Below are 55,164 nucleotides of genomic sequence, written 5' to 3'. Positions count from 1 at the left end.
GGTCATGCCGATGCCGCCGTGCAGCTGCACCGCCTCCTCGGCCGCGGTGACGGCGAGGTCACCGCAGTACGCGGCGGCGACATGGGTCGCGATCTCCGCCTCCTCGGCGTCGCCGAGAGCCAGCGCTCCGGCGGCGTAACGCGCGGCCGCGCCGGCGCCCTCGACGCTGGTGTAGAGGTCGGCGAGCCGGTGCTTGAGCGCCTGGTAGCCGCCGACGATCCGGCCGAACTGGCGGCGCACCTTGAGGTAGTCCACCGTCGTGCTCAGGCACCACTGCGCCACCCCGACCTGCTCGGAGGCCATCAGCGCGGCCCCGGCCAACAGACCGGAACGTACGCCGTCGGCACCGTGCTCGGCGGCCACGACCACCTCGCCGGCGGCCGGGTCGAGACGTACGTCGGCGAGCTGGCGGGTCATGTCCAGCGAGCTCACCGGGGCGATCGTCGCCTGGTCCGCGGAGACGGCCCGGACCTCGATGCCGTCAGGTGTCGCCACCGGCACCAGGAGGGTGTCGGCCTCGAGCGCACCGGCGACCGATCGCACCTCGGCCTCGCCGGCCTCCAGCGGCTGGACGGTCGTGGCGGTCAGCGGCACCACCAGCGCCGCGGTGCGCTCCCCCGCCGCCAGTCCGCCGAGCAGCTCCACGCCCTTCTCGGTGGGCCCGGCCAGCAGGACCGAGGTCGCGACGACGGCGCTGGTCAGGAAGGGCACGGGGGCGACCGAGCGCCCCAGCTCCTCCAGGACCACGGCGGCCTCGCGGGCGGACGCGCCGGCGCCACCGTAGGACTCCGGGATCAGCAGCCCCGCGAGCCCGAGCTCGCCGGCGATCCCCTTCCACAGCACCGGGGTGAGCGAGCTGTCGCCGTCGTACGCCTTGACGACGTCGGCCGGGCCGCAGCGCTCCGACAGGAACGACCGGACCGTGGCCCGCAGGTCGGCGTCGAGCTCGTTGTCGAGCAGTTCGACTTCGGGTCCGCTCATCGCGGGATCTCCTTCCAGGCGACGTCCTTGTCGACCCGGTGCTCCCCGGGCAGGCCGAGGACGCGCTCGGCCACGATGTTGCGCAGGATCTCCGAGGTGCCGCCCTCGATGGAGTTGCCCTTGGCGCGCAGGTAGCGATAGACCGCGTCGCGACCGGCGAAGTCGACGTGCTCGGGCCGGACCATCGTCCAGCCCTCCCCGTCCTCGTAGCGAAGACCCTCCTCACCACGGAGCTCCAGGTCGAGCCCGGTGAGCTGCTGGTTGATCTTGGCGAACGTCAGCTTCATCGCCGACCCCTCCGGGCCGGGCTGGCCGACGGCCAGCTTCTGCCGCAGCCGCGCCCCGGTCAGCCGGGCCACCTCCGACTCGACCCACAGCTCGAGCAGCCGGTCGCGCAGCTCGGGCGTGTGGTTCTCCGGATGCGTACGCCAGGACTCGGCGACCACGCCGAGCATCCCGCCCTCGCGAGGCATGGCGGCGCCACCGATGGCGACACGCTCGTTGTTGAGGGTGGCGTTGGCGACCTCCCAGCCCTGCCCGACCGCACCGAGCCGGTGCGCGTCGGGGATCCGGACGTCGGTCAGGAAGACCTCGTTGAACTCCGCCTCGCCGGTGATCTGGCGCAGCGGGCGCACCTCGACGCCGGGATCGTGCATGTCGCACAAGAAGTAGGTCAGACCGCGGTGCTTGGGGACGTCCGGGTCCGTGCGAGCGACCAGGATCGCGAAGTCCGCGTTATGGGCACCCGAGGTCCACACCTTCTGCCCGTTGACGACCCACTCGTCGCCGTCGAGGACCGCCCGGGTCGCCAGCCCGGCCAGGTCGGAGCCGGCGCCGGGCTCGGAGAAGAGCTGACACCAGATCTCCTCGCCGCACCACAGCGGCTCCAGGAACCGCGAGCGCTGCTCGGGGGTGCCGTAGGCGAGGATCGTCGGGGCGGCCATGCCGAGCCCGATCCCGTTGCGCCGCGGGTTGTTGTCGGGGGCACCGGCCGCCTCGAAGAGGTCGTTCACCAGCGGCTGCAGGGCCCGGGAGGCTCCGAGACCGCCCTCGCCCTCGGGGAACGCGACCCACGCCAGCCCGGCCTGGTAGCGGGCGTGCAGGAAGGCGCTCGGCTCGGTCGTCGCGACCGGGTGGGCTGCCAAGAACTCCTCAACGCGCCCTCTGATCTCCTCCGGAGTCACTGCCGGCCCTCTCGACGTGCGGCCTGCCGGCGCAGCTCCGCCTTGGCGAGGGCGTTCTTGTGCACCTCGTCGGGGCCGTCGGCGAAGCGGAGCGTGCGGATGCCGGCGTACGCCTTGGCCAGCGGGAAGTCCTGCGAGAGGCCGCCGGCACCGTGCGCCTGGATCGCCTTGTCGAGGATCCACTGGACGGTCGCCGGGGTGGCGATCTTGATCGCCTGGATCTCGGTGTGGGCGCCCTTGTTGCCGACCGTGTCCATCAGCCAGGCGGTCTTGAGGACGAGGAGCCGCAGCTGCTCGATCCGCACCCGCGACTCGGCGATCCAGTCCCGGATCACGCCCTGCTCGGAGAGGGGCTTCCCGAAGGCGACGCGGTCCTCGACCCGAGCGCACATCAGCTCGATCGCCCGCTCGGCGAGGCCGATGGAGCGCATGCAGTGGTGGATCCGGCCCGGGCCCAGGCGCGCCTGCGCGATGGCGAACCCCATGCCCTCGGTGCCGATGAGGTTGGCCGCGGGGACGCGTACGTCCTCGAAGATCAGCTCCGCGTGACCACCGTGGTCGTGGTCGTCGTAGCCGAAGACCTCCATACCGCGCTTGATGGTGAGGCCCGGGGTGTCACGCGGCACCAGGATCATCGACTGCTGCTTGTGGCGCTCGGCGGACGGGTCGGTCTTGCCCATCACGATGAAGATCTTGGCGTTCGGGTTCATCGCGCCGGTGATCCACCACTTGCGGCCGTTGAGGACGTACTCGTCGCCGTCGAGGGCGATCGAGGTCTCGATGTTGGTCGCGTCCGAGGAGGCGACGGCCGGCTCGGTCATCGCGAACGCGCTGCGGATCTGCCCGTCCAGCAGCGGCTCGAGCCACTCCTTCTTCTGCGCCTCGTCGCCGAAGTCGTGCAGCACCTCCATGTTGCCGGTGTCGGGGGCGGCGCAGTTGAAGGCAGCCGGCGCGAGGTGGCTGCGGCCGGTGATCTCGGCCAGCGGGGCGTACTGCAGGTTGGTCAGCCCCGCCCCGCCCTCACCGGGAAGGAAGAGGTTCCACAGTCCACGCTTGCGGGCCTCGGCCCGGATCTCGCCGAGGACCGGGACGCTGTCCCAGGCCCACCTGTCCGGCAGCGCCGCGAGCTGCTCGTCGAAGACGGCCTCGTTGGGCTCGACGTACGTCTTCTGGAAGTCCCACACCGAGGCGACGAGCTCCTCGGTCCTGGCGTCGGGTTTGAAGTCCATGCGTCACTTCTCCTTCATTGCAGACAGTCCCATGTCCAGGAGCGGGTGGATCCCGTCCCCGATCTTGTCGAAACCGGGCCCGACGGTCTGGCCCTTGAGGTAGCGGTAGTGGATCCCCTCGAGGATCGCGGCGAGCTTGTACGCGGCCAGACCGAGGTAGAAGCCGAACTCGCTCAGGTCGCGCGGGCTGGCCGCGTCGTAGCGGGCGATGATCTCGTCCTCGGAGAGCCAGCCGGGTGCGTTGCTGACGTCGGTCACGGTGCCGTCGCCGGAGACCGAGGCCATCCGCTGGTAGGTGAGCAGGATCGCCAGGTCGGTGACCGGGTCGCCGAGTGTGGCCATCTCCCAGTCGACGACCGCCTTGATCCGGTCGGCCTCGTCGGTGAGGACGTTGTCAAGGCGGTAGTCGCCGTGCACGATCCCCGGGCCGGTCGAGGCCGCCTCGGCGGCACCCACCCGGGCCTCCAGCAGGGCGTGGAGCTCGTCGGCGGCGGGAAGGTCGCGGGAGTAGGACGCCTCGAGCTGCTTCTTCCAGCGCCTGACCTGTCGCGACAGGAACCCGTCCGGGCGGCCGAACTCGCTCAGCCCGACCTTCGCCGGGTCGACGGCGTGCAGCGCGGCCATCACGTCGATGAGCTGCTCCGAGATCGCCCGGGTCCGCTCGGCGCCGAGCGGCTCGAGCTCGCGGGCGTAGCGGTAGGGCCGGCCGTCGACCTTCTCCATCACGTAGAACGGCGCCCCGAGCACGTCCTCGTCGTCGCAGAAGGCGAAGGTGTGCGGCACCGGTACGTCGGTGTCGCGCAGCGCGGTGATCACGGTGTGCTCGCGCTTCATGTCGTGGGCGGTGGCGAGCACGTGCCCCAGCGGCGGGCGCCGGACGATCCACTCGTGGGTGCCGTCGGAGACGGCGTACGTCAGGTTGGACTTGCCCCCGGAGATGTGGGCGGCGCTCAGCTCGGCGCCGGCGCCTTCGACGTTCTCGGCGAACCACGGGCCGAGCCGGTCCAGATCGAGGCCGGGCAGGGATTCGGTCGTCACGCGGCACCTCCGAGCGCGGGAATCATGCGGGCGAGCGCTGCGCGGGTGCTCGTCGCGTCTGTATGGAGCAGTGCGTCGAGACCGACCGCGCGGGCGCCGAGCACGTTGGGCTCGGCGTCGTCGATGAAGAGGCACTCCTCGGCCCGGAGACCGAGCCTGCTCAGGGTGCGTTCGAAGATCGGCGGCTCCGGCTTGCGCATCGCGACCTCCTCGGAGATCACCACGACCTCGAACAGCGCGTCGACCTGCTTGCGCGGATAGAAGTTGCCCCAACTGTTGGAGAGCAGGGCCAGCCGGATCCCGGCGTCGCGGAGCTCCTCGGCCAGCGCGAACATCTCCGGGTTGGGCCGCATCCCGGCGAAGAGCCGGGACAGGACGCCCTCGGGATCGACCGGGCTGCCGTCGTACGTCTCCAGGCGGGCGGCCAGGAGCGTGTCGAACTCCTTGACCGAGAGCTCGCCGAGCTCGAGACGGTGGATCGGGGTGCCGGCGTCGGCGTAGCGACCCAGCCACTCCTTGAGCACCGTCGTGAAGCTCTCCGGCTTGATGCCGTCGGCCTTCAGCCAGGCCCGGATCGAGTCGCCGATCGGCGTGGTCAGCACCCCGCCGTAGTCGAAGATGACAGCCTTCATGCGACGTACACAACCCGTCCGACGGTGGTGCCGTCGGCAAGACGCTGTACGCCGTCGGCCACCTCGTCCAGCGGCAGCTCCTCGCTGACCAGCGGCTTGATCGAGCCCTCGGCCGCCATCCGGGTGAGCTCGGCGTGGCACTCCTTGACGAGCTCGGGGGCGAGCATGTTGTAGAGACCCCAGTGGAGCCCGACGATCGAGTAGTTCTTGATCAGCGAGTGGTTGAGCGCGGCCTCCTGGATGCGGCCACCGGCGAAGCCGATGATCAGGATCCGGCCCTCGAAGGCGATGCACTTGGTGGAGCGGTCGTAGGTGTCGCCGCCGACCGGGTCGTAGATGACGTCGGCGCCCTTGCCGCCGGTGACCTCCTTCACCACCTTCACGAAGTCCTCGGTGTGGCGGTCGATGACGACGTCCGCGCCGAGCTTCTTGGCGACCTCGGCCTTCTCCGGGCCGCCGACCACGCCGATCACCGTGGCTCCGGCGGCCTTGCCGAGCTGGATCGCGGCGCTGCCGACCCCGCCCGCGGCGGCGTGCACGAGCAGCGTCTCGCCGGGCTGGAGGTGGGCGCGACGGTGGAGCGCGAACCAGCCGGTCTGGTAGCCGATGTAGAGGCTCGACGCCTCGGCGTCGGTGAGCGCCTCGGGAGCCGGGAACGTCGTCGCGGCGTCCATCAGCGCGAGCTCGCCGAAGCCGCCGTAGGGCAGCGAGCCGCCACCGATCACGCGGTCACCGACCTGGAACCCGTCGACGCCGTCGCCGAGCGCGACGACCTCGCCGCACAGCTCGACGCCGGCGGTGAACGGCAGCTCGGGCTTGACCTGGTAGAGACCCCGCGCCATCAGGACGTCGGGGAAGTTGGCCGGGCTGGCCAGCACCTTCACGACGAGCTGTCCGGCCCCGGGGGACGGGTCGGGCACCTCCTCGAGCCTCATCACGTCCTTCGGCTCACCGAGCTCGTTGATCCGCCACGCCTTCATACCTGTCCCTCCACGTGCTGCCAGAGTCGGTTCATCCCGCCGAGCCACTTGTCGGTCTGTGTCGCCCGCGCGGCGTAGTAGTCGCCCACCTCCGGGTGCGGGAGCACCAGGAAGCGGTCGTCGGTCGTCGCCTCCCAGGCGGCGTCGGCGACCTGCTCGGGGGTGAGTGCCACGTCTCGGCTGAGCAGGTCCTTCATCACGCCGGACCGCTCGAGCATCCCGGTCTGCACACCCTGCGGGCAGATCGCCTGGACGACGATCCCGTGGTGGCGGTACGTCGCCGAGAGCCACTCCGCGAAGGCGACGGCACCGTGCTTGGTCACGGTGTAGGTCGGCGCGCCGATCATCATCAGCAGCCCGGCTGCGCTCGCGGTCACGACGTAGCGGCCGGCCTTGCGCTCGACCCAGTCGGGGACGAGGAGCCGGGCCGCCCGGACGTGGGCCATCACGTTGACCTCGTGGGACGCCTGCCAGTCCTCCTCGGGACAGTCCAGGCCGATGCCGCGGTCGATGCCGGCATTTCCGTACCACGTGTCGATCTGGCCGAGGTGGTCCTTCGCCGCCTCGACCAGGCGGGCGACGCCCTCGACGGAGGCCGCGTCGCCGGCCACCGGGTGGGCGCCGATCTCCTTCGCGGTCTCGGCGAGGCGTACGTCGTCGATGTCGTTGACCACCACTCGGACGCCCTCGGCGACGAGCCGGGCGGCCAGCGCTCGGCCGATGCCGCCCGCGGCGCCGGTGACGACGGCGGTGCTGTCGGGAGCGATCGGCATCAGACGCGACCGCCGGCGAGGGTGAGGCCGCCGTCGACGGTGACGAGCTGGCCGGTCATCCAGCCGGCGTCCTCGGAGAGGAGGAAGGAGGCGACGCCGGCGATGTCCTCGGGTACGCCGAGGCGCTTGAGCGGGTAGGCCGCCGAGACCTCGGCCTCGCGGCCCTCGTAGAGGAGTTCGGCGAACTTGGTCTTCACCACCGCCGGGAGGATCGCGTTGACGCGTACCTTCGGGCCGAGCTCGACCGAGAGCTCCTGGGTGATGTAGCTGAGCATCGCTTTGCTCGCGCCGTACGTCGCGATCAGCGGCGTCGGGGCCAGGCCGGCCACCGAGGAGATGTTGACGACCGCGCCGCCGTGCTCGGACATCCACTGCCGCCAGACCTGCTGGGTCCAGCCGATCGGCGAGAGGCAGTTGACCTCGACCGTCTTGCGGGCCGACTCGCGGTCCATGTCGATCAGGCCGCCGGCCTTCGGGTTGATACCGGCGTTGTTGACCAGCAGGTCCGCGCTGCCGAACGTGTCGATCGCCGCCTTGACGACCTCCTCCTGGTGGGCCGGGTCGTCGGCCTTGCCGGCGATGCCGAGGGCGACCTCCTTGCCGCCGAGCCCCTCAACAGCCTCCGCCAGCGCCTCGGGCTTGCGCGCCGTGATGACGACCTTCGCACCCTCCTCCACCAGCCGCTGGGCGATGCCCAGCCCGATGCCCCGGCTGGCCCCGGTGATGATCGCCGTACGTCCCTCGAACCTCGACATGCTCAATCCCTCGTGTGCTCGGCTAATCTAAGCGCTTGCTTAGGTGGTGACAGCGGTCACTCTACGGGGTAGCCCGAGAACATGGAAGGTCGACGTCCAAGCAATGCCGAGAAGTCGGCCGCGTCGGCCGAGGCGTCACCCCGGTCGGCCGAAGCGTCACCTCCTGACGTCTCGGACGACGTACGTGACGTCTCGGACGACGTACGTGACCTCTCGGACGACCGGCGCGACGTCTCGGCAGGGTTTGACCGCGATCAGATTCCAGCTTTGGCGGGAAAGGCCCCTGTCGCGCGTCGAGAGCGTCGAGACGTCACGCAAACAGGCCGAGACGTCACCAGGGTGACGTCTCGGCCTGCGGGAGCGACCTCTCGGCCTGCGTATGTGACCTCTCGGCGACGGCGGGTCAGCCGACGACGACCTCGATCCGCTGGAACTCCTTGAGGTCGGTGTAGCCGGTGGTGGCCATGGCGCGCTTGAGGGCGCCGACGAGGTTCATGGTGCCGTCGGCGACGTGGGAGGGGCCGTAGAGGACCTCCTCGAAGGTGCCGACGGGCTGGAAGGCGACGCGCTCGCCGCGGGGCAGGTCGGCGTGGTGGGCCTCGTTGCCCCAGTGGAATCCCTTGCCGGGGGCATCGGTCGCCCGCGCGAAGGGGCTACCCACCATGACCGCGTCGGCGCCGCAGGCGATCGCCTTGGCGATGTCGCCGGAGCGGCCGACGGCGCCGTCGGCGATGACGTGTACGTAGCGGCCGCCCGACTCGTCGAGGTAGTCACGACGCGCAGCAGCCACGTCGGCGACGGCCGAGGCCATCGGCACCGCGACACCCAGCACCGTCCGGGTGGTGTGGGCCGCACCGCCACCGAAGCCGACGAGGACGCCGGCCGCGCCGGTGCGCATCAGGTGCAGCGCGGCCTGGTAGGTCGCGCAGCCGCCGACGATGACCGGCACGTCGAGCTCGTAGATGAACTCCTTGAGGTTGAGCGGCTCGGCCTGCGAGGAGACGTGCTCGGCCGAGACGGTGGTGCCGCGGATGACGAAGAGGTCGACACCGGCGTCGACGACTGCCTTGGCGTACTCCTTGGTCCGCTGCGGGGACAGGGCCCCGGCGACGGTGACGCCCGAGGCGCGCACCTCGCGCAGCCGCTCGGTGATCAGCTCGGCCTGGATGGGAGCCTCGTAGATCTCCTGCAGGCGCCGGGTCGCGTCGACACCGCTCAGCTCGGCCAGCTCGTCGAGCAGCGGCTGCGGGTCGTCGTAGCGGGTCCACACGCCCTCGAGGTTGAGCACGCCGAGACCGCCGAGCTTGCCCATCGCGATCGCGGTCGACGGCGACATCACCGAGTCCATCGGCGCGGCGAGGACGGGGATGTCGAAGCGGTAGGCGTCGATCTGCCAGTCGGTGCTGACCTCGGTGGTGTCGCGGGTGCGGCGGGACGGCACGATCGCCACGTCGTCGAAGGCGTACGCCCGTCGTGCTCGCTTGGCCCGGCCGATCTCGATCTCAGTCACAGGACGGATTGTTCCACGTGACCGGATCGAGATCGGAAAGCACGCACCGACCTGGACCGTCGAGGCGCTAGCTGCGTACGGCGGTCAGGAGCAGGTACTCCCAGTTCATCGTCCCGCCGGCGAGGTAGCGGTCCCCCAGCTCGGCGAGCGCGGCGTCGAGCTCGGCGGTCCGGGCCTCGTCCTCGGCGATCCCCCGGTAGGCGACGATCGTCGGCCCGTAGCAGGCCTTGAAGAAGTCGCGGAACTCCGCGCCGGTGTCGAACGAGTCGATGGCGACCGTCCGCTTCTCGGCCCGGACGTCGCTCACCGCGTCACCCAGCAGCCCGCGTACGTGGGTCTCGTCGCCCCACCGAGGAGGCGGCTGAGCACCTTCGGGCGGCGGCGCCATGAACGGCTTCATCGTCGCGAACATCTGGCCGATGAAGCCTTCGGGCGTCCAGCTGATCAGGCCGATCCGGCCGCCCGGCCGCACCACGCGGACCAGCTCGGCCGCGGCCTTCTCGTGGAACGGCGCGAACATGATGCCGACGCAGGAGATGACGACGTCGTACGCGGCGTCGTCGAACGGCAGAGCCTCGGCGTCGGCGACGCGCCAGGTGATCGAGCCGGCTCCCGCCTCCTCTGCCGAAGCGGAGCCCGAGGCGATCTGCGCTGCATGCGCCTGCCCGATCTCGAGCAGCTCCGGCGACAGGTCGCTCGCGGTCACGTCCGCGCCGGCGAGAGCGGCCGGGACGGCGGCGTTCCCGGTACCGGCAGCGATGTCGAGCACGCGGTCGCCGGGTCCGATCTCGCAGGCCTCGACGAGCACCTGGCCGAGCTCGGGGATGAGCTCGTCGGCGACCCGGGCGTAGTTCCCGAGCCCCCACATCGCCCGGTGCTTGGCCTTCAGGTCGGGTGAAACTGGTGTTGCGGTCATGTCGTCCTCCACGACGTCGACCCGAGATGTGATCTGGAGGCTCCAGCGTCACCCGGCGCCATCGCGGGCGGATAGTGCCGGATCTGAACCCCTGACGGTTCTGGATCTGTACTTGCCACCCGTCCAGGTCAGCGGTCTACTGATGGCAGGGATCTCGGGCTGCGAGAGAGGCGGTCCGGTGGCGGGATACGGCCAGTTCTGTCCGGTGGCGAAGGCCATGGAGGTGCTCGACGAGCGGTGGACGCTGCTCGTCGTCCGCGAGCTGCTGCTCGGCAGCACCCACTTCAACGAGCTCCGCCGGGGCGTGCCGAAGATGTCGCCGGCGCTGCTCTCCAAGCGGCTGCGCACCCTGGAGCGCGCGGGCATCATCCAGCGGCGCGGCGAGGGGCAGCGTACGTCCTACCACCTCACCGACAGCGGCCAGGAGCTCGCCACCGTCGTGACCGCGCTCAACGAGTGGGGAGCGCGCTGGATCGGCTCGCTCGGCCAGGCCGACCTCGACCCCCACCTGCTCTTCTGGGACATGCGCCGCACCATCCCGATCGACGTGTGGCCGCGGCAGCGCACCGTGGTCGAGTTCCGCCTCACCGACGTCGAGCCGAAGGCCGCTCGCTGGTGGCTCGTGGTCGCCGCCGACCAGGCCGAGGTCTGCGACTTCGACCCCGGGTTCGAGGTCGACGCCCGGCTCACCTGCAGCCTGCGTACGCTCACCGAGATCTGGCGTGGCGACCTCGCCTGGCCGATGGCGCTCCGGGCGGAGATGGTCAGCATCGCCGCCTCCGAGGACGTACGCCGCGCCCTCCCCTCCTGGCTCGGCCAGTCCTCCGCCGCCCACGTCCCCCGCCCCCGCCGTCAGCTCCAGTCGTAGGAGAGCACGAAGCCGTACGACTCGCCGCCGCCCTCCTCGGAGAGGACCATGTCGGCCTCGCCGACGAGACCTTCGAGGCCGCCGGTGCCGAGGCCGGGGACGATGGTGAGGTGGGAGCGGACGGTCTTGTCGGCGTACGTCCCGCTGATCCGCCACACGCAGGAACCCTCCTGGCCGGCGATGGAGCCGGTGAACTGCTCGTACGCCTCGAAGACCGCGCCCCCGGCGGGGTTGCAATAGGCGCCGATCATCCGCGCGACCCCCTTGCCCTCGATCTCCCCGGCGTAGGTGTAGTCGGTCTCGGCGGTCGTCAGGCCGCGCGTGGGGATGTAGACGTCGTCGCCCATCCGGGTGCCCTCGCCGTCGATGTCGACGTAGGCCGCCTCGATCCAGCGCGCGACGGTCATCGTGGTGCTTGCCTTGTTTCCGTAGGTGTTCATGGCTTCAGCCTGCTGCGGGAACCGGGGCGCAGGATTGAAGGAACGCGCCATATCGTTGGCGGCATGGCTGGCCAGGTGGAGGGCAAGGGCTATCCCGACGCGATCGTGCGGCCGGTGACGGCGGCGCGGACGATCACGACCGAGCGGTTCGCGCCGTCCGCGGAGATCGCCGGTCACGTGGACTACCACTGGTACGTCGGCTGGGACCTCGAGCACCCGCACGACCAGCAGGTCATCCCCCAGCCGCGGATCCACATCGCCGCCGAGGAGGGCCGGCTGCTGGTCCACGGCATCGGCCGGCGCCCGTTCGTCCGGCACCTCACCGGCCGCGGCCACACCCTCGGCGTCTCGTTCCTGCCCGGCCTGTTCCGCCCCGTGCTCGGCAGCCGGGTGAGCTCGATCGCCGACCAGGTCGTCCCGGCTGAGGAGCTTCTCGGCGTCGACGACCGGCCGGCCGCGGACCGGATCCTGTCGTCGGCCGATCCGAAGGAGATGGCCGCCGCGATGGAGTCCTACCTGCTGGAGGTCGGCCTTCCCACCGACCCCGTCGCCGAGGACGTACGCCGCTGGGTGGCTCTCGCCGAGGACGACCGCTCGATCACCCGGGCCGAGCAGCTCGCCGACCACGCTGGCCTGAGCCTCCGGTCGCTGCAGCGCCTGTTCAGCGAGTACGTCGGGATCAGCCCGAAGTGGGTCGTGCAGCGGTTCCGCGTGCTCGAGGTCGCCGCCCGCGCCCACTCCGGCGAGGTCGACTGGGCCGCGGTCGCCGCGGAGCTGGACTTCAGCGACCAGGCCCACCTGGTGCGGACCTTCCGGGACGTCGTCGGCGCTCCCCCGGCGACGTACGCCAAGGACCTCTAGCCGCGAGCGAGCTGCTCGAGCGCGGCTGCCGAGGGCGAGCCGGGCTCGGCCCGGTAGAGCACGATCCGCTGGCTGGTCTCGGGCAGCACCATCGCCTCGTACGCCAGGTCCATCCGCCCCGCCACCGGATGCCGCAGCCGCTTGATCCCGTAGCCGCAGTCCATCACCGGATGCTCGGCCCACAGCTCGGCGAACAGGTCGCTGCGCTGGACGAGCTCGCCGACCAGGCAGCTGAGGATGTGGTCGTCGGGGTGCAGGCCCGAGGAGTAGCGCAGGAAGCCGACCATCTGCAGCCCGGTGCCCTCGGGGTCGACGAAGAGCTCCGGCCCGTCCGGCTCGAGGAAGAACCGGCGGATGAGGTTCGGGCGGTGGGGGCGGCGGGCGTAGGGGGCGTCGAAGTCGAGTCCGTGACCGAAGAGACGGTGACCGAGATCGTTCCAGGCGAGCACGTAGTTGGCGTGGTCGACGATGAGCGCCGGCCCCGGGTAGTCCATCAGCATCGCCACCGCGGCCGGGCGTGGCTCCACGTCGCGGCCGCCCGAGACCGTCTCGACGGGGCGCGCCAGGCGACGCAGGTGGTCGTGCTCCTCGGCGCTCAGCCGCAGCGCCCGGGCGAGCGAGTCGATCACGGCATCGGAGGCGTTGTGGTGGTCGGCCCGCTCCAGCCGGGTGTAGTAGGTCGGCGAGACGCCGGCCAGCATCGCCAGCTCCTCGCGCCGCAGGCCGGGTACCCGTCGAGCGCCGTAGGACACCAGTCCGGCCTCCTCGGGACTGATCGCCGCCCGGCGGCTGCGCAGGAACTCTCCGAGCTCGGTCGTCATGGTTCCTATAGTGCGGCCGCGCGGCGATTTCTTCCTGTCCCTGTCAGTGCCAGGCACGCCGGTGACTGTCAGGACAGGTGTCTGGCTGGCGTACGCCGTCCGGCGCAGCGTTGGGGTCATGACCACGACTACCCAGGCCGAGCCCGTACGCGCGGCCGCCATGACCCGCGGACAGCTGCTGGTGCTCCTGCTGCTGCTCGCCTCCCAGTTCACCCTCACCGTCGACTTCTCGATCCTCAACGTGGCACTGCCGACCGTCGGCGACAGCCTCGGGTTCGCCGAGGCCCACGTGCAGTGGATCGCGACCGCCTTCGCCCTGTGTGCGGCCGGGTTCACGCTGCTCTTCGGCCGGATCGGCGACTACGTCGGCCGCCGTCGGGTCTTCCTGATCGGCATGGTCGCGCTGGGCGCCGCCTCGCTGCTCGGCGGCGTCGCCACCTCGCCCGAGGTGCTGCTCACCGCCCGGGTCGCCCAGGGCCTCGCCACTGCCGCGGTCACCCCGGCGGCGCTCTCGCTGCTCACCGTCTCCTTCCCCGAGGGGCCGCTGCGGCAGCGCGCCCTGGGCCTGAACAGCGTCGTGATGTCGACCGGCTTCACCGCCGGGGCGGTGCTCGGTGGCGTGCTCACCGATCTGCTCTCCTGGCGCTGGGCGTTCCTGGTCAACGTACCGATCGCGCTGCTGGTGGTCGCCGTGGCGCCGTTCGTGCTGCGCGACTCCGCCGACCGGGAGCGGTCGCGGCTCGACCTCCCGGGTGCGGTGCTGGTGACCAGCGGTCTGCTGGCGCTCGTCTACGGCGCGACCCGGCTGGGCGAGGCCGGCATCGGCGACGTCATCGGGCTGGCCGCCATCGGTGTCGCGGTGGTCCTGCTGGTCGCCTTCTGGCGCGCCGAGTCCACCCACCCGCACCCGCTGGTGCCGTTGCAGATCCTCACCCGGCGCACGATCGGCTTCGGCAACATCGCCGGCTTCGCCACCTTCGCCTTCGAGTCGTCGCTGGTCTTCGTGCTGACGATGTACCTCCAGCACGTCCTCGGCCTCGACGCGCTGCAGACCGGTCTGATGCTCGTCGCGATGGGCCTGGGGGCGATCTTCGGCGGCTCCCTCGCTCCTCGGTTCATCGAGACCTTCGGCGTACGCACCGCCGTCGCGGGCGGCCTGGCCCTCCAGGCGGTCACCACCGGCGTGCTCGTCCTGGTCGGGCCCTCGGTCGGCTGGCTGTGGTTCGTCGGGCTGATGAACTTCGTCGGCGCGATCGGGCACGTCGCCGCGATCGTCGGCTTCATGGTCGCGGCGACCTCCGGGCTGCCCGACCACGAGCAGGGGCTGGCCACCGGGCTGGCGATGATGACCCAGCAGGTCGCGATCGCGCTCGGCATCCCGATCATGTCCACCGTCGCCACCGCCGCCGGCGGCGTCGCCTCGCTCGGGGCTCTGCACCTGGCGATCGCGGTCAACGCCGTCCTGGTCCTCCTCGCCGCGGTGCTGGTGGCCGTCGGTCTGCCCGTCCGTCGGTCCACCCTCCGAAACTCACCACACTAAGTTTATGAAGTCAGTAGACTTTACTCATGAGCGCTCCCACACCTCGTCTTCGACTCGCCGTGGCTCTCGACGGCGCCGGGTGGCATCCGGCCGCCTGGCGAGAGCCGAACGCCCGGCCCGGGGATCTCCTGAGACCCGGCTACTGGGCTGATCTCGTCCGGGAGGCCGAGTCCGGCCTGCTGGACTTCGTCACGATCGAGGACTCGCTCTCGATCCAGACCGACGCGCCCTTCGCCACCAAGGACGACGATCGCACCGATCGGGTGCGCGGGCGGCTCGACGCGGTGCTGGTCGCCTCCCGGATCGCCCCGCTGACCCGGCACATCGGCATCGTGCCGACCGTGGTCGTCACCCACACCGAGCCGTTCCACCTCAGCAAGGCGATCGCGACGCTGGACTACGTGAGCCGGGGCCGGGCCGGCGTACGGGTCCAGGTGGCGCCACGGCCGCGCGACGCGGCGCTGTTCGGGCGGCGCGAGTTCCCCGACATCTCGTACGCGGACCTGCGCTCGCCCGCGGGCGAGGGGCTGCTCCGAGAGACGTTCGCCGAGGCAGCGGACTACGTCGAGGTGCTGCGGCGGCTGTGGGACTCCTGGGAGGACGACGCCGAGATCCGCGACGTCGCGACCGGCCGGTTCATCGACCGCGACAAGATCCACTACATCGACTTCGAGGGACTCCACTTCGACGTGAAGGGTCCCTCGATCACCCCGCGGCCACCGCAGGGCCAGCCGGTCGTGGCCGCCCTCGCCCACCGCGACCGGCCCTTCGAGCTGGTCGGCACCTCGGCCGACGTCGGGTTCGTGACGCCCCGGACGGCGGCCGACATCGCCTCGATCACCGCCGAGATCCGGGCCGCTCAGTCGGCCGCCGGGCGCGATGACCAGACCGTCCATGTCTTCGGCGACGTCGTCGTCCTCCTCGACGAGACCGACCAGGGCGCCCAGGACCGGCTGGCCCGGCTGAACGAGTCGGCCGGGGCTGCGTACGAGTCGGACGCGCTGGTCTTCGCCGGCACCCCGGAAGGCCTGGCCGACCTGCTCGCGACCTGGCACGCCGCCGGGCTGAGCGGGTTCCGGCTGCGGCCGGCGGTGCTCCCCGACGACCTGCGTCAGATCACCCAGAGGCTCGTGCCCGAGCTGCAGCGGCGCGGGCTCTTCCACGATGCGTACGACGCCGCGACCCTCAGGGGCGCGCTCGGTCTGCCGCGTCCCACCAGCCGCTACGCCACCACCGAGGGGACGCCCGCATGAGCACGCCGCACCGCACCGACAGGCCGAAGAAGCAGATCCATCTCGCCGCGCACTTCCCCGGCGTCAACAACACCACCGTGTGGAGCGACCCGGCCTCGGGCAGCCACATCGAGTTCGACTCGTTCGTCGAGTTCGCGCAGATCGCCGAGCGCGGGCTGTTCGACTTCATGTTCCTCGCCGAGGGGCTACGGCTGCGGGAGCAGGCCGGGGAGATCTACGACCTCGACGTGGTCGGCCGGCCGGACACGTTCACGATCCTGGCCGCGCTCGCGGCGGTCACGGAGCACCTCGGGCTGACCGGCACGATCAACTCGACCTTCAACGAGCCCTACGAGGTGGCCCGCCAGTTCGCCAGCCTCGACCACCTCTCCGACGGCCGCGCCGCGTGGAACGTGGTCACCTCCTGGGACGCGTTCACCGGCGAGAACTTCCGGCGCGGCGGCTACCTGCCGCAGGGCGAGCGCTACGAGCGGGCCAGGACGTTCCTCGACGCCGCGACCCGGCTGTGGGACACCTGGAAGGGCGACGAGATCCTCGCCGACAAGGCCTCCGGAGAGTTCCTGTCGACGCCGGCGCCCGGCGCGTTCGAGCACCACGACTCGCAGTTCGACATCAGCGGCCGGTTCAACGTCCCGCGCAGCCCGCAGGGCCGCCCGGTGATCTTCCAGGCCGGCGACTCCGAGGAGGGCCGCGACTTCGCCGCGGCCAAGGCCGACGCGATCTTCTCCCGGCACAGCCACCTCGAGGACGGGCAACGCTTCTACGTCGACGTGAAGGGTCGCCTGGAGAGGTTCGGGCGTCGCCACGAGGACCTGCTGATCCTGCCCGCGGCCACCTTCGTGCTCGCCGACACCGACGCCGAGGCCGTGGAGCTGGCCCGGGAGATCCGCCTGCAGCAGGTCTCGCCCGCGACCGCGATCAAGCTGCTCGAGCAGCTCTGGAACCGCGACCTCTCCGACCACGACCCCGACGGCCCGCTGCCCACCGTCGACCCGTCCGAGAACGACGACCTGATCGCCAAGGGCCGCGCCAGCGCCCGCTCGCACGGCGACCGGCTCGAGCAGGCCGAGCGCTGGCGGGAGGTGTCGCGCGCGAAGGGGCTGAGCACCCGCGAGACCATCGTCGAGGTCACCGGTCGGCAGAGCTTCATCGGCTCGGCCGAGACGATCGCGTCCACCATCGACGACTTAGTCCAGGCCGACGCGGCCGACGGCTACATCCTGGTCCCCCACATCACCCCCGGCGGCCTGGCGCCCTTCGTCGACCACGTGGTGCCGCTGCTCCAGGAGCGCGGCGTCTTCCGCACCGCCTACGAGGGGTCCACGCTCCGGGAGAACCTCGGGCTGCGGGAGCCGACCAGATGAGGTTCCTGGCCATCACGCTCATCGTCCACCGGCCCGATCCGGTGACGGGGCAGCAGAAGTCGACGTACGAGAGGTTCCGGGAGGTCGTCGCCAACGCCGTCCTCGCCGAGGAGCTGGGGTTCGACGGGTTCGGGGTCGGCGAGCGGCACGAGCGGCCGTTCATCTCCTCCTCCCCGACGGTGGTGCTCTCCCACCTCGCGGCGCGCACCGAGCGGATCCGGCTCTTCACCGCGGTGACGACGCTGGCGCTGCTCGACCCGGTGCGGGCTTACGAGGACTACGCCACCCTCGACCACCTCTCCGACGGCCGGCTCGAGCTGATCATCGGCAAGGGCAACGGCTCGGCGCAGCGCGACCTGTTCCAGGTGACGCCGGAGGACCAGTGGGACCGGAACGCCGAGTCCTACGAGATCTTCCGGAAGCTGTGGCGCGAGGACCGGGTGACCGCCTCGCCGCGGTTCCGGCCCGAGCTGGTCGAGGCGGAGGTCTGGCCGCGGCCGCTGCAGCAGCCGGTGCGGGTCTGGCACGGGAGCGCCACCTCGAAGGAGTCCGTCGACCTCGCCGCCCGCTACGGCGACCCGCTGTTCTCGGCCAACGTCACCAACCCGATCGAGCCCTACGGCGAGCTCGTCGACCACTACCGCGAGCGCTGGGCGGCCTACGGGCACGACCCCGCCACCATCGCGATCGGCGCCGGGACGGCGGGCCTCTACGTCGCGCCGACGAGCCAGGAGGCGTACGCCGCCTACCGCCCGGTCTTCGAGGGCCAGCTCGCCTTCCAGGCGAGCGTCGGGCTCGAGCCGGTCTTCCCGACCCTGGAGGACTTCGTCGAGCGTTCCTCGGCGCTGGTCGGGTCGCCGCAGCAGGTGATCGAGAAGATCCACCGCTACCACGAGCGCTTCGGCCACCAGGTCGTCCACGTCCATGCCGATGCGAGCGGCCTGTCCGAGCAGCAGCATCGCGACAGCCTGGAGCTCTTCGCCTCCGAGGTGGCTGCCCCGCTGCGTACCGCCCTCCCCGACCCGCCCTGGGGCTGGGGCTCCCCCACGAACGGAGCGACTCCATGAGCCACACACCCCTGTCCGTCCTCGACCTCGTGCCCGTGTCGTCCGGCGCCTCCGGGTCGGACGCTCTGCGCAACGCCGTCGCGCTCGCCCAGGCGACCGAGTCGTTCGGCTACCACCGCTACTGGGTCGCCGAGCACCACCTCAACCCCGGCGTCGCCGGCACCTCGCCGGCGGTCGTCCTGGCGCTGCTGGGCAGCGCCACCTCGACGATCCGGATCGGGTCCGGAGCGGTGCTGATGGGACACCGGACGGCGCTGTCGACGATCGAGGAGTTCGGGCTGCTCGACGCCGCCTTCCCCGGCCGGATCGACCTCGGCCTGGGCCGCTCCGGCGGCCGTCCCGGGTCCTCGGGCCCGGTGGACATCGGGGTGAACCTGGTCGACGGACGCACTCCGGAAGGCCTGCTCGTCCCGCCGAAGTTCGATCCCAGCGGGCTGCTCGGGTCACCGCGGTTCCGGCTGCAAAAGGAGCTCCTCCAGCTGCCCGGGGCGACCTCGGCCGACTACGGCGAGCAGGTGGACACGATCCTGGCCTTCATCGACGGCACCTACCGCGACGCCGCCGGAACCCCGGCGCAGGCCGTCCCCGGCGAGGGCGCGGAGCTCGAGCTGTGGGTGCTGGGCAGCAGCGGCGGCGAGAGCGCCGAGGTGGCCGGCAAGCGGGGGCTCCGGTTCGCGACGAACTACCACGTCAACCCCTCCGGCGTCCTCGAGGCGGCGTACTCGTACCGCACCGCCTTCGCGCCTTCCGACACCCTCGCCGCACCCCACGTCGCGGTCTCCGCCGACGTGGTCGTGGCCGAGACCGAGGAGGAGGCGCGCGAGCTCGCGACCGGCTACGGTCTCTGGGTCCGCTCCATCCGCACCGCCGAGGGCGCCATCCCGTTCCCCACCCCCGACGAGGCGCGCGCGTGGGAGTGGACCGAGGAGGACCGGGCGCTCGTGCAGGACCGGCTCGACACCCAGTTCGTCGGCACCGCGGCGCAGGTCGCCGATCAGCTGGAGATCCTCCAGCGTGCCGTCGACGCCGATGAGCTGGTCATCACGACCATCACCCACGATCACGCCGACCGGGTCCGCTCCTACCAGCTGATCGCCGAGGAGTGGGCCCGCCGCGGTCACTGAGGTCGGGTGCGGGGGTGACACGACGTCCGCCGTGCTACCCCCGCTGCGCCCGAACCCCTACGGCTTCTTCTCCCCCGCCTCGACCGCGACCGGGAGCCGGTTGCCGGCCGGCGGGAGCGGGCAGGTGGCGTGGTCGGTGTAGGCGCACGGCAGGTTGGTGGCGCGGTTGAAGTCGATCACCACGTTGCCCTGCGCGTCGGGGGCGCCGACGGAGAGCGACCGGTTGGCGGCGTACGTCGTCCTCCCCGAGGTCTGGTCGACGAACAGCACGTGCAGTGAGTCGGGCGCGAAGCCGGGGAACGCGATGAGGCTGTGCACGGCACCGCCCACCTCGAACTCGATCTCGCCCACGGCCTCGTAGACGTGCTCGAGGCCGTCGACGACCGAGCCGACGGTGGTCGGCACGGGCGTCTCGTAGGCCACGAAGCGCCCCGGCACGGCCCACTTCGGGTCCGGCGGATAGGCCTCGGTGCCGCGATAGCCGACCAGGACCGGGTTGTCGGGGTGGCGGGGGCGGATGATGTCGTTGCCGCCGCGCTTGGCGATCTCGACGACGGCGTCGCCGAACGCGGCGGTGACCCCGCCGCGCTCGTCGATGATGCCGAACGAGTGCCGGCCGGTGACCTCGACACCGTCGACGACCAGCGACTCACCGGGGGCGAGCGAGACCACGATGCCCTCGGGCCCGGTCGACCAGGCTCCCGGCACGTCGTCATACGTCTCCGGCTCCTCGGTGAGCCAGCGGATCGAGGTGATCGCGAGGAAGCCGTGCTTGTCGGCGCGGCGCCGCTCGTGCTCCTCGTGCCAGGTGATCCAGTCCTGGGCGAAGGTGTCGGTGTCGATGACGGTCATGTGTCCTCCCGGAAGGTTCAGAATGCCGGCTTCGGATTGAACTCCGACTTGTCGAGCTTTATGTCCGAAACGTCCCACTTCGTAAAGATCTTGTTGTACGTCCCGTCGGCGATGAGCGCGTTGATGGCATCGACGAGCACCGGCGCCAGCGGCGACTTCTTGGCGACGACGAAGCCGACGTCGGTGAGGCTGAGCTCGCCGAGGTACTTCAGACCGGGCTGGTGGGAGACCAGATACTTCAGCGACAGCGTCGGCCCGAAGTAGAGGTCGGTCTTGCCGTTCTGCAGGCCGAGCAGGATCGCGGCGTTGTCCTTGAAGTAGTCCACCTCGTAGGCCTTCTTGCCGGCCTTCTCGCACTCGGCGGCGCCGTCCTCGAGGATCTGCTGGAAGCTGGAGCCCGGCGAGGTCGCCACCGTGTGGCCGCAGATGTCGGTCAGCGTCTTCACCTGGTCGAGGTCGCCGTCCTCGCGGGAGACGAACGACTGCCCGTCGAGCAGGTAGGTGGCGTAGTCGACGACCTCGAGCCGCTCGGAGGTGACCGCGAAGTTGGCCTGGCCGACGTCGTACTTACCACTCTGCGTGCCCGGGACGATCGTCTCGAAGCTGCCGAACTCCGTCTTCCAGGTCACCCCGAGCTTGGCCGCGAGCGCGTTGCGCAGGTCGATGTCGAGACCGATCTGCTCCCCGGACTGGTCCGAGCCACCGTGCGGCAGCCCCTGCTCGCCGGTCGCCTCGGTGGTGCCGAGGATCAGCGTCTTGGACTTCTGTACGTCGGCCGGCAGCCGCTCGGTCAGCGCCGGGTCCGCCTGCACGTCCGAGACGACGTCCTGGGTCGGGATCGCGGCCGGCTCGGCGGAGGCCGACCCGTCCGACCCGATGCCACGTTCGGCGTCGCTGAGCGTGTCGGAGGCGTTGCCGCAGCCGGCGAGGACGAGGGCCGCGACGGCGACCAGGGCGAGCTTGAGCTTCACGGAGTGGGGTCCTTTCGAGGGGGTCACAACACAGCGGAGAGGAACGCCCGAGCGCGCTCATGGGTGGGAGAGACGAGTACGTCGCCGGGCGCCCCGGCCTCGATCAGCCGGCCCTCGTCGAGGAAGACGACCTGGTCGGCGACCTCGCGCGCGAAGCCGATCTCGTGGGTGACCACGATCATCGTCATGCCGGTCCGGGCAAGGTCCTTCATCACGCCGAGCACCTCGCCGACCATCTCGGGGTCGAGCGCGGAGGTCGGCTCGTCGAAGAGCATCAGGTCGGGTTCGACGGCGAGCGCGCGGGCGATCGCCACCCGCTGCTGCTGACCGCCCGACATCTGTCGTGGGTAGGAGCGCTCCCGGTCGGCCAGGCCGACCCGGTCGAGCAGCTCGCGTCCGCGCGTCTCGGCCGCCCGGCGGCGTACGCCTGCGGCCAGCTGGCCCTCCACGACGTTCTCCAGCGCGGTCTTGTGCGGGAACAGGTTGAACTGCTGGAACACCATCCCGATCCGGCTGCGCTGGCGGGTGATGGCCCGGTCGGAGAGCTCCCTGAGGTGGGCTCCCTCGCGGCGGTAGCCGATGATCTCGCCGTCCACCTCGACGAAGCCGGCATCGGGCTTCTCCAGGTGGTTGACCGTACGCAGCAACGTCGACTTGCCCGAGCCCGACGGCCCCAGGACGACCGCCACCGAGCCGCGGGCGACGTCGAGGTCGATGGCGTCGAGGACGGTGTTGGCGCCGAACTGCTTGCTCAGGCCGCGGATCCGCACGAGGGGCTCGCTCATCAGATGACCTCCACGTCTCGACGGGGGCGCGACCGCGGGACGAGCGGGAGCTGCCCGCGCCACAGCCGCCAGAAGCCGGTGCGCGCACCCTTGCCGCGGGCGTAGTAGCGCTCCACGAAGAACTGGATCGTCGACAGGACGGTGACCAGGATCAGGTACCAGATGGTGGCGACCAGCAGCAGCGGGATGACCAGGTAGTTCTGCGCGTAGATCAGCTGCACCGAGTAGAGCAGGTCCTGCACCGCGATCACCGAGACGATCGAGGTGCCCTTGAGCAGCCCGATCAGCAGGTTGCCGGAGGCCGGGATGATCGCCGGCATCGCCTGCGGGAGCACGATCCGCCAGAAGATCCGGGCCCTGGACAGACCGAGCGCCTTGGCCGCCTCGGTCTGTCCGGCCTCGACCGAGACCAGGCCGCCGCGGATGATCTCGGCGGCGAACGCGGCGATGTCGAAGGTGAGCCCGACGAAGGCCGCGAGCAGGCCGCTGAACAGATGGGCCGTCTCGATGGTGACGAACGGCTTCAGGAACGGGATGCCCAGGCTGATCTGCGGATACAGCGAGGCCATCTGGAACCAGAAGAGGAGCTGCAGCAGCGGCGGCACGCTCCGGAAGAACCAGATGTAGACCGCGCTCACCGAGCTCAGCACCGGGTTCGTGGAGAGTCGCATGACCGCGAGCACGATGCCGAGCAGGTAGGAGCTGACCAGCACCGCCGCGGTCAGCCACAGGGTCAGCACCAGCCCGTCGAGGATCGAGGGGCGCAGGAAGAAGGCGCCGACGACGTCCCAGTGGTAGCGCGGGTTCGTGACCAGGCTCTTCACGATCCCGGCGACGACCAGCAGCACGAGCACCGCCGAGATCCACTGCCCCGGCTTGCGCCGCGCGACGAGCCTGGCACCGAGGAGCTCCTCGTCGCCGTCGCGGGCGAGCAGGGGGCGGCGACGTACGACCTCATCGACGCTCACGTGCAACCACCACCTATTTGTCGAGTAACTTGCTCAACATTCTAGCCGTGGTTCGTTGATCCGGAGGAGGCATCCGGAAAATGGGACGAGCCCCGAACCCATCGGGTCCGGGGCTCGACTCGCGCGAGACTCGGGCTAGCTCAGACGTGGTAGTTGGGCGCCTCGGCGGTGACCTGGACGTCGTGGGGGTGCGACTCCTTGAGCGAGGCGGAGGTGATCCGCATGAAGCGGCCCTTCTCCTGCAGCTCGGGGATGGTGCGCGCGCCGACGTAGAACATGGTCTGGTGCAGGCCGCCGGTGAGCTGGTGGGCGACCGTGGCCAGCGCGCCCTTGTAGGCGACCTGGCCCTCGACGCCCTCGGGGACGATCATGTCGTCGTCGGTGACCTCGGCCTGGAAGTAGCGGTCCTTGGAGAAGGACTTCTTGCCGCGGCTCGACATGGCGCCCATCGAGCCCATGCCGCGGTAGGCCTTGAACTGCTTGCCGTTGATCAGGACCGTGTCCCCGGGGGTCTCCTCGGTGCCGGCGAGCATCGAGCCGAGCATCACGGTGTCGGCGCCGGCGACGAGGGCCTTGCCGATCTCACCGGAGTAGCGCAGGCCGCCGTCGGCGATCACGGGGACGCCCGCCGGCTTGCAGGCCAGGCTCGCCTCGTAGACGGCGGAGATCTGCGGCACGCCGACACCGGTGACGACGCGGGTGGTGCAGATCGAGCCCGGGCCGACACCGACCTTGACCGCGTCGGCGCCCGCGTCGACGAAGCTCTGCGCACCCTCCTTGGTCGCGACGTTGCCGCCGATGACCTGGACGTGCTTGGTGGCCGGGTCGGTCTTGAGACGGCGGACCATGTCGATCAGCATGCGTACGTTGCCGTGGGCCGTGTCTGCGACGAGCACGTCGACTCCGGCCTCGATGAGCGTGGTGGCCCGCTCCCAGGCGTCGCCGAAGTAGCCGATCGCGGCGCCGACGAGCAGGCGGCCCTGGGCGTCCTTGGAGGCGTCGGGGAACTGCTCGGACTTCACGAAGTCCTTGACGGTGATCAGGCCGGTGATGCGACCGTCCGTGTCGACCAGCGGGAGGCGCTCCAGCTTGTGCTGGCGCAGCAGCTTGGTGGCCTCCTCGCGGGAGATCTCGGCGGGGCCGGTGATCAGGTCCTTGGAGGTCATCACCTCGTTGACCTTCGTGGTCGCCCACTCGGCGACGGGGGTGAACCGGAGGTCGCGGTTGGTGATGATGCCGATCAGCTTCTGGTCGACGTCGACCACGGGGAAGCCGGAGATCCGGTATTCACCGGCGAGCTTGTCGAGCTGCTCCAGCGTCGCGTCGGGGCCGATGGTGACCGGGTTGGAGATGATCCCGGTCTGAGTGCGCTTGACCAGGTCGACCTGGTAGGCCTGATCCTCGATGCTCAGGTTGCGGTGGAGCACGCCGATGCCGCCCTGGCGGGCCATCGCGATCGCCATCCGCGACTCGGTCACGGTGTCCATCGCCGCGGAGATCAGCGGCACCCGGAGGTTGATCTCACGGGTCAGCCGGGAGGTCGTATCGATGTCAGACGGCGCCAGATCCGAGTATCCAGGCATCAGGAGTACGTCGTCGTAGGTGAGGCCGAGCGTCGCGAACTTCTCCGGGATCTCCATAGAGAAATGTTACGGCCGAGCCCCGGGGATCGCCGAAACGGCGAGACTTCTCATCCCGAGCTACCGGTCCAACGGCTTGAGGTCCCGCACCGGCACCTTGACGGTCAGCAGGTCGCCCGCCATCCGGATCCGGCCGCGCATCCCGGCGGCGAGGACCATGGGCAGCACGGCCTGGTTGTCGGACTGGGTGGTGAGCAGGATCTCGTCGGCGCCGAGCATGTGCGCGAGCCTGGCGGTGTCGACCAGCAGCCGGGTGCCGATGCCGCGGCGCTGCCAGGCCGGGTCGACGCGCAGGTTGACGATGCGTACGTTCTCGTCGTCGTCCGCCGGGCCCAGGACCTCGCCGATGCCGACGGCGACGCCGTCGATCAGCGCGGTGACGGTCTCACCGGTGACGACGAGGTCGGGGGTGCTCCCGGTGCCCAGGCGGCGTACGGGCGGGGTGGTGCCGATCGCCGCCGACTCGCGGCTGCGGTCGAGGACGTCGTTGACCAGGTCGGCCATCGCGGAGCCGCGGGCGTGCTCGGTCGCGGTGAAGGGGGCGGTGCGGTGGAGCTGGACGTCGACGTCGGCGACCCGCAGCTCCATGGTGTCGTGGACGACCCCGGGCGGCGCCTCGGCCTCGGCGTCGAAGAGCTGGGCGACGACCTCGGGGAACGACATCGGCCGCTCCAGGACATGTCGCGCGGCCTGGACGTAGCGCGTCGGCTGGTCGGCGAGGGCAGCCTCGTTGGCGGGCTGGATCACCATGTCGCACCCGCCTGCGGAGGCGAGCAGCTCAGCGACCCGCAGGTCGTTCCAGCCCGGTGGCGTACGCAGCACGAACTCGTCGGTCACCTCCTCCAGCCCGGGGAAGATCTGCATCCCCAGGATGTTGACCCCGGCCTCACCGCAGCGCTGCGCCAGCGCCGCCAGCGTGCCCGGTCGGTCCGGCAGCGTCGTACGCACTCTCCACAACATCGTCCCCGCCATGGGCCCTAGTCTGCCTGTTCTGCTGTTTCTGGTCCGTTTCCCACGGTTAAACCTTCAGTCGGCGGGCGGTCGCGGCGGGGTCTGCTCGCCCGCTTCGACGAGCACGTCGATGTGGTTGCTCGCCGGCGGGAGCGGGCAGGTGGCGTGGATCGTGTAGGCGCAGGGCATGTTGGCGGCCCGGTTGAAGTCGAGGACGGCCTTGCCGTCGACCGGCTGCTCGACGGCGAGCTGGCGGCAGGCGGCGTAGGTCGTGACCCCGCTGGTCTCGTCGGTGAACAGCAGCCACAGCTCGTCGTCGCCGCCGTCGAAGGCGATCAGCCGCTGCGGGCGCCCGTTCACCTCGAACGCGACCTCCCCCACCGCGTCGATGATGCTCGAACGCCCCTCGACCACGGAGCCGACCGAGATCGGGCGACTCGTCTCATAGGCGGTGAAGACGGCTTTGACCTGCCATGACGGGTCCGGATCGTACGTCGGGGTGCCCGTGTAGTCGCGCAGGAACGGACCGTCGGGCTGCCGCGGACGGAGCACCGGGGTGCCGAAACGGTCCGCGACCTCGACCGTGCCTGCGCCGAAGGTCGCGATCACGCCGATCGGGTCGACGTGGCCGAAGACGTGACGACCGGCGAGCGTGGCACCGCCGAGCTCGAGCCACTCGCCCTCGCCGAGCTCGACGACGGCACCCTCGGGACCGTTGGACCAGACGCCCGGGATCCCGGGGAACCGCTGCGGCCTCGGCCCCAGCCAGTGCAGGCCGGTGATCGCCAGGAAACCTTCGGGACTTCTCAGCTCGGCCTCCCGCTGCTCGCGCCATCGCTGCCAGGCCTGCTCGAAAGTCACGCGCCGCACTCTACAAAGACTTGCGTTGCCAGGTCTTGCAATGGTTGCCGACTTTTACCCTCGGCTTCACCGACTGTGTGCCTGCCCCCTCCCGCGTGCGAGCCGGGCCAGGTGGATCGCGCCGCGAGCCGCGGTGACCAGGACGAGGTACCAGATCGCGGCCACCGCGAGCAGCGGGATGATCAGGTGGTTGCGCTCCTCGAGCGCCTGGACGACCCCGAGCAGGTCGGTGATCGAGAGCACCGAGACCAGGCTGGTCGCCTGCAGCGTGGTCACCAGGATGTCACCCGACGCGGTCAGCCGGTCGTCGTCCGGAAGAGCCTTGGCTGCGTACGCTCCCATCGCCAGCGCCAGCCCCGCGATCGCCGCGTAGACGGGTGTGACCAGCCGCATCGCATCGAGATGCACCCCGGGAATCGCGAAGGTGATGTCGGGGAAGACCAGCGCGATGTTGCTCCACAGCAGGAGCTGGACGAGCACCGGGATGCTGCCGAAGACCCAGACGTACGCAGCCGCGAGCCCGCCCAGCAGCGGGTTGCCGGACCTCTCCATCCTGATCACGACGAGCCCGATCGCCGCGGCCATCGCGAAGACCAGCGCGGTCAGCCGGACCGTGAGCCAGACACCGGCGAGCACGTCCGGGTGGAGCAGATGGCCGACGACCTCGCCGAGAAGGAGGTTCTCGTTCCGCACCATGCTCCACAGGAGCCGGAGGAGAAGGAGGGTGAGGAGGGCTGCGATCACCCAAGCGACTGTGTTGGTCTCGACACGCCTCCGCCTAGCGGCTCCGGCGGCTCGACCAACGGTCCCGTCGGTCGAGCCGCGAGCGCCAGCGAGCGTGTCGAGACCAACACAGTCGTCGTCGGCAGCCGTCTCGGTCATCGCCGTGAACCATGGCGTCTCCTGGTGACCAGGAGGTTGCTATCAGCTGGTCTTTCCTTGAAATCGCCGAGTCGGCGCATCCGACCCCTCTCGCTCGCTTCGCTTCGCGAGACACGGGGTCAGATGCGCCGACTCGGCTCTGCTCAGTAGGAGGGCTGGGCCTGGACGTTCAGCTCGTCGAACCTGACCCTCTTCGCCGAGGCGACGCGCGGGTCACGCAGGTCGAAGACGTCGAAGCCGCGCTGGATCTCGTTGGAGTAGATGTAGCCGTTGTAGTAGTAGGTCGACCAGGGGCCGGCGATCGTCGAGGTGTCCTCGAACGGACCGCGGTCGAACCAGGCGATCTCCTTCGGGTTGGCCGAGTCGGTGAAGTCGTAGACCGACACACCGCCCTGGTACCAGGCCTGGACCATGATGTCCTTGCCCTTGACCGGGATCAGCGAGCCGTTGTGGGCGACGCAGTTCTCGGTGTTGGACTGGGTGCGCGGCATCTTGTAGTAGGACTTGAAGACGAGCTGGCCGTCCTCGATGTCGTAGATGCCGTTGGCGCCCTTCTCCATCCCGGTCTCCGGGTTGCAGGTCGGCGCACCGCCGCCACCGAGCTCGTCGGTGAAGACGACCTTGGTGCCGGTGTTGTTGAAGGTGGCCGAGTGCCAGAACGCGAAGTTCTCGGTGTCGGTGACCTGCTCGGTCACGACCGGGTGCTCGCGGTCGGAGATGTCCATCAGGATGCCGTCGCCCATGCAGGCGCCGGCCGCGATGTCCTTGGACGGGTAGGTGGTGATGTCGTGGCAGCCGGCGGTGTTGGTGTAGCCACCGTCGGGGAACAGCACCGGCTCAGCGACCACCGCGGCCCGCTCCGGCGCCCGCTTGGGGATCTTCACGATGCTGATCTTGTCGTGCGGCGGCTGGCAGTCGGGGTAGGTCGCCCGGGGCCCGTAGGAGGAGACGTACGCATAGACGGACCGGCCGTCCTTGCTCGGCGCCAGCGAGTGGGTGTGGGAGCCGCACTTGGTCTCGACCGCGGCGACGTACTCCGGGTCTCGCGGGTTGCTGATGTCGAAGACGCGGAGGCCCTCCCACGACTCCTTGATCTCGGCCGACTGCGCCACGTTGTCACAGGTGTTGTTGCTGCGGCTGGAGTCGACGGAGAGGACGAGCAGGTCGCCGTAGACGGAGATGTCGTTCTGGGAGCCGGGGCAGACGTACTGCTTCACGAGTCGCGGGCTGGCCGGGTTCCTGATGTCGATGACGTTGAACCCGTTGTAGTTGCCGGCGAAGGCGTAGTGGCCCTGGAAGGCGAGGTCGCTGTTGAGGGCGTTGGTGGGCGTGAAGGCACCTGACTTGGGGATGTTGGCGATCAGGTGCATGTTGGGTGTGCCGTCGGACTCGCCGGCGGGCACGACCGGGTTGTTGGCGCCCAGCTGGGCGAGGTCGTTGCCGGCGACGCAGGCGGAGGCGAAGTTGTCACCGAGCTTGGTGATCGCCTGCTTCTCTTCGGCCGTGCAGCTCGTCTGGGCCTCGGGAGCCCGAGTCGTCTGACTCGACTCGCTCTCGGTGCCGTGGGTGTGGGACTCGTCTGCGGAGGACGGGGCGGCGACGGCCAGCCCTCCTGCGACAACCAGGACCGCCGCGATGGGGGCCAGGTAATGGGTAGGTCGTCTAAGCCTCATGGTGCAAGCCTTCCGAGTCGGCCGCCGTGGGGTGGCAGGGCATGACCACTCAACTTTAGTAAAACGCGTACATGGTCGGCACGGAATGTGAATAAATTGTTCATCCCCCCGGCATCTCGGAAGGAGACACATGCCCAGGCGACTCGGCGTCATCTCGGTGGTCGTTCTCGCGGCGATGTCGCTCGGCGGGTGCGGAGGTTCCTCGCACGATGCGCACGCCTCCCACGGCTCCCACTCGCCCAGCCCGGAGGCGGCCACCCAGTCGGCGCCGGTGGTGCAGGGCGGTGCACCCGGCGAGCCGGCGCGGACCGTCTCGCCGTCGGCCGCCGCCACGGACGAGTGGACTCAGACCGACGCCGACTTCGTGACCATGATGATCCCCCACCACGCCCAGGCGCTGGAGATGACCCGGCTGGCACGGGAGCACGGCGTCAACCCCGAGGTCGTCTCCCTGGCGAAGCGCATCGAGTCGGCCCAGGGTCCCGAGATCGTGGCGATGAGCGGCTGGCTCGACCTCCGCGGACTGAGGGTGCCGCGGGCCTCGGATCCCCCGCACACCATGGCCGGCATGCTCACGCCTGAACAGATGACCGCACTCGGCAAGGCCCGAGGCGAGGAGTTCGACCGGCTCTTCCTGACCGGGATGATCCAGCACCACCAGGGCGCCCTGGAGATGGCCGAGCCGATGGCGTCCAAGGGCGGCGACGCGCTGGCGATCGAGATGGCGACCGACGTCGAGGCCACCCAGTCGGTGGAGATCGAGATCATGGAGAAGCTGCTCGCGGAGCTGTGAGAACCGGTACGTTGCGGCGGTGCCCCTCACCCCTGCCCGTCGTCGACAGGTGCTGATCGGCTCCGCCGTCGTCGCCTGTCTCGCGCTGGTCATGGCCGCGCTGGTCTACACCGGCGTGGTGATGCCGACCCGTCTGTTCGCCGCGAAGTACGACGTACGCGGCATCGACGTCTACCACCACAACGGCACCGTGGACTGGCCACAGGTCGCCGAGCAGGACATCGACTTCGCCTGGATCAAGGCCACCGAGGGCTCCTCCCACGTCGACTCACGCTTCGCCGCCAACTGGGCCCAGGCGCAGCGCACCGGGATCGCGACCGGCGCCTACCACTTCATGAGCTTCGAGAGCCCGGGCGCCGACCAGGCGCACAACATGATCGCCACGGTGCCCCGGGTCGCCGGCACGCTCGCCCCGGTCGTCGACCTGGAGCCTTACGGTCGCTTCAAAGGTGATCTGCCTCCCGCCACCGAGATCCGCGCCATCCTCGACGCCTTGCTGGCTGCCCTCGAGGATCACTACGGGATCGCGCCGGTCATCTACACCACTCCGTCGGCCTATCGTGCCTACCTGGTCGACGCCTACCCCGACAACCCGATCTGGTTCCGCTCCGTCGCGTGGCCGCCGCGGGTGCCGGACGGGCGTGACTGGACCATCTGGCAGTACTCGAACCGGGACCGGCTCGATGGTGTGGGCAGTGAGGACGAGGCGTACGTGGACATGAACGTGCTCTCGGACGACGCCGATCTCGACGAGTTGATGCTCCGCTGAAATCGCCGAGTCGGCGCATCCGACCCCTCCCGCTCGCTTCGCTCGCGAGACACGGGGTCAGATGCGCCGACTCGGCTGTGTGTCAGTGGCCGTGACCGTGGCCGTGACCGGCCGCGGGCGCCTCTTCCTCTTCCGGCTTGTCGACGACCAGGGTCTCGGTCGTGAGCAGCATGCCCGCGATCGAGGTGGCGTTGATGAGCGCGGAGCGGGTCACCTTCACCGGGTCGATGACGCCCTGGGCAACCAGGTCGCCGTACTCACCGGTGGCGGCGTTGTAGCCCTGGCCGACGCCGAGGTCGCGGACCTTGGTGGTGATGACGTAGCCGTTGTCGCCACCGTTCTCGGCGATCCAGCGCAGCGGCTCGTCGGCGGCCTTGCGGACGACGCGTACGCCGACCGCCTCGTCACCCTCGAGGCCGAGGTCCTTCTCCAGGACGGAGACGGCGTGGATCAGCGCGGAGCCACCGCCGGGGACGATGCCCTCCTCGATGGCGGCGCGGGTCGCGGAGACAGCGTCCTCGATGCGGTGCTTCTTCTCCTTGAGCTCCACCTCGGTGTGAGCGCCGACCTTGATCACGCAGACGCCACCGGCGAGCTTGGCGAGGCGCTCCTGGAGCTTCTCGCGGTCCCAGTCGGAGTCGGTGCGCTCGATCTCGGACTTGAGCTCGGCGACGCGGCCCTCGACGGCAGCAGCGTCGCCGCCACCCTCGACGATGGTCGTGTTGTCCTTGGACACCGTCACGCGGCGGGCGGTGCCGAGCACCTCGAGGCCGACCTGGTCGAGCTTGAGGCCGACCTCCTCGGCGACGACCTGCGCGCCGGTCAGGATCGCGATGTCCTGCAGCATCGCCTTGCGGCGGTCACCGAACGCGGGCGCCTTGACGGCGGTCGCGTTGAAGGTGCCCTTGATCTTGTTCACGACCAGGGTCGAGAGGGCTTCGCCCTCGACGTCCTCGGCGATGATGAACAGCGGCTTGCCGGCGGCGATGACCTTCTCCAGCAGCGGCAGGAGCTCCTGGATGGAGCTGATCTTGCCCTGGACGAGCAGGATCAGCGGGTCGTCGATGACGGCCTCCATCCGCTCCTGGTCGGTCACGAAGTACTGAGAGATGTAGCCCTTGTCGAACTGCATGCCCTCGGTGAACTCGAGCTCGGTGCCCGTGGTGTTGGACTCCTCGACGGTGATGACGCCGTCCTTGCCCACCTTCGCGAAGGCCTCGGCGAGGATCTCGCCGATCTTCGCGTCGCGGGAGGAGATGGTGGCGACCGAGGCCATGTCGGACTCGTCGACGACCTCACGAGCGGCGGCACGCAGCGCGTCGCCGACGGCGGCGGCAGCGGCGTCCATACCGCGCTTGAGGCTCATCGGGTTGGCACCAGCGGCAACCGCGCGCAGACCCTCGTGGACCATCGCCTGGGCGAGGACGGTCGCGGTGGTGGTGCCGTCACCGGCGATGTCGTTGGTCTTGGTCGCGACCTCCTTGGTGAGCTGAGCACCAAGGTTCTCGAACGGGTCGTCCAGCTCGACCTCACGGGCGACGGTGACACCGTCGTTGGTGATGGTCGGGGCGCCCCACTTCTTGTCGAGGACGACGTAGCGGCCCTTGGGGCCCAGCGTCACCTTGACGGCGTTGGCGAGGGCGTCGACGCCGCGCTCGAGGGCGCGGCGGGCGTTCTCGTCGAACTCCAGGATCTTCGGCATATGCATTTACTCCCTAGTACGCAGCGCGCGGCCGTGGCCGCCGGGACATACCCCGCCCGGCCCGGCCGCGCTGTGCGAGACGGATGACGTCAGGCGATGACCGCGAGGATGTCGCGGGCCGACAGGATGAGGTACTCCTCGCCGGCGTACTTCACCTCGGTGCCGCCGTACTTGCTGTAGATGACCTTGTCGCCGACGGCGACGTCGAGCGGGACGCGGTTGCCCTTGTCGTCGATGCGACCCGGACCGAGGGCCAGGACCTCGCCCTCCTGGGGCTTCTCCTTGGCCGTGTCCGGGATGACCAGGCCCGAGGCGGTGGTCTGCTCGGCCTCGACGGCCTTCACGACGATGCGGTCCTCGAGCGGCTTGATGTTGACCGACACTGTGTCGACCTCCCCATTTCTTCTATGGAGTCAGATGATTCTGGGTGGGTGTTGCTACGTCTGTGCTTGCGATCTGCCACGTACGCCGTCGCGGGGGTCGCACCCGGCTCGCAAGCGCTGGCACACTCAAGGGGAGAGTGCCAATGCAGACGTTAGCACTCGACCACAATGAGTGCCAGCAAGGCCCGGCTATCGCTGTCCGGGGAGCCTCACTGTCAGGGCGATCGCACCGGCCACGAGCCCCAGGACGATGATGCCTCCGACGACCAGGACGGACCAGCGATCCTCGCTCTCGTCCTTTTCCTCGAATGTGGTGATCTCGAGCTCCTCGCCATCGCTCAGCAGGGGACCCAGGGAGGACGGCTCATCCGGGACCACGGACTTCTTGGTGCCGGCCGAGCCGCTCTGCTCCACCTTCTCCTCCGGTGCTTCCGCCGTGACGTCGGCCGTCGGTTCCTCCTCCGGCGCCGCGGTCTCCTGGTCCGATTCGGGCTCGCTGGCGACCGGGGTCTGCACGTACGTCACCGAGTAGCTCTCCAGCTGCTTGCCGCTGCTGTGACTGATGACCGTGGTCCGCTGCGGCGTGGAGAGCGTGTGCCTCTCGGCGCCGGCGTTCCCGCGTCCGACCACGCAGAACGACGCGATCCGGTAGCCGTCGGGCGCCGTCGCGGTGGCGGACGTGGCACCCACCGATGTGTAGGAGCGGTCACCGGACGAGCACTGGCTCACCGGAGTCGCGGTGTCGGCCGACGCGGGCGGGGTGAGCGTCAGCGACAGCAGGGTCATGACGGCTCCGGCTGCCCAAAGGATCGGGGGGACCATGCGGGGGGATCTACGCACTCGGCGGATCCTACATAAACACCCCACCCGGTAATGGAGTTTGCCGCGTCCGGAAACTCGCCTGAGAGGATCGGTGCATGGACCTCGATGCCTTCGCCTGGCTGCTGACCGATGACGGGCAACGGCTGCTGGCGCGGGCCACCGAGATGACGTCGTCGGACGCCGCCGACGGCAAGGGCTCGGCCCTGGCGGTGCAGACCGCTCTGCGCAAGGACGAGACCGCCGAGCGCGTGGCCGCGGCGATGACCCAGGTCGACCTGCGCCGGAAGGCGGCCGCCAAGTTCGGCGACCTGGCACCCAGGATGTACTTCACCCCCGACGGCCTCGAGCAGGCAACCCGCCTCGCCGTCGCCCACCACCGGTCGGCGCGGCTGCGGGCCTTCGACGCGGCGAGCGTCATCGACCTCGGCTGCGGGATCGGCGGCGACCTGATCGCCTCCTCGCGCGCCGGGCTCACCGCTGCCGGGGTCGACAACGATCCGGAACGGGTCGCCGTCGCCCAGGCGAATCTAGATGCTCTCGGGCTGCCCGGCGCGGTCACCGTCGCCGACGCGACCGGCGTCGACCATTCCCCGTTCGACGTGGCGTACGCCGATCCGGCACGTCGCGGCGCCAAGGGCCGAGTCTTCTCCGCCGAGGGGTGGACCCCGCCGTGGTCGTGGGTCGAGACGCTCTTCGACCGCGATGCCTGTGTGAAGGTCGCTCCGGGGATCCCGCACGACCTCGTCCCCGAGAAGGTCGAGGCCGAGTGGGTCAGTGACCGGGGCGAGGTCAAGGAGGCCGCGCTGTGGTCGGGCTCGCTGGCCAGCACGCATCGACGCGCCACCGTGATCGGCGAGCGCGGCCTGGCGACGCTCACCTCCGAGGACGATCCGGGCGGCGAGGTCGGCGAGGTCGCCGAGTTCCTCTACGAGCCCGACGGTGCGGTGATCCGTGCCGGGCTGGTCACCGCCGTCGCAGCCGGGGTGCAGGGCCACCTGGTCGACGAGCACATCGCGTACGTCACCTCCTCCGCCTCCTTCGAGACGCCCTTCGCCCGTGGGTATCAGGTGCTCGAGGAGCTGCCCTACCGGGAGAAGCAGCTCAAGGCGGCGCTCCGCGAGCGGGGCATCGGGAAGCTGACCATCAAGAAGCGCGGCGTGCAGGTCGTGCCCGAACAGCTCCGCAAACGGCTCGCGCTGTCGGGCTCGGCCGAGGCGACGATCGTGCTCACCAGGGTTGCCGGCGAGGGGACGTGTCTGTTGGTACGGCCCTTCTGAGGGTCAGACCAGGACGGTCGTGATCGGCTGGGAGGAGTCGGCCGGGAGATCCAGGGCCGAGGGCGTACGCCCCCTCGCCACCATCTCCGCCCCGAGAGCCGCCACCATCGCACCGTTGTCCGTGCACAGGCCCGGGCGCGGGACCCGGACCCGGATGCCGAGCTTGGTGGCCCGCTCCTCGGCGAGCACGCGGAGCCGGCTGTTGGCAGCGACCCCGCCACCGATGATGATGTCCTCGATGCCTTCGGAGGAGGCCGCGTCGAGGGCCTTCCTCACCAGGACGTCGACCACGGCCTCCTGGAAGCTGGCGGCCACGTCGGCGACCGGGACCGGCTCGCCGCTGCGCTCCTTGGCCTCGATCCAGCGGGCGACCGCGGTCTTGAGGCCGGAGAAGGAGAAGTCGAAGCGGTGTCTTTCGAGGTCGCGGCGGCTGGTCAGCCCGCGGGGGAAGTCGATCGCGATCGAGCTGCCCGACGTGGCGGTTCTGTCGATCACCGGGCCACCCGGGAAGCCCAGACCAAGGAGACGGGCGACCTTGTCGAAGGCCTCCCCCGCTGCGTCGTCGATCGTCGCGCCAATCGGGTCGACGCCCTCGGTGATGTCGGTGACCTTGAGCAAGCTGGAGTGGCCGCCGGAGACGAGCATCGCCACGCAGGGTTCGGGAAGCGGGCCGTGCTGGAGCTGGTCGACCGCGACGTGCGAGGCCAGGTGGTTGACCCCGTAGATCGGCTTGTCGAGCCCGAGAGCGAGGGCCTTGGCCGCGGCCACCCCGACCAGCAGGGCGCCGGCGAGCCCGGGGCCGGCGGTGACGGCGATCGCGTCGACGTCGTTCAGCCTGATCCCCGACTCCTCGCAGGCACGCTCGATGGTCGGCACCATCGCCTCCAGGTGCGCCCGGCTGGCAACCTCCGGCACGACCCCACCGAACCGGGCATGCTCCTCGACGCTGCTCGCCACCGCGTCGGCCAGCAGCGTGTGACCGCGCACGACACCGATTCCCGTCTCATCGCACGACGTCTCGATCCCGAGGACCAGGGGCTCATCAACGAGGGCACCGGAAGTCATGAGCCCATTCTGCCTCCACGTCACTCTGAGGCTCAGCGTCGGGCCGGGCGGGGACGCCCTGGCTTCGGCGGACGAACGAATTTTCATTCACCTCCGACACGTGAACGAACTTTCATTCACCACCGACACGTGAACGAACCTTCATTCACCACCAACACGTGAACGAACCTTCATTCACCACCAACACGTGAACGAACCTTCATTCGTGACAGGCGCGCGAATGAATTTTCGTTCGTCACGGGCGCGCGAAAGAACTTTCATTCGCCCGGACTCACGGGCCCGCCCGAGAAGCGCCCCGAGAACCGCCCAGACGAAGACCCGGCCTCTCAGGCGGCTTGGGCGCTGTCCAGATCGTCATGAAGGGCTGAGTAAGCGGCGGCCCAGAGTCGTTGCGCGAGATCAGGCTCGATCGGGTCGGCGGAGCAGAGGCTGTCCCACAGCCCACGGAGCAGTATCACCAGCCCACCCGATTCGTAGTCGGTGAGTTCCCGGCCGATCGAGCTGCTGAGCCAGAACCTGACGTTGTGCCACAGGTAGCGGACGGCCTCGCCGACATCGTCGTTCGTCCGAGCGAGTTCCTCGATGCCCAGCCAGGCCCTGAGAAAGAACAGCTCGTCCCGAGTCGAAGGCAGGTAGCCGGCCCATCCCCGTAGGTTCACGCGCCGAGCGACCTCCTCCCAGTAGATGCCGGCGAATCCCGCGGCGGCATGGGGCAGCATGTTCTCCCGCCCGGCGAACCACTTGTGCAGCGTCGACACCGCCATGTTCGCCTCCTCGGCAACCACTTTGAGGGTGGGCGCACGCAAGCCGTCGCGCCCGATCGTCCTCGCCAGGGCGAGGCCGGCTGTCGTCGATTCGAAACCGCTGCGGTTGAAGGCCATGACACTGATCGCACCACAGACCACCGACATTTCAGCCGACACGGCCTCAGCCAGATGTCGCCGTCGGGCCCGTGAGCTCCATCGCCAGCACGATCCCCGTCGCCCCGTCGCGGTAGTAGCGCTCGCGACGGTCGATCTCGACGAACCCGGCCTGGTCGTAGAACTGGAGGGCCGCGACGTTGCCCTCACGCACCTCGAGGAGAAGTCGCTCGGCTCCCTCGCTCCGAGCGAGGTCGATCGCCGCCGCGAGGAGCGACCCACCGATCCCGCGGCGACGCTGCTCCTCGGCGGTCGCGATCCGCTGGAGCTCGGCGATCTCGTAGACGACGCTCATCAGCGCATGACCGACGACCGTCCCCGCGTCATCGACCGCGACCAGGATCCGGACGGTGGGCATCTTGCCTTCGATCGCCACCTGCAGGTACTCGGGCGTCCAGGCGTCGTCGGGAAACGCCTCGACCTCGAGGTCGGCGATCGCGTCGACGTCGTCCGGACCCGCCGAGCGTACGGTCACTGCAAGACCTTCTTCTGCGCCTTCTTCTGGGCCTTCTTCTGCGCAGCCTGCTCCACCGCATCGGGCCGGCGCAGATAAAGCGGCTCAGGGTCCATCAGCTCGACCCGCTCCTCGGCCACCGCACGGGCCAGCCAACCCGCGGAGGGACGCTGCGGACCGAGCGGCGTCGGGAACGCGTCGGGGTAGAGCAACGCCCCCTCACCGACCACCGGCATCGAGGTGGCGACGTCGGCAGGGCGGGCGACGACAGGTCCCTCGAGGCGTACGCCGTCGGCGTCGTAGGAGGCCAGGTAGACCTCCTTGCGCCGCGCATCGGTCGCCACGAAGAACCCGCCCTCGATGTCCCTCGTCGTCGAGCTCGTCGAGACCACGGCCTCCACAGCGAGCACGTCCAGGGTGCAGGCCGCGTAGACCGGGATATCCAGCGCGAACCCGAGCGTCCGGGCGGTGACCAGACCGACCCGGAGACCGGTGAACGGCCCCGGACCGGCGCCCACGGCGATGGCGGTAAGGTCCTGACGTACGATCCCGGCCGCCGCCAGGATGTCGGAGATCAGCGGCGCGAGCTGCTCACCGTGCTTCATGGTCCGGTCGGAGGCGAGCTCGGCGACGACGTCGTCACCGTCGTGGAGCGCCACGGTGACCTGAGGTGTTGCGGTGTCAAAGGCGAGAAGCACGACCACACCCTAGAGCGCGCTCAGGTCGACGCCGCGCCAACGGGCCCCGACGGGAACGATCTCCACGCGCCGAGGATCGGCGCCGTCGGGCGCCTCGACCAGATCCAGCGGAGCCTCGTCGGCCTCGGCTCGGACGATCCGGATCTCCAGCCGCGACTCGGAGAGCCCCTCGGCCAGGCCCTCACCCCACTCCACGACGGTGACCGCATCGTCGAGATCGGTGTCCAGGTCGAGGTCGTCGAGCTCCTCGATCCCGCCCAGCCGATAGGCGTCGACATGGACGAGCTCGGGCCCGCCGACCGTCGAGGGATGCACCCGGGCGATCACGAAGGTCGGCGAGGTGATCTCACCGCGCACCCCCAGCCCCGCCCCGAGGCCCTTGGTGAAGGTGGTCTTGCCGGCACCGAGGCCGCCGGAGAGGACGAGTACGTCCCCGGCGGCGAGCAGACCGGCCATCCGCCGGCCCAGCTCGAACATCGCGTCGGGGTCGAGCGCCTCGACGACATGCTCGTTCAGCGGACGATGCAGCCGCACCGCGGGCGATTCCCGCGAAACCTCGCGAAAGCCTTGCCGCTCCCAGAATCGCAACGTCTCCGGCAGCTCCTCACGAGCGATCACCGCGAGATCGCCGAAACCCTCGGAGCGCGCCAGCCCGGCGGCGTACGTCACCATCTTGTGCGCCACGCCATGACCCTGTTGATCAGGCAGAACAGCGAAACGACGCAGCCACATGGTCGAGTCGGCGGGATCCATCACGACGGTCCCGACCCCGACCCCGTCCAACCGCGCCAGGACGCCCCCGAAGCCGGAGAGGCGCTCCTTCATGGACGCCTCGGTCTCCCCGAGCGCATCGGCGGGCGGGTCCAGGGCCCGGCGGGCGGAGAAGGCCGTGCGGACGATGGCGAGCACCTCGGCCGCGGCCTCCGCCCCGACCCGCTCGAAGTCGAGCGTCATGCCGATGCCGCATCCCGGGTTGCCGAGGCGAGCAGCTGGTCGAGCTCGGCGTTGACCTGACCGTGCCGCTCGAGGATGACCATGTGACCGGCGTTCTCGCACTCCACCAGCCGCGAGCCGGGGATGTAGGAGTGCAGCTTGCGGCTGTGGCCGATCGAGGTGAGCCGGTCCGCGGTGCCGCAGATGACCGTGGTCGGCACCCGGCCGAGCGTGGTGATCGACGAGAACTTGTCCAGCGCGCGGAAGCTCGGGAAGAACTCCGCGACCACCTCGAACGGCGTCTGCGAGAGCAGCCCGTCGACGAACTCGACGTACGCCTCGGGCACCTCGTCCCCGAAGGCGAACACGTCGGTGAAGACGGTCGCCACCGAGGACCCCATGGCGCGGAACCGGTCGACGATACCGTGCCCGCGGGCCAGCGTACGCATGGTGCTGTTGGCGATCCCGCCGGACAACTTGGCCGGGAGCACCGGGATCAGCAGCCGGCTCGGATCCAGACCACCGGCGGTCGTCGAGATCAGGGCGGCGCCGATGATGCGGCCACCCTCGTCGTAGGGAGCGAACAGCTCGGGGTGGTCCTCGGCGAGCGCGGCGATCGTCATTCCGCCCATCGAGTGGCCGACCAGGATCACCGGACCCTCCGGCACGACCGCGTCCAGCACCCGGAGCAGGTCGTCACCGAGCTGGTCGATCGTGGCGTTGCCGAGCGAGGACCGGCCGCTGCGGCCGTGGCTGCGCTGGTCGTAGAAGACCGACCGCACCAGGCCCCGGTAGGCGGCGCGCTGGAAGTGCCAGCAGTCGAGGTTGAGGCAGTAGCCGTGCACGAAGACGAGCGTCACGTTGCTCGACCCGCCGTTGTGGGTGTGCGCCGCGTCGACCTCGTCGACCTCGACGTGGAGAGGTACGCCGTCGGAGGTCACCACCGTGACCGGACAGGACCGCAGTGTGCCGAGCGGGGTCCGGTCCTCGGGTCGTTCCTCGATCGCGCGGCGGCGCTTCTTGACCACGACCGCGCCGCGGGCCGCGGCAGCGACCGCAGCAGCCCCCAACGTCCCTGCCGCGATCTGACCGATCCGTGTTGCGATGCTCATTGGTCGCCTCCCTGTTCGGTCTGCTCGGTGTCGACGTAACGGCGCTTCATCCGTCCTCCGATCCTGGTGACGACCTCGTAGGCGATGGTCTCGCTCGCCTCGGCCCAGTCCTGGGCGGTCGGCCCGCCGTCGGCGCCGGTACCCCACAGAACCACCTCGGCACCTGGTTCGACCGCGGTGTCGCCGAGATCGACCACGATCTGGTCCATGCAGACGGTGCCGCGGACGGGGCGTCGCGCGCCGTCCACCCACACCGACGCGCGGTTCCCGGCACGACGCTGGATGCCCTCGGCGTAGCCGACCGGGATCAGCCCGACGGTGGTCGGCTCCTCGGCCACCCAGGTGTGGTTGTAGGAGACGCCGGCACCGGCCTCGATCTGCTTCACCAGCGCCAGCTCGGCGCGCACGGTCATCGCCGGGACGAGTCCGAGCTCGTCCCACGGCGATCCCTCGACGCCCGGCGCCGGGTCGATGCCGTACGTCGCGATCCCCACCCGCACCAGGTCGAGGCGTGCGCTGGGGCGCAGCAGCGCTCCCGCGGAGTTGGCCAGGTGGCGCACCTCGGGCCGGAGACCGGCCTCCTCGGCGACCGCGAGCGCCTCGCCGAAGACCTTCTCCTGGAGGGCGCTGGCCGGGTCGGCGGTGTTCTCGCTCGCGCTGAAGTGGGACCAGATCCCGGTGACCCGGATCGCGCCCTCGGCCTCCAGGATCCGCGCCCGAGCGACCAGGTTGCCCCAGTCGGCGAAGGCCGCACCACCCCGCGAGAGCCCGGTGTCCACCTTGAGCTGCACCCGCGGCGTACGGCCCAGGGCGTCGCCGGCGGCGGCGAACTTCTCCAGGTCGGCGACGGTGTAGGCGGTGACGTCGATGTCGGCGGCCACGAGGTCCTCGGCGGGTTCGCTCGGCATGATCAGCCAGGCCAGCAGCCGGCCCTCGTCGCCGGCGGCGCGCAGCGCGAGCGCCTCGTCGGCCGAGGCCACGCCGAGCCAGTCGGCACCGCCCTCGCGAGCGGCCCGTCCGGCCTGGACCAGGCCGTGCCCGTAGCCGTCGGCCTTCACCACCGTCATGATCGGCGTACGAAGGTGCTCCTTCAGCCGCGAGACGTTGTGGCGGATCGCGGCGAGGTCGATGACGATCTCGGCTCGCCGAAGCGGAGCCCGAGGCGCTGGGCTCGGTGACATGCTGTCAAGGATAGTTGCCGCTAACTTCAGACAGCAGGAAGGGATCGGATAACGGCAGGTATCGCCGCGGCGACGCCGCTCGCGGTGACCGGCCCGCCGGCGCTCGCCAGCGTCGCCGCCGCGCCGTGCAGCCAGGCCCCGGCCGAGGCCGCGTCGATGGGCGCGAGACCGGTGGCGAGGAGCGAGCCGATCAGCCCGCCGAGCACGTCGCCCGACCCGGCGGTGGCCAGCCAGGAGGTGCCGGTGGTGTTGACGCGTACCGGCGTGTCGGGATCCGGCGAGGCGATCGTGGTGCGGCGTCCCTTGAGCAGCACCACCGCGTGGAACCGCTGGGCCGCGAGCCGTGCGTAGTGCAGCGGCCGGGCCTCGATGTCGGCGCGGTCCTCCCGGATCAGCGTCGCCAGCTCGCCCGCGTGCGGGGTCAGGATCGCCGGCACTCCGAGCGGCCCCGACAACGGCCGGAGGCTGTCGGCGTCGATGACCAGAGGTACGCCGCTGGCCCGCGCGAACGCGAGCGCGCTGTTGGCCCCGTCGGCGCTGCCCGAGCCGACCACCCAGGCCTGGGCCTGTCCGTCGCCGACCACCTCCGGGTGCTGGCGCTTGACCCACTCCGAGGCGGTCCCGACGTAGCGGACCATCCCGGCGAGCCCCGTGTTGGCGCCGGCGACGGCGAGCAGCGCGGCGCCGGGATAGGTGGCGCTGCCGACCCGCAGCCCGACCACGCCGCGGGTGTACTTGTGCACGTCCGGCGCCGGGCGCGGTACCAGTGCGGCCACGTCGGCCGCCTCGAGGCTCTCGATGGCCGGCGTCGGGAGGTCGAGGCCGATGTCGATCAGCTCGACCTTCCCGCAGGCCGAGGCCGCCGGGTCGAGCAGATGGCACGGCTTGTAGGTGCCGAAGGTGACCGTCAGGTCGGCGGTCACGTGCGCACCGTCGACCTCCCCGGCATCGACGCAGACCCCGCTCGGCGTGTCGACGGCGACCACCGGAACACCGGCGAGCATCTCCAGCGCCGCCTCGGCCTCCGGCCGGAGCCCGGGCTTCCCCCCGATCCCCACGATCCCGTCGACGACGACATCCGCACCGGTGGTCGAGCTTGTCGAGATGACCGCCCCAGAGGAAACAGTCCCCCCTGCCGCCTTCAGAGCACCGACCCCACCCGCATGCGCCCGATCCGACAGCAACCACGCCTCGACCCGAGCGCCGCGACGCGCGAGCAGCGCCCCTGCGTACAACGCGTCTCCGCCGTTGTCGCCGCTCCCGACCAGCAGAACGACCCGGCGGCCGTAGGCACCGCCCAGGTGACCGATGACCGCGTACGCCAACCCGGCCGCCGCGCGCTGCATCAGGGCGCCTTCTGGCAGGCTCGCCATCAAGGCCTTCTCTGCCGCTCTGACCTGCTCAACCGAGTGCGCACGCCGCATGACCCCAGCCTACGCGCCGAAGCCCTGCCGGGGCCGGGCCGAAGGGCTCGAACAAGCCCGTCAGTCCTCCAGGACGACCATCGCCGAGGCGATCCCGGCGTCGTGGGAGAGCGAGAGGTGGACGGTGGCGACGCCGAGCTTCGTGGCCTGCGCCAGGACCGTGCCGCGGAGCTCGAACCGCGGCTGCCCCGACGACTCCGAGATCACCTCGGCGTCGTGCCACTCCATCCCCTGCGGTGCGCCGAGCGCCTTGGCGAGCGCCTCCTTGGCGGCGAACCGGGCGGCCAGGGAGGCCATCGGCTTGCCCGCCTCGGCGGGGGTGAACAGGCGCTCACGCAGCCGCGGCGTACGCTCCAGCGACTCCTCGAAGCGCGCCAGGTCGCAGACGTCGATCCCGACTCCGATGACGGCCATCAGCGCAGCGCCATCACTCGACCGTGACCGACTTGGCGAGGTTGCGCGGCTGGTCGACGTCGTAGCCGAGCTCGGTGGCGAGCTGGCAGGCGAAGAGCTGCAGCGGTACGACCGCGACGAGAGGCTGCAGGAGGACCGGCACCTTCGGCAGCCGGATGATCGTGTCGGAGACCGAGTCGACCGAGTCGTCGCCCTCCTCGACCAGCGCGATCGTGCGGGCGCCGCGGGCCCGCACCTCCATGATCCCCGAGCGCATCTTGTCGTGGAGGAAGTCGCGGCCGCGCGGCGGCACGATGCACCAGATCGGCAGGCCCTCCTCGACCAGCGCGATCGGGCCGTGCTTGAGCTCGCCGGCCGCGAAGCCCTCGGCGTGCAGGTAGGCGAGCTCCTTGAGCTTGAGCGCTCCCTCCAGAGCGACCGGGTAGCCGGCGTGGCGACCCAGGAACAGGAAGGCCCGGCGGTCGGCGTACTCACGCGCCAGGTCGTAGACCTGCGGCGCGGTCTCGAGCACCTTCTCCACAGCCGAGGGCATCGCCTCGAGCTGGGTCATCACGCCGTCGATCTCGTCGCCGTACATCGTGCCCTTGACCTGGGCCAGGTAGAGCGCGAGCAGGTAGCAGGCGACCAGCTGGGTGACGTACCCCTTGGTCGAGGCGACCCCGATCTCCGGGCCGGCGTGGGTGTAGATGACCGCGTCGGACTCGCGCGGGATCGTGGAGCCGTTGGTGTTGCAGATCGCCAGCACCTTGGAGCGCTGCGAGCGCGCGTGCCGGATCGCCTGCAGCGTGTCGGCGGTCTCGCCGGACTGCGAGATCGCCACCACCAGGGTGGAGTTGTCGAGGATCGGGTCGCGGTAGCGGAACTCGGAGGCCAGCTCCACCTCGACCGAGATCCGGCACCAGTGCTCGATGGCGTACTTCGCGACCATGCCCGCGTAGAACGACGTCCCCGCGGCGATGATGATGATCTTGGTGACCTCACGCAGCTCGTCGTCGTCGAGCCGCATCTCGTCGAGGTGGAGCGACCCCGAAGGCGTACGCCGCCCCAGCAGCGAGTCGGCGACAGCACGAGGCTGCTCGAGGATCTCCTTGCGCATGAACCAGTCGTGGCCGTCCTTCTCGGCGGCGGCCAGGTCCCAGTCGACATGGAAGCGGCGGCCCTCGGCAGGAGTGCCGTCGAAGTTGGTGACCGTCGCGCCCTCGCGGGTGATCGTGACGACCTGGTCCTGGTCGAGCTCGAGCGCCTCGCGGGTGTGCTCGATGAACGCGGCGACGTCGGAGCCGAGGAACGACTCCCCCTCGCCCAGGCCGACCACGAGCGGGCTGTTGCGGCGGGCGGCGACGACCCGGGACGGGTCCTCGGCGTCGACCGCGACGAAGGTGAAGGCGCCCTCCAGGACCGAGCAGACCTTCTGCATCGCGATGGTCAGGTCGGCTCCGCCGACGACCTCGCGCTCGAGCAGGTGGGCGGCCACCTCGGTGTCGGTCTGCGAGGCGAACTCGTGCCCGTCGGTCTCCAGGGAGGCCCGCAGCTCGGCGAAGTTCTCGATGATCCCGTTGTGGACGACCGCGACGCGCCCGGTGCGGCCGACGTGCGGGTGCGCGTTGCCGTCGGTCGGTCCACCGTGGGTGGCCCAGCGGGTGTGGCCGATCCCGGTCGTCGCCGCCGGCAGCGGCGTGTCCGCGATCGCCTTCTCCAGGTTGGCGAGCTTGCCGGCCTTCTTGTCCACGGCCAGCTTCCGGTCCGCGACCAGAGCGATCCCGGCCGAGTCATAGCCGCGGTACTCCAACCGCCTCAGGCCATCGATCACGACGTCCTGCGCCGACCGGTCTCCGACGTACCCAACGATGCCGCACATGGCGGATGATCCTACGGCTCTCGTGGGCCCCATAAGGAAGTGGCGGTGCGTGTGCGTAACAATCGTTGCCATGTCACACCCCGGGCCACACGGCGATGACCGCGGCTCCTCGCCCTACGTCGAGCTCGACCGTAGCGCGTGGGCCGAGCTCGCGACCGAGACCGAGAGTCCGCTGACCGAGGCCGAGATCGAGTCGCTGCGTGGCCTGGGCGACCAGATAGACCTCAAGGAGGTCGAGGAGGTCTACCTGCCGCTGAGCCGCCTGCTCAGCCTCTACGTGAGCGCCTCGGCCAAGCTCCACGACCAGCAGGAGCTGTTCCTCGGCAAGACGATGCCGGAGCGTACGCCCTTCGTCATCGGCGTCGCCGGGTCCGTCGCGGTCGGCAAGTCGACCACCGCGCGTGTGCTCCAGCAGATGCTCGCCCACTGGCCCGAGCACCCCAACGTCGCCCTGGTCACCACCGACGGGTTCCTCTACCCCAACGCCGAGCTCGAGCGGCGCGGCCTGATGGAGCGCAAGGGCTTCCCGGAGTCCTACGACCGCAAGGCGCTGCTCCGCTTCCTCGTCGACCTCAAGTCGGGTGAGGACGAGGTGCGCGCGCCGATCTACTCACACCTGACCTACGACGTCACCGACCAGACCGTGACCGTCAAGAAGCCGGACATCGTGATCCTCGAGGGGCTCAACGTCCTGCAGCCCTCCCGGGTCCGCGCCGACGGCACCATCTCGCTGGCCCTCTCGGACTTCTTCGACTTCTCCGTCTACGTCGATGCCGGGTCGCGCGACATCAAGCAGTGGTACGTCGACCGCTTCCTCCGACTGCGCGAGACCGCCTTCCGCGACCCGTCGTCCTACTTCACGAAATATGCGGCCCTGTCGCACGACGAGGCCGTCACCCGCGCCACCGAGATCTGGAACGAGATCAACGGCCCCAACCTCCGCGAGAACGTCCTCCCGACCCGCTCCCGCGCCACCCTCGTCCTGCGCAAGGACAGCGACCACTCGGTCCGCTACGTACGCCTGCGCAAGATCTGATTCGCCCCGTCGGTCGAGCCGGGTTCGTGAGGAACGAACGAACCCGTGTCGAGACCAACGCAGTCCCCTCGGCGCTCGACAGGACTGTGTTGGTCTCGACACGCTCGGCCGCAGGCGGCCTCGCGGCTCGACCAGCGGTGGAAACTAGAGCGCCAGGCGGGACCGGACCACGTCCGCGAGCCGCTCGGCACACGCCTCGGCCTCGTGGTGGCTGGGAGCCTCGACCATGACACGCACGAGGTTCTCGGTGCCGGAAGGACGCAGCAGGATGCGCCCCGAGCCGGCGAGGGCCTTCTCCTCGGCGGCGACGGCCTCGAGGAGCCCGTCGTCGCTCTTGCAGCGGGCCTTGTCGACGCCCTTGACGTTGAGCAGGACCTGCGGGAGCCGGGTGACGACGGAGGCGAGGTCGGCGAGCGTACGCCCGGTGTCGGTCATCCGCTGCAGGACGTGCAACGCGGTGAGGATGCCGTCGCCGGTGGTGGCGTGCTCGCTCATGATGATGTGGCCGGACTGCTCGCCGCCGATGGCGTAGCCGCCGCGGCGCATCTCCTCGAGCACGTAGCGGTCGCCCACGGCGGTCTGCTTCACGCGGACGCCGGCGGCGTCCATCGCCTTCACGAAGCCGAGGTTGCTCATCACGGTGACGACCACGGTGTCGTCCGGGAGCCGGCCGGCGTCGTGGAGCCCGAGGGCGAGGATCGCGATGAGCTGGTCGCCGTCGACCAGGTTGCCCTGGGCGTCGACGGCCAGGCAACGGTCGGCGTCGCCGTCCCAGGCGAAGCCGACGTCGGCACCGTGCTCGACGACAGCCTTCTGGAGCATCTCCGGGTGGGTCGAGCCGACGCCGTCGTTGATCGAGAGGCCGTCGTTGGTGTCGTTGATCGCGATCACCTTCGCGCCGGCCTGGTCCAGGGCCAGCGGCCCGGCGGCCGCAGCGGCACCGTTGGCGCAGTCGACGACGACGGTCAGCCCGTCGAGGCGCCGCTCGAGCGTGGAGACCAGGTGGGCTGCGTACATCTCCACGGGGTTCTCGTGGGACGAGATCCGCCCCACTGACGCGCCGGTCGGGCGGTCCCAGGGCTCGTCGAGGTGTGCCTCGATCCGGTCCTCGAGGATGTCGTCGAGCTTGTGCCCGCCGCGCTGGAGGAACTTGATGCCGTTGTCGGGCATCGGGTTGTGCGAGGCCGAGATGACCACGCCGAGGTCGGCCTGCAGCGCCGCGGTCAGGTAGGCGACCCCGGGCGTCGGCAGCACGCCGACCTCGATCACGTCGCAGCCGGCCGAGGCCAGACCGCCGGCGACCGTCGCCTGCAGGAACTGTCCCGAGACGCGCGAGTCGTTGCCGATGACCGCCAGCGGCTTGCGTCCGCTGCCGGAGCCGCGAAGCTCCTCGGTGAGGACCAGTGCTGCAGAGGTCGCCAGGTTCTGGGCGAGCGAGGCCGTGAGGACCTCGCCGTTCGCGAGACCGCGAACTCCGTCAGTGCCGAAAAGGCGTGCCACGTCCGTGTGACCTTCTTTCGTACGTCGGCCCCCGCCCGAAAATGAGTCGGGGTGCCTCGGCGAGCCGAGGCACCCCAACAATGCTAGGCGATCGCGAGGGCGATCAGCGCTTGCTGAACTGCGAGGCCTTGCGGGCCTTCTTGAGACCGGCCTTCTTCCGCTCCACGACGCGGGCGTCGCGGGTCAGCAGACCGGCCTTCTTCAGGGTCGGGCGGTTGGCCTCGACGTCGACGTCGTTCAGCGCACGGGCCACGCCGAGACGCAGCGCGCCGGCCTGACCGGCGATGCCGCCGCCGTCGATGCGGGCGATCACGTCGAAGCGACCCTCGAGCTGCAGCGCGACGAACGGCTCGTTCGCGACCTGCTGGTGCAGCTTGTTCGGGAAATAGTCCTCGATGGTGCGACCGTTGATGGTCCACGCGCCGGTGCCCGGGACGATCCGGACGCGGGCGACGGCCTCCTTGCGGCGGCCGGTGGCGGCGGCCGGGGCGATGGTCGCCGGGCGCTCGGGGGTGTCGGCGGACGGGGCGCTCTCGGAGGTGTACGCGAGGCCCTGCTCGTCGGTCTCGAAGGTCTCCTCGACCTCTACGGTGTTCTCAGTCATGTTCTGGTCCTGGCTCACTGGGCGATCTGCTTGATCTCGAACGGAACGGCCTGCTGCGCGGCGTGCGGGTGCTCAGGGCCGGAGTAGACCTTCAGCTTCTTGAGCATCTGGCGGCCGAGCTTGTTCTTCGGCAGCATGCCCCACACCGCCTTCTCGATCGCCTTGCGAGCGTCCTTGTCCAGGACCTCACCGATCGGGGTGGCCGTCAGACCGCCCGGGTAGCCCGAGTGACGGTAAGCCAGCTTGGTGGTCTTCTTGTTGCCGGAGAGGGAGACCTTCTCGGCGTTGATCACGATGACGAAGTCGCCGGTGTCCGCGTTGGGCGCGAAGATCGCCTTGTGCTTGCCGCGGAGGAGCTCGGCGACCTGGACAGCGAGGCGGCCGAGACGGACGTCGGTCGCGTCGATCACGAGCCAGGCGCGCTCGATGTCGCCCGGCTTGGGAGCGTAAGTACGCACGTGTGCCTTCTTAGTTCGTAGTGCCCGCCCAGCGGGTGCAGGAGGCGGGATGTTGCTGCGTGGCTTCTGACGAACACGGCCCGGCTTGCCCCGCCGCTGGAAGTCCAGCGGCAGTCATCCGGATCTGCGCCCCTGACCGTGCGACGGTTCTCATCGAACCTGGATCAGGACGCGGCAGGAGTCACGACCTCACAAGGTTACGAGTCCCCGCGCAGCGGAGACAAATCAAGACGTACGCCGCCGGTCGGGGAGCCTGGCGGCGTACGCGTTCTTGGGGCGGGTCAGCTCGACTGGCCCGGGAAGGACCGTCCGAACTGGTCCTGGGGCTGGCCGAAACCGCCCGGACCACGGCCGTCCTGACCGAAGTCGGGCGGCTGGCCGTAGGGCATCTCGCCGCCGCCGCGCATCTGGCCCAGCTCCCGCGGGCCCCGGTCGGAACCACCGTCGGCGACGGCGGCGACGACCCCGGTGGCGACGCCGCCACCGAGGACGAGTCCGGCGGCCGCCGCGACCGCGACGCTCTTCCAGCCGAAGACCCGGTCGGAGAGCTTCTTCCTCGGTGCCGGCGCGGCCACCGGTGCCGCGGTCGGAGGACCGTAGGCAGGCGGCGCGTACGCCACCGGCGCGGGCTGCGCTGCGGGAGCCTGCGGCGCAGGAGGCTGCTCGGCGGGGGCCTGCTCGGCGGCCGGCTGCTCGACCGTCGGCTCCACCGGTTCGGGGGCCTGGTCGCCCGTACTCTTGTCGCTCATGTTTCCAGAGTCCGCCGGGTTCCTGTGGTGAGGCTGTGCGAGACCTTTGGCTTCGATGAAAAGCAGGACGTACGCCGCCGGAGCCTCGCCCCGGCGGCGTACGTCTTTTTCCGTCTTGCAGTCAGCTATTGGTCGACGCCGACCTCACCCTCGGGGGCGTAGAGGTCGGCGACCTCCTCCGGATCCTGCTCCGGACGCTCCTGGGGGCCGGCCGGTGCCGGCTGCTCCTTCTCGACGGCCGGGCGCTGCGGCTCGTCCTCGCCCGAGAGGGCGAGGGCGCCACCGAACGCACCGCCGGCGACCAGCACCGCCGCGGCGACGGAGAGCATCAGCGTGCGCGTCATGGTCACGCCAGCACGCGGTACTGGATGCCGACCGAGTACTTCCAGATGTCGTAGCGCGAGCTCGAGTTGAGGCCGGCGGTCCACCACACGGCGGGGCAGTACTGGGTCGAGGTGCGGCTCTGGATCAGGCTGTTGGGCAAGGCGACGGACGCCATCGTCTTCCACTTGACCGAGTTGCCGAACTGGTGGATCTGACGCGAGGACCAGTCGGACGGGCGCAGGACGGTGGTGATCACGTAGACGTTCTTCGTGTAGCCCTTGGGACGGCCGCCGTAGTGCTTGAGCGTCAGGTTGCGGTAGTTGCCGTCGACCGACTTCGGCAGGCACTTGACGTTCTCGGTGTAGACGGTGGCCTTCGCGCTGTCGCCGGGGGCCTTGCAGCGTACGTTCGACCGCAGGCCGCGCGACTCGGCCCAGTCGCTGCGAGCGGGCGCCTTGAGGGTCGAGCAGGAGCCGACGTACTTGTAGTTGAGGGCGTCCGCGGCGGTGAGCGTCCGGCTGTAGGTCTTCCAGGTCAGCTTCTTGGCGGACGCGGCGACCGAGATCTGGGCAGTGGTGACGTTGCCGGCCTTGTCCTTGGCCTCGATGCGGACGTAGAAGGTGCCGGAGACCCGGGTGCCGGCGTTGTTGTTGCCGTTCCAGGTGTAGGAGGTGGTGCCGGTGAAGCTCGTCGACGAGCCCAGGGTGCGCACCAGCGTGCCGCCGGCGGTGACCACCTTGGCGGTGTAGCCGACGGTCTCATTGACGGTCATCTTCGCCGTGACGGTGTCGCGGTAGCCGTCCGGGTAGGGGTAGAAGGTCGTCAGGCTGCGGCTCAGGGTGACGACCGGCTTGGTGGCGTCGACGGACCCGAGCTCGACGGTGACGGAGTCGGTCGCGCCGCTCTCGCCCTCGACGAACCCGGTGAGCCGGTAGGTGTCGGTCGCGGTCGGCATCGTCGCCTGGACCGTCCCGACACCGTCGGCGTCGAGCGTGATCGGCGCCGACTGCGGGCCGCTCGGCGAAGCACCGTTCGAGCCGGTGATCGTCCAGTTGGCCACCGGGTTGGCCCCGAGCGCCTCCACGTTCTCCACGTCGTACGTCACGGGGAACGTCGCGCCCCCGGCCGGGGCGGTGGCGGGAACGGTGATGACGACAGTGGTCACGACGGCGGCCGCGGGCTCCTCCGCCACGCCTGCCGCGGGAGGCTCCGCCTCAGCACCGGGCTGGGTCTCGGCCTGGGCCTCCGGCTGGGTCTCGGGCTGGGCCTCGGGCTGGGTCTCCGGCTCCGTCACGGTGTCCGCCTCGGTGCCCGTCTCGGTCTCCGTTTCGGGAGCGGGCTGCGAGTCGGCCGGGGTCGTCTCGACGCTCGCCGTCTCCGACGGGTCCGTGGTGGACGGGGTCTCCGTCGCGAAGGCCGGCACCGCCGGCACGATCAGGGCGACGGCAGCAGCCGCCACCAGTGCGCGTACGCGCATCTGTGGTTCCTCCGAGTCTCTTGCCCGAGATGGTCTTGGGGTTGCTTCGCTGCCAGAGAACGCGAAGCGGGCCGAGATGGCTGACGGAACATATACCCCGGGGCGCACGCCCTCCGCACCGGTATTTGCTGCCGCGTCACCGACCCGGCGACAGCGATGAGGCATCTGGCGTAGCCTGATCGTAGGATTGTCTGACAATCAGATGATCTTGGCTCAGATCACCCAGAACGCCCCACGAGATGGAGGAGTGCGATGACCCTGCTCAACGAAGCTCAGGACACCGTTGCGACCAGCCTGACCCCCGCCGCCTTCGCTGCCGCCGAGGCGCACTCCGCGCACAACTACCACCCGCTCGAGGTGGTGATCAGCCACGCCGAGGGCGCCTGGGTGACCGACGTCGACGGTCGCCGCTGCCTCGACATGCTGGCCGGCTACAGCGCGCTGAACTTCGGTCACGGCCACCCCGCACTGCTGTCCGCCGCCCGTGAGCAGCTCGACAAGGTCACCCTGACCTCGCGTGCCTTCGTGCACGACCAGTTCGCCGAGTTCACCGCCCGCCTGGCCGCGATGTGCGGCAAGGACATGGTGCTCCCGATGAACACCGGCGCCGAGGCCGTCGAGACCGCCATCAAGGTCGCCCGCAAGTGGGGCTACGACGTGAAGGGCGTCCCCGCCGACCAGGCCGAGATCATCGTGATGGCCGGCAACTTCCACGGCCGCACCACCACGATCGTCGGCTTCTCCGACGATGCCGACGCCCGCGACGGCTTCGGCCCGTTCGCCCCCGGCTTCGTGATGGTTCCGTACGCCGACCTGGCCGCGATCGAGGCCGCCATCACCCCCAACACGGTGGCCGTGCTTGTCGAGCCGATCCAGGGCGAGTCCGGCGTGGTCATCCCCGGCGACGACTTCCTGATCGGGCTGCGCGAGGTCTGCACCCGCGAGAACGTGCTCTTCGCCGCCGACGAGATCCAGGCCGGCCTCGGCCGCACCGGCTACACCTTCGCCTGCGACCACGCCGGCGTGAAGCCGGACATGTACATCCTCGGCAAGGCGCTCGGCGGCGGCATCGTCCCGGTCTCGGCCGTCGTCGCCGATCGCGACGTGCTCGGCGTCATCGGCCCCGGCCAGCACGGTTCCACCTTCGGTGGCAACCCGCTCGCCTGCGCCGTCGGCACCGCCGTCATCGAGCTGCTCGAGACCGGCGAGTTCCAGGCCCGCGCCGAGGCCCTCGGCCAGGTCCTGCGCGACCGGCTGATGGCGATGGTCGGCAAGGGCATCGTCGGCTTCCGCTCCCGCGGCCTGTGGGCCGGCGTCGACATCGACCCGGCCGTCGGCACCGGTCGCGAGATCTGCGAGCGCCTCCTCGCCCGCGGCGTGCTCGCCAAGGACACCCACGGCTCCACCATCCGCCTCGCCCCGCCCCTGGTGATCGCCGAGGACGACCTCCACTGGGCCCTCGACCAGCTCGAGGCGGCCGTCTCCGAGTAGAGCCGAGCCGCCCTGTAACACGTCGTTCGACGTACTGGTCGCCCGGTGAGAGCGACCGGAAAGTACGTCGAACGACGTGTTACTTGTTCGCTAGCCGTCGAGCGCTGCGAGATCGTCGATGATCTCGTTCGCCGCGGCGACGAACAGCTTCTGCAGCCCACGGATCAGCTCGGTGCAGGACCCCGTGTAAGCGTCCGGCGTGAGCGTGACCCGGTCCAGGCTGCCGGTGGACAGGATCTGGTTGACCACCCGGTGCGCCGGGACCCCGATGGCTCCCTCGGTCGCGGTGTTGACGGTGATCCCGTCGAGGGTCTCGCGCTGACGCTCCGAGGCCGCCGTGTAGAAGTCCGCGAGCGACCGACGCCACGTCGCCTCGGCCGAGGCGAGCGCGGCGAGGTCTTCCTCGCTGATGGGTTCGGCCGACATACCCGCCGCCTGCGAGTGCCGGCGCTTCGTGAGCGCCTCCATCATGATGGCCCGCTCCTCGCCCAACGACCGGAACGCCGGACGAATGGCGCCGAGCGCTTCGATCTCAGTGTCGATCTCGGCGTCGCCGACCGACGGCACGAGCGTCGCGAGCGAGAAGAGATCGTCGGCGAGCGCCCCGTAGGCGGCCTCCGCCAGCACCTGGGCCTGGCCCGTGTCACGGATGTCCGATCGCGTCTGCGCCATGCCGTCCAACGACCGCTTGATCCTCGCGAGGACATCCGCGAGCTCCTGGTCACCGCCGGCGTCGATCTGCTCCGCTTTCGCCGTCCAGATCGTGATGGACTCATCGGTCGTCGCCCGCAACGGCCTCATCACGACGTCGGGGACGCCTGCCAAGTCGCCGTCGCGCTCGAACATCACGTTGATCGCCAGGTCGAACGTGCTGGGCAACGCCTGCGCGACCGACTCGGCCCGGCGCACCGACGAGGTCGAGGGGGAGGTCGGGGACCCTGCCGGATCGGTTGCCCGGTCCGTGACCACGGGCTGGAGCGCCACCCCGGCGATGGCGATGATCCCGACCGCCATCACGGTCCCGACGGTCGCGACCACGCGGGCCCGGAGCACGCGGCGGCGGCCACGGCGTACGTCCTCGGCGGGGTCCGCGAGCGGGACCGGAGCGGCCGCACCGATGCGGTAGAGGCGGTCGCGCAGCAGGGTGTCGTCATCGAAGATGTTCATCGCCGGCCTCCTCGGGCAGCGTCGGAGTCAGCGTGGCCGGGGCGAAGGGTGCGGCGCAGGTTGGCCAGCGCCTCGGAGGTCTGGCTCTTGACCGTCCCACTGCTGACCCCGAGGTCGGCGGCCGTCTCCTCGACCGACAGGCCCCAGTAGTGCCGAAGCACCACAACCCGGCGCTGACCTGCAGGAAGAGATCGCAGCGCGGTCCAGAGCTCGTCCAGCTCCTCGGCCCCGAGGCCGACGGGCGCCGGGCGGTCGGCGATCTCGCCCGACCGCTCCCGCCGCCACGGACGGCGGCCTTCGTCGAGGTGACTGTTGACGAGCACCCGACGTACGTAGGCATCGACGCTGTCGGCCTTCTGCACCTTTCGCCACGCTGCGTACACCTTCGACAGCGTCAGCTGCACGATGTCCTCGGCTCGATGCTCGTCACCGCACAGCAGGTAGGCCGCGCGGAACAGGTGCGCGCGTCTCTCCCTGACGTAGGCGGTGAACTCCTCGTCCCGACTCACCAGTCTCCTCCTCCGGTTCCAACCCCCGACGCCCTACTGACGCGGTCGGTCGTCCATCGGTTGGGTCCGGGTAACCGCTTCCTGAGTGCGGGCGCCCGGGTAACACGTCGTTCGTGGCACTACTCGCCCTATCAGAACGACCGGATAGTCCTACGAACGACGTGTTACAGCTCGCCTGAACCCACCCCGGAGCTCCGCGGCAGCATCTCCAGCAGCACCGGCAACGAAGAGGCCAGCATCCCCAGCAGCTCCTCGCGCGACAACCCGGCGGGATCCGCCTTCCAGGACAGCACCAGCTCCTCCGACATCGCCTGCCAGCCACGCACCACCAGCCGCGCGGCGGGGGTGTCCTCGACGAAGTCGGCACCGGCATCGAAGATCCGGAGTCCCAACGCCAAGAAGGCCTCGTCGTAGATCTCGCGCAGGACCGGGTCGCTCGCGGCGCCGCGGACCATCGAGACGTACCCCTCGTAGTTGGCGTCGACGAAGTCGACGTAGGCCGTCATGGACGCCAGCAGGCGCTCGACCGGCTCGCCCGTCGAGGGCGGGGCGGTCTGGGCGACGAGGGCGTCGGCGGCGCGGCGTACGACCGCCTCACGGAAGGCCATCTTGTCGCCGAAGTAGTGGTAGAGCAGCCCGCGCGAGATGCCGGCCTCACGCGCCACCACGTCGATCGAGATCTCGTCGAGGGAGTGGCGCGCGAAGAGGCGAATGCCCAGGTCGAGCAGCTGCTCGCGGCGCTGCTCGGGCGTCAGACGCGTCCGTTGGCTCATGCCGACCATTCTATTGACATCCGTTCAATAGGCAAGAATACTCTCGGTATGACCACTGCTGACCTCACCCACGTCGACCACCTGATCGTCGGTGCCGGCTTCGGCGGCCTGTGCTCGGCGATCAAGCTCGAGGAGGACGGCGAGCGCGACTTCGTCGTCATCGAGAAGGGCTCCGGCGTCGGTGGCACCTGGCGAGACAACACCTATCCCGGCGCCGCCTGCGACGTGCCCAGCCAGCTCTACAGCTACTCCTTCGCGCTCAACCCCGACTGGTCGATGAGCTTCTCGCCCCAGCCGGAGATCGAGGCGTACATCAAGAAGGTCGCCGAGCAGTCCGGCACCCTGGACCGCT

At 70.1% G+C, this 55,164-nt stretch carries 56 protein-coding genes (2 of these 56 cut by a window edge); 13 read left to right on the top strand and 43 right to left on the bottom strand.

What is annotated here, in order from left to right; all coding sequences use genetic code 11:
* The 10 genes from ACWZJV_RS18685 to ACWZJV_RS18640 all read right to left on the bottom strand — a co-directional run.
* Window positions 1–981: the 5' portion of an acyl-CoA dehydrogenase family protein gene (locus tag ACWZJV_RS18685; RefSeq protein WP_457177777.1), read on the bottom strand. The gene continues 108 nt to the left of window position 1, outside the view; only the first 981 of its 1,089 coding nucleotides appear in the window; it begins with the start codon at window positions 979–981; its stop codon lies beyond the left edge, outside the window.
* Entirely contained in the window at window positions 978–2,126 is a 1,149-nt protein-coding gene (locus tag ACWZJV_RS18680) for an acyl-CoA dehydrogenase family protein (RefSeq protein WP_457177776.1), read from the bottom strand. Before ACWZJV_RS18680 ends, ACWZJV_RS18685 begins: the two co-directional genes overlap by 4 nt.
* Window positions 2,127–2,161: 35 nt before the next feature.
* Window positions 2,162–3,394, bottom strand: coding sequence for an acyl-CoA dehydrogenase family protein (locus ACWZJV_RS18675; RefSeq protein WP_008362375.1), 1,233 nt, complete (start codon window positions 3,392–3,394; stop codon window positions 2,162–2,164).
* Window positions 3,395–3,397: 3 nt separating this feature from the next.
* Window positions 3,398–4,432 (bottom strand): phosphotransferase family protein, encoded by a 1,035-nt coding sequence (locus ACWZJV_RS18670; RefSeq protein WP_457177774.1) that lies wholly within the window; start codon window positions 4,430–4,432, stop codon window positions 3,398–3,400.
* A complete protein-coding gene (locus ACWZJV_RS18665) occupies window positions 4,429–5,064 on the bottom strand; it encodes an HAD family hydrolase (RefSeq protein WP_008362381.1) in 636 nt (211 codons plus the stop codon). Before ACWZJV_RS18665 ends, ACWZJV_RS18670 begins: the two co-directional genes overlap by 4 nt.
* On the bottom strand, window positions 5,061–6,044 hold the full coding sequence (locus tag ACWZJV_RS18660) for an NADPH:quinone oxidoreductase family protein (protein ID WP_457177771.1): 984 nt from the start codon (window positions 6,042–6,044) through the stop codon (window positions 5,061–5,063). The genes ACWZJV_RS18665 and ACWZJV_RS18660 overlap by 4 nt, the downstream gene beginning before the upstream one ends.
* On the bottom strand, window positions 6,041–6,817 hold the full coding sequence (locus ACWZJV_RS18655; protein WP_457177769.1) for an SDR family oxidoreductase: 777 nt from the start codon (window positions 6,815–6,817) through the stop codon (window positions 6,041–6,043). Before ACWZJV_RS18655 ends, ACWZJV_RS18660 begins: the two co-directional genes overlap by 4 nt.
* Entirely contained in the window at window positions 6,817–7,572 is a 756-nt protein-coding gene (locus ACWZJV_RS18650; RefSeq protein ID WP_165113379.1) for an SDR family oxidoreductase, read from the bottom strand. Before ACWZJV_RS18650 ends, ACWZJV_RS18655 begins: the two co-directional genes overlap by 1 nt.
* 403 nt (window positions 7,573–7,975) lie before the next feature.
* Window positions 7,976–9,082, bottom strand: coding sequence for a GuaB3 family IMP dehydrogenase-related protein (locus tag ACWZJV_RS18645; protein ID WP_008362390.1), 1,107 nt, complete (start codon window positions 9,080–9,082; stop codon window positions 7,976–7,978).
* 67 nt (window positions 9,083–9,149) lie between these two features.
* Window positions 9,150–9,998, bottom strand: a complete 849-nt coding sequence (locus ACWZJV_RS18640) for a class I SAM-dependent methyltransferase (RefSeq protein WP_457177767.1) — start codon at window positions 9,996–9,998, stop codon at window positions 9,150–9,152.
* A 142-nt stretch (window positions 9,999–10,140) separates the two neighbouring features.
* On the opposite strand from ACWZJV_RS18640, the gene ACWZJV_RS18635 reads away from it, so the two are divergent.
* The gene (locus tag ACWZJV_RS18635) at window positions 10,141–10,866 is read left to right on the top strand and encodes a winged helix-turn-helix transcriptional regulator (protein ID WP_457177765.1); all 726 of its coding nucleotides are present in this window, start codon (window positions 10,141–10,143) and stop codon (window positions 10,864–10,866) included.
* Here the strand turns inward: ACWZJV_RS18635 and ACWZJV_RS18630 are convergent.
* On the bottom strand, window positions 10,851–11,306 hold the full coding sequence (locus ACWZJV_RS18630; RefSeq protein ID WP_457177763.1) for a DUF3224 domain-containing protein: 456 nt from the start codon (window positions 11,304–11,306) through the stop codon (window positions 10,851–10,853). The two genes, ACWZJV_RS18635 and ACWZJV_RS18630, sit on opposite strands and share 16 nt — an antisense overlap.
* 63 nt (window positions 11,307–11,369) lie before the next feature.
* Between ACWZJV_RS18630 and ACWZJV_RS18625 the strand changes: the two genes are divergently transcribed.
* Window positions 11,370–12,167, top strand: a complete 798-nt coding sequence (locus ACWZJV_RS18625; protein WP_457177761.1) for an AraC family transcriptional regulator — start codon at window positions 11,370–11,372, stop codon at window positions 12,165–12,167.
* On the opposite strand, the gene ACWZJV_RS18620 is transcribed toward ACWZJV_RS18625, so the two are convergent.
* Window positions 12,164–12,988 carry a helix-turn-helix transcriptional regulator gene (locus tag ACWZJV_RS18620; RefSeq protein WP_196875533.1) on the bottom strand — a complete coding sequence of 275 codons (825 nt, stop codon included), beginning with the start codon at window positions 12,986–12,988 and terminating at the stop codon, window positions 12,164–12,166. The two genes, ACWZJV_RS18625 and ACWZJV_RS18620, sit on opposite strands and share 4 nt — an antisense overlap.
* Window positions 12,989–13,106: 118 nt before the next feature.
* Between ACWZJV_RS18620 and ACWZJV_RS18615 the strand changes: the two genes are divergently transcribed.
* From ACWZJV_RS18615 to ACWZJV_RS18595, 5 genes are read left to right on the top strand one after another with little or no spacing between them, the layout of a single operon-like run.
* Window positions 13,107–14,528 (top strand): MFS transporter, encoded by a 1,422-nt coding sequence (locus ACWZJV_RS18615; RefSeq protein WP_457177759.1) that lies wholly within the window; start codon window positions 13,107–13,109, stop codon window positions 14,526–14,528.
* Between the two features lie 26 nt (window positions 14,529–14,554).
* Window positions 14,555–15,781, top strand: a complete 1,227-nt coding sequence (locus ACWZJV_RS18610) for an LLM class flavin-dependent oxidoreductase (protein ID WP_457177757.1) — start codon at window positions 14,555–14,557, stop codon at window positions 15,779–15,781.
* The gene (locus tag ACWZJV_RS18605) at window positions 15,778–17,145 is read left to right on the top strand and encodes an NtaA/DmoA family FMN-dependent monooxygenase (RefSeq protein ID WP_457177755.1); all 1,368 of its coding nucleotides are present in this window, start codon (window positions 15,778–15,780) and stop codon (window positions 17,143–17,145) included. Before ACWZJV_RS18610 ends, ACWZJV_RS18605 begins: the two co-directional genes overlap by 4 nt.
* Complete coding sequence (locus ACWZJV_RS18600; RefSeq protein ID WP_457177753.1) at window positions 17,142–18,212, top strand: LLM class flavin-dependent oxidoreductase; 1,071 nt, start codon at window positions 17,142–17,144, stop codon at window positions 18,210–18,212. The genes ACWZJV_RS18605 and ACWZJV_RS18600 overlap by 4 nt, the downstream gene beginning before the upstream one ends.
* Window positions 18,209–19,336, top strand: coding sequence for an LLM class flavin-dependent oxidoreductase (locus ACWZJV_RS18595; protein ID WP_457177751.1), 1,128 nt, complete (start codon window positions 18,209–18,211; stop codon window positions 19,334–19,336). The genes ACWZJV_RS18600 and ACWZJV_RS18595 overlap by 4 nt, the downstream gene beginning before the upstream one ends.
* Before the next feature lie 57 nt (window positions 19,337–19,393).
* Here ACWZJV_RS18595 and ACWZJV_RS18590 read toward each other — a convergent pair whose 3' ends face one another.
* From ACWZJV_RS18590 to ACWZJV_RS18550, 9 genes are all read right to left on the bottom strand, one after another.
* Window positions 19,394–20,188: a DUF1684 domain-containing protein gene (locus tag ACWZJV_RS18590; protein ID WP_196875539.1), complete on the bottom strand. Its 795-nt coding sequence runs from the start codon at window positions 20,186–20,188 to the stop codon at window positions 19,394–19,396.
* 17 nt (window positions 20,189–20,205) lie between these two features.
* Entirely contained in the window at window positions 20,206–21,159 is a 954-nt protein-coding gene (locus ACWZJV_RS18585) for a transporter substrate-binding domain-containing protein (protein WP_008362409.1), read from the bottom strand.
* Window positions 21,160–21,182: 23 nt separating this feature from the next.
* Complete coding sequence (locus ACWZJV_RS18580; RefSeq protein WP_196875540.1) at window positions 21,183–21,944, bottom strand: amino acid ABC transporter ATP-binding protein; 762 nt, start codon at window positions 21,942–21,944, stop codon at window positions 21,183–21,185.
* A complete protein-coding gene (locus ACWZJV_RS18575; protein WP_457177748.1) occupies window positions 21,944–22,912 on the bottom strand; it encodes an amino acid ABC transporter permease in 969 nt (322 codons plus the stop codon). The genes ACWZJV_RS18580 and ACWZJV_RS18575 overlap by 1 nt, the downstream gene beginning before the upstream one ends.
* A 140-nt stretch (window positions 22,913–23,052) precedes the next feature.
* Window positions 23,053–24,552: an IMP dehydrogenase gene (gene guaB / locus ACWZJV_RS18570; RefSeq protein ID WP_008362412.1), complete on the bottom strand. Its 1,500-nt coding sequence runs from the start codon at window positions 24,550–24,552 to the stop codon at window positions 23,053–23,055.
* A 60-nt stretch (window positions 24,553–24,612) separates the two neighbouring features.
* Entirely contained in the window at window positions 24,613–25,524 is a 912-nt protein-coding gene (locus ACWZJV_RS18565; protein ID WP_008362413.1) for a GNAT family N-acetyltransferase, read from the bottom strand.
* A gap of 54 nt (window positions 25,525–25,578) precedes the next feature.
* The gene (locus tag ACWZJV_RS18560) at window positions 25,579–26,364 is read right to left on the bottom strand and encodes a DUF1684 domain-containing protein (protein ID WP_457177746.1); all 786 of its coding nucleotides are present in this window, start codon (window positions 26,362–26,364) and stop codon (window positions 25,579–25,581) included.
* A gap of 66 nt (window positions 26,365–26,430) precedes the next feature.
* On the bottom strand, window positions 26,431–27,108 hold the full coding sequence (locus ACWZJV_RS18555) for a hypothetical protein (RefSeq protein WP_457177744.1): 678 nt from the start codon (window positions 27,106–27,108) through the stop codon (window positions 26,431–26,433).
* A 281-nt stretch (window positions 27,109–27,389) separates the two neighbouring features.
* Complete coding sequence (locus tag ACWZJV_RS18550; protein WP_008362416.1) at window positions 27,390–28,919, bottom strand: LVIVD repeat-containing protein; 1,530 nt, start codon at window positions 28,917–28,919, stop codon at window positions 27,390–27,392.
* A 130-nt stretch (window positions 28,920–29,049) separates the two neighbouring features.
* On the opposite strand from ACWZJV_RS18550, the gene ACWZJV_RS18545 reads away from it, so the two are divergent.
* Both ACWZJV_RS18545 and ACWZJV_RS18540 read left to right on the top strand, forming a co-directional pair.
* Window positions 29,050–29,712, top strand: a complete 663-nt coding sequence (locus ACWZJV_RS18545) for a DUF305 domain-containing protein (protein ID WP_008362417.1) — start codon at window positions 29,050–29,052, stop codon at window positions 29,710–29,712.
* 19 nt (window positions 29,713–29,731) lie between these two features.
* Window positions 29,732–30,481 carry a GH25 family lysozyme gene (locus ACWZJV_RS18540; RefSeq protein ID WP_457177741.1) on the top strand — a complete coding sequence of 250 codons (750 nt, stop codon included), beginning with the start codon at window positions 29,732–29,734 and terminating at the stop codon, window positions 30,479–30,481.
* 82 nt (window positions 30,482–30,563) lie between these two features.
* On the opposite strand, the gene groL is transcribed toward ACWZJV_RS18540, so the two are convergent.
* The 3 genes from groL to ACWZJV_RS18525 form a co-directional block, all read right to left on the bottom strand.
* Entirely contained in the window at window positions 30,564–32,183 is a 1,620-nt protein-coding gene (gene groL, locus ACWZJV_RS18535; protein WP_008362421.1) for a chaperonin GroEL, read from the bottom strand.
* Between the two features lie 89 nt (window positions 32,184–32,272).
* A complete protein-coding gene (gene groES / locus ACWZJV_RS18530; protein WP_008362423.1) occupies window positions 32,273–32,566 on the bottom strand; it encodes a co-chaperone GroES in 294 nt (97 codons plus the stop codon).
* A gap of 189 nt (window positions 32,567–32,755) precedes the next feature.
* Window positions 32,756–33,352, bottom strand: coding sequence for a hypothetical protein (locus ACWZJV_RS18525; protein ID WP_457177739.1), 597 nt, complete (start codon window positions 33,350–33,352; stop codon window positions 32,756–32,758).
* A 131-nt stretch (window positions 33,353–33,483) separates the two neighbouring features.
* On the opposite strand from ACWZJV_RS18525, the gene ACWZJV_RS18520 reads away from it, so the two are divergent.
* On the top strand, window positions 33,484–34,665 hold the full coding sequence (locus ACWZJV_RS18520; RefSeq protein WP_457177737.1) for a class I SAM-dependent methyltransferase: 1,182 nt from the start codon (window positions 33,484–33,486) through the stop codon (window positions 34,663–34,665).
* 3 nt (window positions 34,666–34,668) lie between these two features.
* Here ACWZJV_RS18520 and tsaD read toward each other — a convergent pair whose 3' ends face one another.
* From tsaD to glmS, 10 genes are all read right to left on the bottom strand, one after another.
* Window positions 34,669–35,730, bottom strand: a complete 1,062-nt coding sequence (gene tsaD, locus ACWZJV_RS18515) for a tRNA (adenosine(37)-N6)-threonylcarbamoyltransferase complex transferase subunit TsaD (RefSeq protein ID WP_457177735.1) — start codon at window positions 35,728–35,730, stop codon at window positions 34,669–34,671.
* 326 nt (window positions 35,731–36,056) lie between these two features.
* On the bottom strand, window positions 36,057–36,611 hold the full coding sequence (locus ACWZJV_RS18510) for a hypothetical protein (RefSeq protein ID WP_457177734.1): 555 nt from the start codon (window positions 36,609–36,611) through the stop codon (window positions 36,057–36,059).
* Between the two features lie 46 nt (window positions 36,612–36,657).
* Window positions 36,658–37,125 (bottom strand): ribosomal protein S18-alanine N-acetyltransferase, encoded by a 468-nt coding sequence (gene rimI, locus ACWZJV_RS18505; protein ID WP_457177732.1) that lies wholly within the window; start codon window positions 37,123–37,125, stop codon window positions 36,658–36,660.
* A complete protein-coding gene (gene tsaB, locus ACWZJV_RS18500; protein WP_457177731.1) occupies window positions 37,122–37,802 on the bottom strand; it encodes a tRNA (adenosine(37)-N6)-threonylcarbamoyltransferase complex dimerization subunit type 1 TsaB in 681 nt (226 codons plus the stop codon). The genes rimI and tsaB overlap by 4 nt, the downstream gene beginning before the upstream one ends.
* 9 nt (window positions 37,803–37,811) lie before the next feature.
* On the bottom strand, window positions 37,812–38,756 hold the full coding sequence (gene tsaE / locus ACWZJV_RS18495) for a tRNA (adenosine(37)-N6)-threonylcarbamoyltransferase complex ATPase subunit type 1 TsaE (protein ID WP_457177729.1): 945 nt from the start codon (window positions 38,754–38,756) through the stop codon (window positions 37,812–37,814).
* Window positions 38,753–39,847: an alpha/beta fold hydrolase gene (locus ACWZJV_RS18490; protein WP_008362438.1), complete on the bottom strand. Its 1,095-nt coding sequence runs from the start codon at window positions 39,845–39,847 to the stop codon at window positions 38,753–38,755. The genes tsaE and ACWZJV_RS18490 overlap by 4 nt, the downstream gene beginning before the upstream one ends.
* Window positions 39,844–41,028 (bottom strand): alanine racemase, encoded by a 1,185-nt coding sequence (gene alr, locus ACWZJV_RS18485; protein WP_457177726.1) that lies wholly within the window; start codon window positions 41,026–41,028, stop codon window positions 39,844–39,846. Before alr ends, ACWZJV_RS18490 begins: the two co-directional genes overlap by 4 nt.
* Window positions 41,029–41,054: 26 nt before the next feature.
* Window positions 41,055–42,401 (bottom strand): NAD(P)H-hydrate epimerase, encoded by a 1,347-nt coding sequence (locus tag ACWZJV_RS18480; protein ID WP_457177725.1) that lies wholly within the window; start codon window positions 42,399–42,401, stop codon window positions 41,055–41,057.
* Between the two features lie 111 nt (window positions 42,402–42,512).
* On the bottom strand, window positions 42,513–42,866 hold the full coding sequence (locus ACWZJV_RS18475; protein ID WP_008362440.1) for a holo-ACP synthase: 354 nt from the start codon (window positions 42,864–42,866) through the stop codon (window positions 42,513–42,515).
* A 13-nt stretch (window positions 42,867–42,879) separates the two neighbouring features.
* Window positions 42,880–44,724 (bottom strand): glutamine--fructose-6-phosphate transaminase (isomerizing), encoded by a 1,845-nt coding sequence (gene glmS / locus ACWZJV_RS18470; protein WP_008362441.1) that lies wholly within the window; start codon window positions 44,722–44,724, stop codon window positions 42,880–42,882.
* A 70-nt stretch (window positions 44,725–44,794) separates the two neighbouring features.
* On the opposite strand from glmS, the gene coaA reads away from it, so the two are divergent.
* Window positions 44,795–45,760: a type I pantothenate kinase gene (gene coaA / locus ACWZJV_RS18465; RefSeq protein ID WP_008362442.1), complete on the top strand. Its 966-nt coding sequence runs from the start codon at window positions 44,795–44,797 to the stop codon at window positions 45,758–45,760.
* 144 nt (window positions 45,761–45,904) lie between these two features.
* Here the strand turns inward: coaA and glmM are convergent, their stop codons facing one another.
* The 6 genes from glmM to ACWZJV_RS18435 form a co-directional block, all read right to left on the bottom strand.
* Complete coding sequence (gene glmM, locus ACWZJV_RS18460; protein ID WP_457177722.1) at window positions 45,905–47,260, bottom strand: phosphoglucosamine mutase; 1,356 nt, start codon at window positions 47,258–47,260, stop codon at window positions 45,905–45,907.
* Between the two features lie 103 nt (window positions 47,261–47,363).
* Window positions 47,364–47,864 (bottom strand): 30S ribosomal protein S9, encoded by a 501-nt coding sequence (rpsI, locus tag ACWZJV_RS18455; protein WP_008362446.1) that lies wholly within the window; start codon window positions 47,862–47,864, stop codon window positions 47,364–47,366.
* A gap of 14 nt (window positions 47,865–47,878) precedes the next feature.
* On the bottom strand, window positions 47,879–48,322 hold the full coding sequence (gene rplM / locus ACWZJV_RS18450; RefSeq protein ID WP_008362447.1) for a 50S ribosomal protein L13: 444 nt from the start codon (window positions 48,320–48,322) through the stop codon (window positions 47,879–47,881).
* 281 nt (window positions 48,323–48,603) lie between these two features.
* The gene (locus tag ACWZJV_RS18445; protein WP_457177719.1) at window positions 48,604–49,071 is read right to left on the bottom strand and encodes a hypothetical protein; all 468 of its coding nucleotides are present in this window, start codon (window positions 49,069–49,071) and stop codon (window positions 48,604–48,606) included.
* A gap of 125 nt (window positions 49,072–49,196) precedes the next feature.
* Complete coding sequence (locus ACWZJV_RS18440) at window positions 49,197–49,421, bottom strand: hypothetical protein (protein WP_457177717.1); 225 nt, start codon at window positions 49,419–49,421, stop codon at window positions 49,197–49,199.
* On the bottom strand, window positions 49,418–50,872 hold the full coding sequence (locus ACWZJV_RS18435) for a hypothetical protein (RefSeq protein WP_457177715.1): 1,455 nt from the start codon (window positions 50,870–50,872) through the stop codon (window positions 49,418–49,420). The genes ACWZJV_RS18440 and ACWZJV_RS18435 overlap by 4 nt, the downstream gene beginning before the upstream one ends.
* 252 nt (window positions 50,873–51,124) lie before the next feature.
* Between ACWZJV_RS18435 and rocD the strand changes: the two genes are divergently transcribed.
* Complete coding sequence (gene rocD / locus ACWZJV_RS18430) at window positions 51,125–52,363, top strand: ornithine--oxo-acid transaminase (protein ID WP_008362456.1); 1,239 nt, start codon at window positions 51,125–51,127, stop codon at window positions 52,361–52,363.
* 90 nt (window positions 52,364–52,453) lie between these two features.
* On the opposite strand, the gene ACWZJV_RS18425 is transcribed toward rocD, so the two are convergent.
* From ACWZJV_RS18425 to ACWZJV_RS18415, 3 genes are all read right to left on the bottom strand, one after another.
* On the bottom strand, window positions 52,454–53,530 hold the full coding sequence (locus ACWZJV_RS18425; protein WP_457177714.1) for a nitrate- and nitrite sensing domain-containing protein: 1,077 nt from the start codon (window positions 53,528–53,530) through the stop codon (window positions 52,454–52,456).
* Window positions 53,527–54,039: a SigE family RNA polymerase sigma factor gene (locus ACWZJV_RS18420; protein ID WP_008362458.1), complete on the bottom strand. Its 513-nt coding sequence runs from the start codon at window positions 54,037–54,039 to the stop codon at window positions 53,527–53,529. Before ACWZJV_RS18420 ends, ACWZJV_RS18425 begins: the two co-directional genes overlap by 4 nt.
* A gap of 164 nt (window positions 54,040–54,203) precedes the next feature.
* Window positions 54,204–54,812, bottom strand: a complete 609-nt coding sequence (locus ACWZJV_RS18415; protein WP_196875560.1) for a TetR/AcrR family transcriptional regulator — start codon at window positions 54,810–54,812, stop codon at window positions 54,204–54,206.
* A gap of 48 nt (window positions 54,813–54,860) precedes the next feature.
* On the opposite strand from ACWZJV_RS18415, the gene ACWZJV_RS18410 reads away from it, so the two are divergent.
* Window positions 54,861–55,164 carry the 5' end (the start) of a flavin-containing monooxygenase gene (locus tag ACWZJV_RS18410; RefSeq protein ID WP_008362460.1) on the top strand. The gene runs 1,220 nt beyond the window's last position, so only the first 304 of its 1,524 coding nucleotides appear in the window; the start codon lies at window positions 54,861–54,863; its stop codon lies off the right edge, out of view.

This window comes from Nocardioides sp. WG-D5, assembly GCF_054031175.1.
Note: the sequence above shows the minus strand (reverse complement) of the source record. Positions and strands in the feature narration are given on the sequence as shown.

What these genes read in the sequence shown, in the direction of transcription:
- ACWZJV_RS18665 (WP_008362381.1), bottom strand. Translation starts at nt 5,064, where the DNA reads ATGAAGGCTGTCATCTTCGACTACGGCGGGGTGCTGACCACGCCGATC.
- tsaE (WP_457177729.1), bottom strand. Translation starts at nt 38,756, where the DNA reads ATGACGCTCGACTTCGAGCGGGTCGGGGCGGAGGCCGCGGCCGAGGTG.
- ACWZJV_RS18580 (WP_196875540.1), bottom strand. Translation starts at nt 21,944, where the DNA reads ATGAGCGAGCCCCTCGTGCGGATCCGCGGCCTGAGCAAGCAGTTCGGC.
- ACWZJV_RS18425 (WP_457177714.1), bottom strand. Translation starts at nt 53,530, where the DNA reads ATGAACATCTTCGATGACGACACCCTGCTGCGCGACCGCCTCTACCGC.
- ACWZJV_RS18475 (WP_008362440.1), bottom strand. Translation starts at nt 42,866, where the DNA reads ATGGCCGTCATCGGAGTCGGGATCGACGTCTGCGACCTGGCGCGCTTC.
- ACWZJV_RS18650 (WP_165113379.1), bottom strand. Translation starts at nt 7,572, where the DNA reads ATGTCGAGGTTCGAGGGACGTACGGCGATCATCACCGGGGCCAGCCGG.
- ACWZJV_RS18480 (WP_457177725.1), bottom strand. Translation starts at nt 42,401, where the DNA reads ATGGCGAGCCTGCCAGAAGGCGCCCTGATGCAGCGCGCGGCGGCCGGG.
- rocD (WP_008362456.1), top strand. Translation starts at nt 51,125, where the DNA reads ATGACCCTGCTCAACGAAGCTCAGGACACCGTTGCGACCAGCCTGACC.
- coaA (WP_008362442.1), top strand. Translation starts at nt 44,795, where the DNA reads ATGTCACACCCCGGGCCACACGGCGATGACCGCGGCTCCTCGCCCTAC.
- ACWZJV_RS18520 (WP_457177737.1), top strand. Translation starts at nt 33,484, where the DNA reads ATGGACCTCGATGCCTTCGCCTGGCTGCTGACCGATGACGGGCAACGG.
- ACWZJV_RS18660 (WP_457177771.1), bottom strand. Translation starts at nt 6,044, where the DNA reads ATGAAGGCGTGGCGGATCAACGAGCTCGGTGAGCCGAAGGACGTGATG.
- ACWZJV_RS18445 (WP_457177719.1), bottom strand. Translation starts at nt 49,071, where the DNA reads ATGAGCGACAAGAGTACGGGCGACCAGGCCCCCGAACCGGTGGAGCCG.
- ACWZJV_RS18655 (WP_457177769.1), bottom strand. Translation starts at nt 6,817, where the DNA reads ATGCCGATCGCTCCCGACAGCACCGCCGTCGTCACCGGCGCCGCGGGC.
- ACWZJV_RS18615 (WP_457177759.1), top strand. Translation starts at nt 13,107, where the DNA reads ATGACCACGACTACCCAGGCCGAGCCCGTACGCGCGGCCGCCATGACC.
- glmS (WP_008362441.1), bottom strand. Translation starts at nt 44,724, where the DNA reads ATGTGCGGCATCGTTGGGTACGTCGGAGACCGGTCGGCGCAGGACGTC.
- ACWZJV_RS18550 (WP_008362416.1), bottom strand. Translation starts at nt 28,919, where the DNA reads ATGAGGCTTAGACGACCTACCCATTACCTGGCCCCCATCGCGGCGGTC.
- ACWZJV_RS18415 (WP_196875560.1), bottom strand. Translation starts at nt 54,812, where the DNA reads ATGAGCCAACGGACGCGTCTGACGCCCGAGCAGCGCCGCGAGCAGCTG.
- tsaD (WP_457177735.1), bottom strand. Translation starts at nt 35,730, where the DNA reads ATGACTTCCGGTGCCCTCGTTGATGAGCCCCTGGTCCTCGGGATCGAG.
- ACWZJV_RS18635 (WP_457177765.1), top strand. Translation starts at nt 10,141, where the DNA reads ATGGCAGGGATCTCGGGCTGCGAGAGAGGCGGTCCGGTGGCGGGATAC.
- ACWZJV_RS18605 (WP_457177755.1), top strand. Translation starts at nt 15,778, where the DNA reads ATGAGCACGCCGCACCGCACCGACAGGCCGAAGAAGCAGATCCATCTC.
- ACWZJV_RS18630 (WP_457177763.1), bottom strand. Translation starts at nt 11,306, where the DNA reads ATGAACACCTACGGAAACAAGGCAAGCACCACGATGACCGTCGCGCGC.
- ACWZJV_RS18640 (WP_457177767.1), bottom strand. Translation starts at nt 9,998, where the DNA reads ATGACCGCAACACCAGTTTCACCCGACCTGAAGGCCAAGCACCGGGCG.
- alr (WP_457177726.1), bottom strand. Translation starts at nt 41,028, where the DNA reads ATGTCACCGAGCCCAGCGCCTCGGGCTCCGCTTCGGCGAGCCGAGATC.
- ACWZJV_RS18490 (WP_008362438.1), bottom strand. Translation starts at nt 39,847, where the DNA reads ATGAGCATCGCAACACGGATCGGTCAGATCGCGGCAGGGACGTTGGGG.
- ACWZJV_RS18525 (WP_457177739.1), bottom strand. Translation starts at nt 33,352, where the DNA reads ATGACCCTGCTGTCGCTGACGCTCACCCCGCCCGCGTCGGCCGACACC.
- ACWZJV_RS18600 (WP_457177753.1), top strand. Translation starts at nt 17,142, where the DNA reads ATGAGGTTCCTGGCCATCACGCTCATCGTCCACCGGCCCGATCCGGTG.
- ACWZJV_RS18625 (WP_457177761.1), top strand. Translation starts at nt 11,370, where the DNA reads ATGGCTGGCCAGGTGGAGGGCAAGGGCTATCCCGACGCGATCGTGCGG.
- groL (WP_008362421.1), bottom strand. Translation starts at nt 32,183, where the DNA reads ATGCCGAAGATCCTGGAGTTCGACGAGAACGCCCGCCGCGCCCTCGAG.
- guaB (WP_008362412.1), bottom strand. Translation starts at nt 24,552, where the DNA reads ATGGAGATCCCGGAGAAGTTCGCGACGCTCGGCCTCACCTACGACGAC.
- ACWZJV_RS18590 (WP_196875539.1), bottom strand. Translation starts at nt 20,188, where the DNA reads ATGACCGTCATCGACACCGACACCTTCGCCCAGGACTGGATCACCTGG.
- rpsI (WP_008362446.1), bottom strand. Translation starts at nt 47,864, where the DNA reads ATGACTGAGAACACCGTAGAGGTCGAGGAGACCTTCGAGACCGACGAG.
- ACWZJV_RS18675 (WP_008362375.1), bottom strand. Translation starts at nt 3,394, where the DNA reads ATGGACTTCAAACCCGACGCCAGGACCGAGGAGCTCGTCGCCTCGGTG.
- ACWZJV_RS18620 (WP_196875533.1), bottom strand. Translation starts at nt 12,988, where the DNA reads ATGACGACCGAGCTCGGAGAGTTCCTGCGCAGCCGCCGGGCGGCGATC.
- ACWZJV_RS18510 (WP_457177734.1), bottom strand. Translation starts at nt 36,611, where the DNA reads ATGGCCTTCAACCGCAGCGGTTTCGAATCGACGACAGCCGGCCTCGCC.
- ACWZJV_RS18545 (WP_008362417.1), top strand. Translation starts at nt 29,050, where the DNA reads ATGCCCAGGCGACTCGGCGTCATCTCGGTGGTCGTTCTCGCGGCGATG.
- ACWZJV_RS18565 (WP_008362413.1), bottom strand. Translation starts at nt 25,524, where the DNA reads ATGGCGGGGACGATGTTGTGGAGAGTGCGTACGACGCTGCCGGACCGA.
- ACWZJV_RS18595 (WP_457177751.1), top strand. Translation starts at nt 18,209, where the DNA reads ATGAGCCACACACCCCTGTCCGTCCTCGACCTCGTGCCCGTGTCGTCC.
- ACWZJV_RS18610 (WP_457177757.1), top strand. Translation starts at nt 14,555, where the DNA reads ATGAGCGCTCCCACACCTCGTCTTCGACTCGCCGTGGCTCTCGACGGC.
- ACWZJV_RS18435 (WP_457177715.1), bottom strand. Translation starts at nt 50,872, where the DNA reads ATGCGCGTACGCGCACTGGTGGCGGCTGCTGCCGTCGCCCTGATCGTG.